Raw genomic sequence first — 57671 nt, 5'->3', positions numbered from 1 at the left:
GCTGGGCACGCGGCTGGGCGGCGTCGATGGCGACGGCGCTGGCGATCGTGCTCGGCAACCCGATGGCAGACCGGCTCGGCGTGTGCACGGCGACCGCGTGTGACCGGGTCTTCGTGGACGTGTCGCGCAACGGCACGAAGCGGTTCTGCTCGACCGCGTGTCAGAACCGGATCAAGGCCGCGGCGTTCCGGGCGAGAAAGCAGGTTTGATCCACATGGCGTGCGGGGTATCTGGTCTGCCGAGTCCATGTGAGGCATAAGGAACGGGATAACACGTGGTCGGTGAGCTGCTTGAGGTCAAACCACTGCGGGATGTGTCGGGTGCGCGGGTGCTGGGCCTTGCCGGGGAAGTCGATCTCAGTACGGCGCCAACCTTGGAGAAGGCCATCCTCGCCGCGCTGACCGAGGTGAACGGCAAGAAGCTGGTCGTGGACATGGCCGAGGTGACGTTCCTGGCCTCAGCCGGGATGTCCGCGCTCATCGCCGGTCGGGAACGAGCCGTGGAGAAAGGCGTCGAGATGGTGATCGCCGCGACGCCGCACGGCGCGGCGTACCGCTCGCTGGAGATAGCGGGCTTGATCGAGGTGCTGTCGGTCCAGCAGGAGGTTGCCCCGCCTGTCTGAACTGTCACTACATAGACGCCTATCGATCTACCACGTCTGATGAGGACCGCCTTGGCGTCGGTGACTCGTTTCGGGCCAGTGGGACCTCGGCGTCACGGGCCTGAGCTCTGCGCATGGCTGCTCTGATGATGGTCGACTGCCTGTGGTTGCCGATTCGGTCGTACAGCTCCGACGCTTGGCGCCATGCGCTGACCGCGTCCGGAGTCTCGCCGCGTGAGAAGGACAGTTCGGCAAGTACTTCCCAGGAGCGGGCTTCGGCCGAGATGTGGTGTGTGCGTTTGCTGACATCGATCGCGCGGCGCGCATAGCTGTAGGCCTGGTCGTGCATCCCGAGCTTGTTGGTGATCTCGGCCAGCGCCTGGCAGACGTGCACACTGATCGCGAGATCGGCGATCGGTGTCGCGTCTACAACGGACAGTGCTTGCCGGCAGTACGTGGCGGCTTGCTGGTGTTCGCCGCGGTCCTGGAAGACCGATCCCATCTCCGCGAGCGCCGTGGCAAGCGCGGATGCGTCCGCTATTCGCTGGGCATGGAACTGCGCTTGGTGCAGGTGAACCAGTGCTTCGTCATGCTGATCGAGAAGACGCAGCACCTGGCCGAGCCTGCAATAGGTCCACGCGGCCGCTTCGTCATCGTTGGTGGCCTGGACGAACCGCAGGCAACGCCGGAACAGCACCACTGCCTCGGGCAGGTTTCCGCAAGCCATTTCCAGCCTGCCAAGTTGATGGAGTGTCGCACCTTGGCCGCGTTGGTGACCCGCCTGCTCGGCGAACCGCAGCGCTGCGGTGAAACAACGACGCGCCTCGGCTTGGTCACCGAGGATCGTGAGCACCATGCCAAGGCTGGTGAGCGATGACGCTTCGCCATCGGCATCGCCTGCCGCAGCAGCAGAGGAAACCGCTACGGTGAGGACCGCCCGGCTGTCCTCGTAGTACCCGTGCCGGTTGAACACTGTGGACACCGTGTCCGCGAGGCGCCAAGTGTGTGAATGGTTTCCTCGTTCGGCTCCATAGGCGATGACGGCAGTGAGCGTCGTGCGCTCCCGATCGAAGAAGGACTTGGCTTCCAGAGGCGTACCAAAGGAAACTGGCGGAAGCTTGTCGCTGGTGCGCAGCTCGGGCACGGTCAACTGCCCGGGGTAAAGGGTCTTGAGAGCCTGGATCGCGGCGGCGAGGTAGTAGTCGATCATTCTCAAGTCAGCCGCGGCTCGTTCGGGTGGTGGCTCGTCCTCCTGGACACAGTCGAGAGCGAATTCGCGCAGCAGGTCGTGGAACTGATAGCGGTCGAAAGTCTTCGGTTGCTCCAGTAGGTGCGCGCCTAGCAGGATGCCAAGGCTCTCTCGTGTTTCGGCCGGCGACCGTCCGTCACAGGCGCATGCCGCTTCAATGCTGATGTCAGGGCCGGGGTGCAGACCGAGCAGCCGAAAAAGCCTGCGCTCAGGTGTGGCAAGCGACCGGTAGGACCAGGCGAAGAAGGTCTTGGTGTTGCTCGCCCCGTCGCCGTCCAGTCCAATGTCTCCGATCAGGTCGCGAGTAGTCAATCGGTCGATGAAGTCGTTGAGCCGAGCGGATTCCCGGTTGGCGATGTGCTGAGCCAGGATCGTGATGGTGAGCGGAAGGCCGCCGCACAACGTCGAGATGTACGTGCCGATGTCTCGATTCACGTCACGGTGGCGGTGCAGCCGCACGGTGAGCAGCTCGCTGCCTTCGCTTGTGCTCATCGGTGGCACGGAGACCTGCCGAGCGCCGGTGACCCTGCTCAATTTGGTGAGCCGTTGGCGGCTGGTGACCACCACGACACAACTGGCCAGCAGTGGCATAAGCCGTTCGACGTGTGCAGTGCTCGCCGCGTTGTCCAAAATGACCAGAGCTCGCCGGTCCGCGAGAAGCTGACTGAGCAGCACCTCTTTTTCCCGTGGCGTCTGGTTCTCGACAGGTGGGTGGCCAAGCGTGATCAGGAAGTCGTCAACTACGGTGCCCGCCGGGATGGCCGGACTGCCGGAAAATCCATGAAGGTCGATATAGAAGTCACCGTCAGGAAAATGCTCGCGGCTTCGGTGCGCCCAATGGATTACCAGAGCCGTTTTGCCGACACCGGCCATCCCGTGCACGATCACCACACCGCTTGTTCGTGATTCTCTGACGGTTGCATCCAACACCGTGAGCAGTGCGGCGCGGCCAACGAAGTTCGCGACGTCGTGCGGGATCTGACGAGGAACGCGATTTTGCTGTGCCGGAATGATGTTGTCTCGCTGGTTGCGCAGCGTTTCATGATGTCTGCGCAGATCGTCGACTGTGACATCGTCAGCTTCATACCGGAGCCTATTGTGGATGCCGAGGTAATAGGCGGTGGCCTCGTCCGGCCGCGACAGTCCGTAGAGCGCCGAGATCCGGAGTTTGGCCAGGTTGACGTCGAGCGAGTGATCGGCTTGCAGGTCGTTGAGCCGGATGAGTGCTTGATCGAACTGTCTCGTGGCCAGCCACGCCTCGAGCAGGACGAGTTGCGCGGGGATCCATTCGTCATGGATGACCCTGGTTCGCCATGCTTCGGCAGGTTCGCTCTGAATGTCCTCGACCGGTGCGCCACGCCAGAGGTCGATCGCCTGTTCGGCGAGTTCGGCCGTCTTGACGGGGTCGTTCCTGCGTGCGTGGTCACGGGCCTGCGTCATGAGAGTTCTGAACTGATGATAGTCGATCAGCGATTTGTCGACCTGGAGACGGTAACCGCCGTTACCGGGTGCCACCGTCGGGCGGGTCGGCAATCGGGCGAGTGACTTTCGCAGTCGCGCGGCGTGCGTGTGCAACGTCGATGCCGGATCCCGTGGCGAAGCGCTTTCGCCCGGCCATGCCCATTCGATCAAGGTGGAAAATGTCACGGTTCTGCCGGGGTGGATGAGAAGTGTCGCCAAAATGGCATGTTCGCGCGGTCGTCCCCAGCTTTCCCGTAGGTCGCCGTCGAGACGAATCGCGGTACGCCCTAAGATCCCGAATAGTATCTCCACCAGCACCACCCCGCTGCTGGGCATCCATGGTCGGCAATTGTCGCGTGGCCGGTCTGATCAATTCAGTGCAATGGACTCGATGAGACGTCCTCGTTATCAGGAGTCGCACGATCGGCCTAGTCATCAGGCTGGTTGTTGGTTCGCTGAAAGCGCGCTGAAGGGTGAACGGTACTACTAGGCCGATGACAGTGCCGGTTGGGCCGGTGCCACAGGTGTTTCTCGGCGGTACGGACCGGCTGCTGCTTGACCGGTGACAGCTCGCTGCGGTGCGCCGACCGCAAGCTGGTACCGATAGCGACTCGGGGGAGGAGCACACTGTGCACAAGATGTGGGTGAAAGGCCCGGTCGGCGCAGACGCGACATATCGGGTGACTCGGCGGGCGTGCCGGAACGTTCTGGTGATGGTGCCGACCATGACCGCGGGCGCGAGATTGATGGACCTGGTGCCGTTGTTGGACGGCGATCACCGCGTGCAGACGGTTTTTACCGTGCCGCACGCCGACGAGGCCTGGCAGTACACAGCTGAGTTCGTCAGTGCTCGCGGCGGCCTGAGTCTGCCGTGGAACCAAGCCCGACAACATACTTGGGACCTGGTACTCGCTGCGAGCCATCGGCACATCGAGCAGGTACGCGGCAAACTGCTGATACTCCCGCATGGCGCGGGAAACCTGATGTCCCGCCGCTACAGCCGGAAGGCGCGTGGCGCGACCAGGCCCACCACAGGCCTCGACGCCGAGCTGCTGGTCTACCGCGGCCGGGTGCTGCCTGCTGTCATCGCGCTTACGCATGAAAGGGAACTACACGCGTTGCGTCGTTCCTGTCCGGAAGCGCTGCCGACTGCGGTGATCGCCGGAGATATCTGCCTCGACCGGATGAGCGCTAGTGCGCCTTATCGCAAGCAGTATCGGGCCGCCTTGGGGATTGGTGACAACGACAGGCTGGTCACGATCAGCTCGACGTGGTCAGCTTCGTCGACTTTCGGCTGTCACCCTGATCTTTACAACCGACTGCTAGGTGAGGGCGGAGTAGTCGCAGCGGCGGTTTTGCACCCGATGATCTGGGCGGTCCATGGAGTGTGGCAGGTGCGGTCGTGGCTCGCGCCGGCCATCGCACGAGGGCTGCGGGTCATCCGGCCGGACGCCGGCTGGCAGGCGACAATGATCGCCAGCGATCACGTGATCGGCGATCACGGCTCGACAACGAGCTACGCTGCGGCGATCGGGCGGACGGTGAGCTTGGCTGCTTACCCCGAACACGACATCCACAAGGGAAGCATCGCCGACCGGCTCGCACGGCATTCGCCGAGGCTGGATATGAGTAAGCCGATAGTTCCGCAACTGCGTGGTGGCGTCGGTCGTCGCAACGACATGGCAAAGGTGATCTCGTCACGTCCCGGCCGCGCCGCCAGCATCCTTCGAACATGCATGTACCGGTTGCTAGGACTCCCCGAACCGTCGTGGCGACCGTCCTTGTGTCCAGTACCGTTGCCAAGCCCTCTCTGGATATGAGGCGGACGATGTACTCCCAAGACGTGACCTTCTGTGGCGGTGCTCGGGTGGTCTATCTGACGGCTGTTGTCCGCACGCTCAGTACAGGGGTTTACGCGGTGGCGTGGTACTCGACAGACGAGAGGATAGGCACCGGTGATGGCCTGTTCGTGGAAGCCGCTGAGGCTTCCGCGCGCTGGTGTGCGGTTGCCGACGTCGTGATCCAATCAGGTCCGGCGGTGGTCCTGTCCGGGTACGAAGTGATATGGGCGTCTGCACGGTCGCGTGGCGAGTGGTACGTGTGTGATGGCGCCAGCTCAACGAGCCTTGTCGCTGAACCGTGCGATCTGTTACCGCGCTTGGCTGGAGTGTATGGCTGGGTTGTGTCTGGGCATCAGTTGGCGAGCTGGCCGTTTGGGATCACTCGTCGATCAGCGCGGTCAGATGGGCCCGCATGACATCAGCGTTGGGGTCGCCGACAGCCGCGTACAGCTCGGCTGCGACCCGATAACTGTCCATTGCGGACTCGGTATCACCCTGTTGTCTGGCGAGGTCGCCGATCTGGGCGAGAATTTCGGCTTGATAGTAGGGTGAACCGAAGTCACGCATGAGAGATAGCGCTTCGTGGAGGCACGGCCGGGCAAGCTCGGGCTTGCCCGCGCGGATGTGTGCCTCCGCGAGCGCCGAAAGCGTTCGAGCGTGCTGCGTCGTGTCGCCGAGGTCTCGCATGGTCGCGCCCGCCGCTATGAGTTCGTGCCGTGCCTCGTCATGGCGGCCGAGCTTGCTGAGGATCTGCCCTATCCGTCTGCGGCACAGTGCGACGCCGCGCCATTGTCCGATTTCCTGCTGCAGTTGCCGCGCTTGATCGTAGTAACGCAGGGCTTCTGACAACTCACCCACTTCCCGTGCGGCCCGCCCGAGTTGTGACGTGGCTGTGGCCATGCCTTGGATGTCCCCTTCCTGCTCGGAGAGCCGCAATGCCAATGTGTTCTCGGCGATCGCCTCGTCATAACGCCGCAGCTTGGCGTACGCGAAGCCCAGCTGTGATCGCATTCGTGCTTCGGCTCTACGGGCTGCGTCGTGCTGCGCCGCAGTGATGCCGAGCTGGTGCAAGCGGATCCAGTCGCGGTAGTGCCGAGTGTGTAAGAAGAAGCCCCACAGGGCTTCGCAGAGCTGCCACACGAGCTCATGCCACGCCCCGTTCGCGGCGATCTCCACGGCGGAGGTGAGGTGCACGCGGTGCGATTCGAGCCAGAGCAAGGCGTTCTGTTCGGAATCGAATCTGTCATCCGTCGCGGTGACGAACCGGTCGCTGACTCTGGGTCGATGGGGGTGGATCGCCAGCTCGGCTGACATGACCTGGTCCAGATACCACTCTATCGCCCGTCGGAGCGTGATCTGCCGCAGATCTGAGCGTTCCGCTTCCTCGGCGTGCTGCCGAGCGTGAACCCTGAGCAGATCGTGGTAAGTGAACCTCCGGTCGTCGATTTCCACGAGGAAGTTGGCTTCCAGTAAGGCGTCCAACGCTGATTCGGCACGCCGCTCACCCCAGCCGAGCATCGCCGCGGCCACGCCGATGCCGAAGTCGGGCCCGGGGTGCCAGGCGCATGAGCGATACGCCAGTGCGGCATCCTCGGACAGGTCCAAATAGGACACGTCGAACACTGCTTCGATCGACGCGGCTCCGGCGAGCGCCATCTCGGCGAGGCGTCGGTTTTCGACCCGCAGATTGGCGGCTTCATTGGCCAACCGCCGCTTGGGACGTGTGGCCAGGCGCGCACCGACAATCGTCAGGGCAAGAGGCAGGCCGCCGCACAGCACCGCAAGCTCGTGCGCCGAATCCGACTCCGCGTCGACACGCTTGTCGCCGGCCATGCGGCGGAGCACGGCAAGAGACTGCGCAACATCGAGTGGATTGACGTCAAGCCACTGCGCGCCATCCAAGGCCAAGCCGGACAACCGGAACCGGCTCGTCACCACGACCACGCTGTGTTCGCCGGCCAGCAGAAGGGGGCGGACCTGGGTCGCGGACTGTGCGTTGTCGAGCAGTACCACCAGCCGTAGATCTGCCGTCACTGATCGGTAGAGGGCTTCCCGTTGCCCGTAGTCGACGGGTATGCGTTTTCCCTCGACCCCCAAAGCCAGGAGAAAGCCTTCCAGCGTGTCGGACGGGGTGACCGGACCCAGCGATCCCCTTCCCAGATCCGCGAACAACAGGCCGTCGACGTAGGTCTCCCGCAATGTGGCAACCCACTGCAACGCCAAGGCTGTCTTGCCGACGCCAGCCGGTCCGCTGAGAACAATCGTCCGGGGTCCGCGCGGCTCCGAGGTGACCCATCGAGCTAAGTCGGCCAGTTCTCGGTCACGTCCCACGAAGTGCGGCGGCGGTGCGGGTATCTGGAAGGGAGTGGGTGTCCGACTCTGGTTCGGCGGCCTGGATCCGCCGTCATCCGTCACAGCCACCTCGCCCCGATCGCGGTGCTTTCGACTCCACTTATGTATAGCTGCCCAGCGCTATCTGTTTCTGGCAGCTAGTCAGTTGGCGCGGTTGAACTGTGGGGATTGGCAATCCGTCCACCGAATCGTGGCGTGTGGAGCCATTTGAGGCAGCGTTCGGCGGACCGATCGTTCGGTTCATCGGTTCATCGGCGCTGTCACTCGAAAGTGAAACTTACACATGTTGAGCGGTGGATCATCTCAACGTGTTGACTCTGCACGCCGGGCGGTGCTTAGATCCCGCAACTGCGAATCACGAATCTGAACTCCGAGATCAAGTGGTTGGCACATTATCTCAATGGTATGACTGAGGAGGGACAACTCCCATTGCCCGACATCGCAAAGGTCGCAGTGGTCGGCGCTCTGCTCGCCGGTGCACTCTTCGTTCCCGCCGCAACCGGGGATGACAGCGGCATTACCGGGAATGTGGACGGCTCTGCCGTGCAGGTGGCGGGTTCGGCAGGGGCCGAGTACTGGCCTTATCACCGGCCCCCGAAGCAGGTCTAGCCGAATCCGGGCCATAGCCAGCGCGGAGCGACACTGGGCGTGAAGGCCAGCAACCGCTGGATGAACTCGGTTCGGTTGATCCCGACCAGAAACGCCAGCTCCTCGACTACTGACTGGCTCAGCCGGGCGATCCCTGAGCCGTCCACGTTCTCCGCGAGGCGATTTCGTGCCCACTTGTGCAGCGGCTTGAGCTCGGCCTGGTTGTCTTCAGCCAGCGCGCGAAGATCGACTTGAAGGTTGTTGACGTATAGATCGATCTTCGCGCGCTGCAAGGCCAGGCCGAGCAGGTCCATCGCCGGAACTCCGAGCGCATTGCAGATCTGCACGAGTCGAACCACGGTGCAGTGCCGGATTCCGTACTCGTAGTTGGCCAGTGCCTGTGAACTGAGGTCGGCGTCCATGCGTTGGACCAGTTCGGTGCGGTTGAGCCCCTGAGCCTCACGAGCTAGCCGGAGTTCTTCGCCAAGTGCGCGAGCGATGGCTTCGTCTGCCATCTCGCCGCCCGCGTGTTCCGCCATCCGGACCTCCTCTGCCGTGCGTCGGGATCCGCGGGATAACCATCGAGTAAACGACCCGACAGCAGGCCTATGACGTGACATCGCGCGTTAGGAATCGTCACGCCACCCGATTGCCTTGCACCTTATCGAGAAGTTCACCCGATCGTGGGCATAAACCGATGGTTGCGTGTCGAAGCTATCGAACCATGGTGCTGTGCCTGCGAAAGACGTCTGGCCGAGGCGAGCAGGTGCTCGTGTCAAGTTGTCGGTTGACGCCAGCGGTTGACGCGCTGGGGCATCACTGTCCACTGTGCACCGGCGACGAGTGCGCGCAGGCCGAGCGTCAGGTGCTCGGTGTGTATTTGATCGCCGGTGGCGAGTGTGCGCCGTGTTGCCAGCGTCCGGAGGGCCGCGCCGAGTGAACCTCGGGTGTGCACGAACGTCGTCGTCCCGGATGTGAACGTGACGACCGCGTCCTGGTCCGGCGAGCACACCGGAAACTCGTTGAAGCACACCGGTTCCGCGAGCTTCTCGGCCGACAGCGCACCACGGGGCACTCCGGGCAGCCAGCGGCCGGATCTGATGTGCCGGACGCCCAACTTGGCGTACGACGGCAATATCACGCCACGGCGTCGCGCCAGGGCGCGCAGCGGGCCCGGTACGCTTGCCGCGTACAAGATCGATTCCGTGGCGGCCCACCGGGGGTTGATCAGGTCGATACGGCGCTGGAACTGTTCGTCGGGATCGACGAACGCCACTGTGCCGCCGGCGGCGACTGTGCCGAGAGCGAGCACGATCGCGTTCACGCCCGGGCGGATCGAGAACAGCATCCGGTCACCGGCCTGGAATCCGTTGCCACGCAGACGTTGCGCCGTCGCAAGGACTCTCGTCAGGAGCTGGCCGTACGTGATGGTCGTCCGGCGCTCGGTGATGGCGGGGGAGGAGCGGTGCGTACGGGCCGCGTTGAGCACGTCCACGAGCAGATCAGCGGCCACGTGGTCAGGCTATGGTCAGCGGCACCCTGGGCGCCTGGGTAGAACTACTCGACTCGTCCGCACTTCGGGGATTCGATAGCGTTGCGTGACTCGTCGAGTACATTGAGCGTGTTGAGCTTGATCAGGATGGTTGGGGGTGAGCCGATGCAACGACCCGAGTCCTGGCTCGCCGCGACGGTGAAGGCGTTGCTGGCCGAGAAGTACGGCGAACGTATCCCGGGCGTACGGAAAATCTCCGCTGATATCGCCGCGGCCAACGACGGCGACACGATCTCGCACGGCCACGTGCACAACATCCTCACCGGCGAGGCGGAAAACCTGACAGACCGGACAAGAGTTCTGCTCGCCCGGTTCTTCGGCAAGCAACCGTCCTTTTTCCACCCGCCGCAGGAAGGCATCGAGCCGACCCCGGATTCGGTGCACGCGCTCGCCGCCCGGTTGGCCACCTTTGACCAGGCGCAGCTCGACGCGATCAGGACGGCTCTGGACATTGCCTCTGGTCAACGGCGATCTGACGATCGTTAGACCGTTTGGGGGCTTTTACGGTGGTTCGAGTGATGCTCGGATGAGTCGGCGTTGTTCCATGACCCATGAGACGGTGCAGGCTATGACGTGGAAACAGGCGCGTGCCGAAGCGGTCGCGCTGGCGGCGGAATTGCCACCACTACCGCGGCCGTGGCGGATCGAGGACCTTTGCACGGCCCTCGCCGCGCAGCGCGGCCGGCCATTGCTGCTGCACGAGCTGGATTTGGCGGCGCTGCCGTTCGGCCTTTGGTATTTCGATGGCGAACGTGACCACATCATTTCCCGCGCGGGTGCGACGGGATACCACCGCGACCACATCGTCCTGCACGAAATTTGTCATATGCTCGCCGACCACAATGCCGCGCCCGCCGCGGCGGACGGGTTGACAGACGTGATCGCTGCCGCGATGGCCAACCCGCACACGAACTCGCAGGAGGAACTCGCCGAGGCGTTCGCCACGGTCGTGCTCAAACAGGCGAGGAAGCGCCCACCGGGTGGCGATTTCGAGCAACGGGCGTCGGCCGTGTTCGGCGCCGCCTGATGTTCGAGGACATCTCCAGATGGGTGATCCTGACCGTCGTCTGGGTCGTCGTGCTCGTCCGTACCCCGGCGATGCTGCGCGATCCACAGCAGCGACCGCTCTGGGTCGTGCTGGTGGTGATCGCGCTCGGTGCCATCCCGATCCAGTCGTGGTTCGCCGTGTGGATCGACGATCTCACCGGCGATCCCAAGTTCCATAACCTGTTCCGTGGCTTGTTCGCGGTCCTCGACGCGGCCGTGACGTGGCGTTTCGTCGTGCACATCGCGGGGCGCAAGGGCACATGGTGGCATTCCGCGGGCGGGCGGTGGTTCCGCGCGGCGACGGCGTGGGCGGTCGCCATCGCGATCACCATTTGTTACTACGTCACCGCTCCCGCGGAACGGTTCCGGCCGTCACCGGACGGCCCGTTCGCGGTCTACAACATCCTGATCTTCCTCTACCTGGGCGTATCGCTGGGCGCCGCGGCGTGGCAGATGTGGCGCCACCTGCCTGGCGTACGTGGCCGCACGTTGCGCGCCGGGCTGGCGCTCGTGGCGATCGGCAACCTGATGGAGGTGCCGTTCGCCGTGATCAGAGTGGGCGAGCGGCTGACGTGGTGGGCCTCGCCGGTGCTGACCGACGTCGCGTTCTACGCCTCCACCGCGCGGTTCATCATGGTGCCGCTGGGGTGCGTGGTGGCCGCGTTCGAGCCGATGCGGACCGCGTTGTTGTACTACTACCGGCGAATCCGGCTCTATTCGTTGTGGCGTTCGCTCAGGGCGGCGACACCGGAAATCGCGCTGGCCGAACCGATGTCCCGATGGCAGGACATCCGCACGATGGACAACGCGTGGGAACGGTTGCACCGGCGAATCATCGAAATCCGGGACAGCGCGTTTTACCTGTACGACACATGGGGCTGGCCCGAACTGGTCGACCAGGCCGCGAACGACGGCCGAAACGACCGCATTGGCGTCACCGCCCGGTGGCTCGAAGTCGCCAAACGGGAAAGCATCGCCGGTTCGGCGAAACGGTACCGGTCGCTTGACAAGGCATTCCTGCCCGCACTGGCCGCCGAAGAGTCCACTGTGCACGAAGAGACGCGATATCTGCTCCGCCTGCACAGTGCGCTCGGATCGCCTGCGGTACAAGCCTTTGCTGATTCACTACGACAGGATTCGGCAACCGGCCATTAGCGTCTAGTTGCTGTCCACCATACTTGACGCACGACTGTGGGCGTCGGTAGGGTCCGATGCGCGACGGCGCAGTTTCGGCTGATGGCCACCCGAGTGAAAAAGCCGGTTACCAAAATCGACTGCGGTGTTTTCGCTCGGAGGCGCGCACTGGGGGTGCCTCCGAGCGTGGGCCGCAACCGCGAAACGGGTGAATTCGCGGTCGCTTTTCGTTGCCGTTGAGCACGGCTCTGCCCGCGCGTAGCGTCACTGGATGTGACCACGACCAGCTTTGACCACGCCGAGGCCGAGGTTCATCGCCTGATCAAGGACTACACCGGCATCCTGCCAAGGCCCAGGCTCGGCCTGCTCACCGAAGCTTCGGCGATGCTCGACGACCAGCTCACCCACGAGTCCCGGCAGGCCAAGGTGCGTGATCTGCATGCGCTGACCGGCCGCCTGGGCGTCCTGCTCGCGTACACCTACCAAGATCTCGGCCGGACCGACGACGGTGCCCGACACGCGCATCTCGCCGGGCAGCACGCCGAGTTGGCGGGTCACGATGAGCTACGGGTGCACGCGAAGACCGTCCACGCCAACATTCTGTTCTGGGACGAGCAGCCAACCGCGGCGCTGAACCTCGTCGAGCCCGAGCTGCCGGCCGCGCCAGCGGCAAGACAGGCCGGTCTGTTGTACAACCAAGCGCGCGCCCTCGCAGCGATCGGCGACCGCGACGGTGCCCTGGAGGCGCTCACGCGAGCGCAGGAGTACGTCGACCGCGCGCCTGTGGACTCCTTGTGGGGCGGGACCTCCTTCGAATGGCGCCCGGCGTCGGGGCTGCTGCTGGCGGCGTCGACACATGTGCGTCTAGGGAATGGAACCGCGGCAGCGGACCTCGCCGAGCAGTGCCTGGTTGCCTATCAGTCGCGGCCGCGCGGCGAGAAGCCCAGCAACGCGGACGTGCGGGCGTTGTTGGAGTTGATCGCTGCCCGGGTACTCACCGAGGACCTTGACGCCGCTGAGGAAGCACTGAGGCCGGTTTGCGCGCTCGAGCCCGAGCGGCGCACCGAGAGGCTTGTCCGGCGAGTCGAGTTCGTAGCGCGCACGGTTGCCGCGTCACGCTTCGCCAAGACACCCGAAGCGCGTGGACTGCTGGAGCAGACTAGGGATTTCACTAGTCAAGCGCTGCGTCATTCGAGGTGAGAGTGAATATAAAAGGGTGTCGCGCTCAACCAGCCTGGGGGTTACCGGGAGCGCGACACTGAGGAAACGGTATCCCTGCGGAGGCGTTCTTGTCCACTCCTCAGCGATCACCTGTCCATCACAGTTTCCGACGGACCCTTCTGACCTGTGCGAAGCGCTGGCAGAAAGTTGCCATCTCACCCCATAGGGGCATCCGGATGAAACGATTCGATGCCCTTCGGGGCAATGCGATCGATTGCCGTCCCGTGGTACGAACGTTAATGGATAGGTTCGGTGCCCAATGTGCCGGGCACGTCCAACTGTGTCCTAAGGGAGTCGATTCAACCGCGTTGCGCGGTTTGGATGACCGAAGCGATGTTCCGCGCCTGCGGGATCTGCACCAGTTGCATCCGCCGGTGTGTCGCACCAGGCCCGCGAAACGCCACCGCCACCGCCTGCGCCAGCATGCTCGGCGAGCCGAAGCTGACGGTCCCCACACTGTCTGCCCGCTGCTGGATCACCACCGGCGCAGGCAGAAGGCTGAGTGGGACCGCGTCGACGCCCTTGCTGCTTTGGGTGAGCACACGCTGGTTGGTGAGTACGTAGGTGACCGCGGTGGATCGCTTGCGGATCAAGAACAGCGCCGCGGGCAGACAGGCCGCCAGCGTGAACGCGGCCGGGGTGGTGATCCCGTAGGCGATCGGGAAGCCGAGGCAGTAGAGCAAGAACAGGCAGGCGACGACGTCGACCCAGTCGATCGGGGCCTGACGCACGGGCCTGCCCGTCCAGAGCACTTCTTCACCGTTGTGCAGGACGCCGACGCCGAGACTCATGCCCCGGACTATCGCACGGCTACTCGACGGCGTGCTTCCACTGTGGAGCAAAGTCCATTGACGTGTGCGGCTTACTGTGCCACCGCTGGAACAGTTTTGCTGACGCGGCTGCGGCCGAACAACAGCGCGGCGATGCCGATCGCGGACAGGATCAGGCTCATCAGGTAGGCCGTGCGATAGCCGATGTCGCTGGCCAGGCCGAGCAGCGGGCCGGCGAGCATGATCCCGACCGTGAGGGTGTTGGTGTACAAAGTGGTCGCGAAACCAGGCCGGTTCGGTGCCAGCGACTGGAAGTACGTGATGCCTACGCCCATCACGGCCGAGATCACGATCGCACTGAGCAGTTGCAGCACCAGGATCTGCCAGACCGCGTCGGTCATCAGCATCAGGCTTTGGTACGCCAGCGCCACCGCCCCGCCGAGCAGGACGATCAGGTGCTGGTCGTATTTGACCGCCAGCGAACCGAACCACAGGATCAGCGGGATCTCCAACGCCGCGCACAGCCCGAGCACGAGCCCGGCGTCGCCAGGGCTGCCGTGCAGGACATCCGTGATGTACAACGGCATCGCGCTCACGCCCAGTCCGGAAGCGCCTTGCAGCAGCACGAACCCGTCGATCGCGAAGATCACCTGCCGGTTGAGCATCCCGCCCCCGGCGTCGTGCGTGACATGACGTTCCAGGCCGAGCTCGGGAAGGCGGGCTGTCACCACCGCCACGATCAGGTAGAACGCGGACGTGGCGATGAACAGCCCGGTGAAGCCGGCCTGGGAGACGATCACACCTGCCAGCGGCGGGCCGCCGACCCAGGCCAGCGAGAGCACAGTGCGAAGGATGCTGACGACGAACGGTGCCTTCGCGGGGTTCGTGCGCTCCATCGACTGCCGCCCGTACGCGAAGGTCTGGGCGAGCAATGAACCTGCGATGGCAAGCAGCGTCACGGATGCCGCGAGCAGCACCCAGTAGTTACGCACCACGATGAACAGCGCGGTCCCGATCGCCCCGGAGATCGCTCCGGTCACCAACAGGTTGCGCCGGATCGCGCGCGCGTCCGACAGCCGTCCGAGCAGAGTGCCGACGATCAGCCCGGCCACCGGCGAGACGAACATGAAGGCACCGAGGGCGGCCGGGCTGGCGTGCACCTCGTTGGTCAGGAACAGCCCCATGAACGGCATCGTCAGCGACATCGCGGTGCCGACGAACAAGCTGACCGACGCCAGGGGGAGCAGGGATCGAAGACGGAGCGGGGCCTGGGTCACGCTCACAGCAGTCACCCGATCATCCCTACCCGTCTGGCGGCGACTGGTCCAAACCTTTTAGCGGTTCAGTCAGCTGAACTCCTTCGCCACCTGCGGAAGGACTTCCGTGCCGAGCAACTCGATGGCATTCATCACAACCGGCTGGGGGACGCCCGACCAATCCATCTGCAGGGCGTACCGTTCCGCGCCGACGAGCTTGCCGACCGTGATCAACCGGTCGGCGATCTCGTTCGGACTGCCGACCAGTAGCGAGTTGGCGTCGCGTGTGTACTGGTCGTAGTGCGCGCGGGTGGGCAACGGCCAGCCTCGCGCCTTCGACCCGTACTTCATCGTCTCCATCCAGTACGGGAAGAACGTCTCCTTGGCGTCCTGGGAGTTCTTGGCGATCAGGCCGATCCCGCCCATCGTGACGTGCAGGTCGTCGGGAGCGTGGTCACCGGCCTCGCCCGCCTGCCGGTAGAGGTCCACCAACGGCTTGAACCGTTCCGGCTGGCCGCCGATCACGGCGTACACCACCGGCAGCCCCAGCAGCCCGGTCCGGATCGACGACTCCGGGTTTCCGCCCGTCCCGACCGAGATCCGCAGCCTGCGGTTGTACGGGCGAGGCAGGACCCGCACGTTCTCCAGCGGCGCCCGGAACTTGCCCGACCACGTGATCGGGTCCTGCCGGTCGAGGTGCAGCAGCAGCGCCAGCTTCTCCTCGAACAGCTCGTCGTAGTCCTCGAGCCGGGCGCCGAACAACGGGAACGACTCGGTGAACGAGCCGCGGCCAGCGAGCAGTTCGGCACGGCCCCGGCTGAGCTGGTCGAGCGTGGTGAACTGCTGGTACACCCGGACCGGGTCCTCGGTGCTCAACACGGTCACCGCGCTAGAGAGCGTGATGTTCCGCGTGACACTCGCGGCCGCCGCCAGCACCGTCCCCGGGTTGGAGATGGCGAAGTTGTCGAGGTGATGCTCGCCGAGTCCGTAGAAGGACAGCCCGAGTTCGTCGGCGAGTTTGATCCGCTCGATGGTCTGCGCCAGCGTGTCGGCGACCGAGACCTGCGCACCGGTGATGGGGTCCGGCGAGCGATCGCCGAAACTGTAGACGCCAAGCTCCATGCCTCGCCCCAACAAGTCAAAATAAGTGACTATTCCCGGTCAGAGGGCCTGCATCGCGATCAGGTGCGCGATCTGCCGGACGTCGGCACCGCCACGGAACTCCAGCCGCACGTTGCCCAGCCCGCTGAACCACAGGTCAAGCTCGGCGTCCAGGTCGAACGTGCCCGCGGTCTCGATCGAGAACGCCTGGATCTTGCTGTACGGCAGGGTGGTGAAGTCCTTCTTCTTGCCCGTCATGCCTTGCACGTTCACCGCGATCAGCCGTTTGGTGGTGAACACGACGAAGTCACGGACCGTTTTGAAGCAGAAGACGATCTGTTCACCGGGGATGATCAGCGGGGCGACTTCCGGTGCGACGCTCTCGGTGCGGGCAGGGGACAGCTTGAACACTGAGTTCTTCTGAAAGTCGATCACTGCACCAAGCTTACGGACTTGTGGAGGTAAGAGAATGACTCGTGTGGTCGGGGGCATTCTCGGCCGTGACGGCAGCTATCGCGACCCGATGTGGGAACTGGACGTGCGGCTGACACCGCTGGAACAACAATTGCTGCGCACATGGGAAGTGCGGCGGCTGCAGTTCATCGCGCACGGCGGCGCGTCGATGCTGACCACACACCAGACCTATTCCAGGCTGGAACATAGCCTCGGCCTGTTCGCGCTGGCAGCGTACTTCGACGCCGATGACCTTCCCGCGCGAGCCGCCGCGCTCCTACACGACATCGGGCACCTGCCGTTCAGTCATACGTTCGAAGGACTGGCCGGGCTTGACCATCACCGCCTAGGCGAGCAACGGATGCTGGGGCTGCGGCCGTTGCTGGCCAGCCATGGGATGGATGTCGACGAGGTCATTGCCATCGAGGCCGGCTCGCGGCCGTCGGTGTTGCGCGGGAAGCGTGGGCTGAAACTCGACCACCTCGAGTCGTTTCTGCGAAGCGGACGCGTGCACGGACGGCTGATGGAACCGCCGCCGCAAACCCTGAAACGGCTTTGGGTCTCCGAAGGTGCCGTGCACACCGATCTGGCCACGGCCACCTATCTCGCCGAACTGGCAACCGGTGAAGCACGGTACTTGTGCTCCTGGGAGGACGCGGTGGCCAACGGTGTGATGCGCGGCCTGGTCGCCCGGCTGCTGTCCGGCGATCTGCTCGACCGGATCCCTTGGATGACCGATGACGAGTTGTGGGCAGTGCTCCTGGCCGATCCGCGAACCTCGGAAGACGCTCAGCGTCTGCGCCGGGACCCGATGGGTTGGGAGGTCACCCTGGATGGCGGCACTGTCGACGACGGGGTCGATGGATACGCCTACCAGGTGGACAAGTTGTACCTGACCACCGCTTGTGTTGACGGCGTACCCATCGAGTTTCCGGCCGCGGAGCTGCCGGCTCTCCCGTGGACATGCCGGATCGTGTGGCGCCCATGACCGCGCTCGAGCCGAGATGGTCTGGTGTGGACACTCGGGCGATTGCGGTGGTGAGGGCGCTGCCAGACCGTTACCCCGCCGCGTTCAGGCGCCGTCCGAGGCCGACGAGTTCGGGCAGTCGGAGCACACGGTCGCCCGCGCCCGGCAGGGGCACGTGCAATTTCGTCGTCCAGCGGTCGGGAATCGCGTCGATGCCGTACGCCGCGCCTGCCAAGCCACCGGTCACGGCCGCGACCGTGTCGGTGTCGCCGCCGAGATCGACTGCGGTGCGCACGGCGTCCTCGAACGTCGATGCCTGCCGCAAAGCCCACACTGCCGAGCCCAGGCACGGCCAGATCGCTCCGTTGAACTCGGTTGCTTTCTCGGGATGCCAGTCCGCGCTCAGGACCATGGCGTACTTGTCGCGGTAGGCCGGTTCAATCTCCGCCAGCGCATCCGGTATCGCGTCGAGTGGGTTGCCGCCGTCCAACGCGGCCCGGATCAAGTCGTGGAAGATGGCCACGCCTTCCCACACGGCCGGGTCACCGTGGGTCAGCCCGGCGATTCTCCTGGCCGCGTCCATTGTGGACGTGCGACCCGATGGGGCGCAGTACACCGCGGAGGTCGCCGCTCGCATCAGGCAACCGTTGCCCGCCGCGCGCATGTTGCCTTCGAAGTGGACCTGCGCCGCTTTGTCCCACGGGTAGCCGTTGGTGAGCACATCTTCGGTCTGTGTCCCGATGTCCTTGGGATCGGCGGCACACCACCGTTGGAAACGCGCGAAGATGTCCGGCAGATCCAGTCCGCCGCACTCGAGCAGGGACTCGCCCACGTGTACGGCCATCTGAGTGTCGTCGGTGGCTTCGCCGGGATCCCAGCCCCCGCCGCCGTGCATCTCGTCCGTGCCGGTCGCGGAGAACGTCCCGGCCGGGCGGAACTCGAATGGTGCTCCCAGCGCATCACCTACCGCAGTTCCCACAATGGCGCCGACGGCGCGGTCGTTCCGGTTCATGATCAGTGACCCTAATGAGCTATTCCGCGCAAGGTTTCGGTGACTGGGCGTAATGGTGTGGGGCTCACTACGCTCGACCGGTGGAGTTCTCCGATCCCCAGGTGATCTTGTTCGTTTCCGATACCGAGCGTGCGGCCAGTTTCTATGGAATCTTCGGCTTCCGTGAAACTTTCCGCTCGCCCCAGGAGGATCCCGTCAAGATTGAGATGGCTTTGGGAGGGTTCACTATTGGCCTGGCGCTGCCACGACTCCTGGCGGAGAGTCACGGCCTGGAGCCTGTGACAGCTGGCCACCGGGCGTGCATCGCTATCTGGACAGACGACGTGGATACCGCATACCGCTTGGCATTGAGCTCTGGGGCAACGGACAACCGCGCTCCGTACGCCTTCGGGGAAGGTCGGTTCAGGATCGCCTTTGTCGAGGACCCCGATGGCTATCCCGTACAACTGGTACAGAAGGCCGGCTGAGCCCGGCACCCGCGCTGGCAGTAGGCGTCTGGGCGAGGCGGACTGCGACACGAACGGCCCTCGACTGTGCGCGTTCATCACTGATCATGTCATGTGGTGCGGTCGTGGTCGAAGTGGAGCAGGACGAGGGCTGCGGCAACGATCCGCCACGGGCAGATGCTGACGTTGCGTAGCGCTTTGAAGGTCATCTTCAGTAGGGCGTTGCCGCGTTCGCCGATCGCGCGCACGCCGTTGTGTGCTTTGTTGAATTGCTGCTGGAGCGCGGTGAGTATGCTGTCTTTCGGCTTCTTGAACGCCACCGTGATGGTGTCGGCTTCGCCTTCGTAGCCCAGATCGCCGAGGCTGCGCAGATCGGCGGCCGCCTCAACAAGGGCGGGCAGGATCTCGGCGTGGGTACGGATCGCGGTGGTGTCGTGCTCGCGGCCGGGCCGCACGTCAGAGGTCCAGATCGGCCAGCCGTCCGGCACCGTGACAACTTGAACGTTGCCGCCGTGGTTGGCGTGCTTGCCCGACCACCAGAGATCCACGCCAGGGGTCGGACCCGGCGTGCTGACCCGGTCGGTCTCGATCAGCATCCCGTCGATGTTCACATGGCTGTGCCCGGCGGCCTTGGCCGCCAGCAGCGCCCCGTGCAGGCTCGGTGAGAGCGTGGCGAGCACGTCGATGCCTTCGTGCAGGTAGTCGTAGCCGGTTGATTTGCTGATGCCGTTGTTCTTCTCGTTGCACCACAACGGATCCGGCGTGTCGCCGACCCCAACCACCACCCACTACCCAGAGCCACAAGCCGTTACGCGGAATGGCTCAATGGGCTTCCGCGAGCACGGCCTCCATGATTTTCGTGGGCAGGGCCGGGTTGGCCGCTGCCGCTTCAGCCACCAGCAGGTCCGGGTCGTCGAGCAGTTCGGTGATCATCTCGGCAGGCAGGTTCGGGTGCCGGGCGGCGTGCCTGCGTGCGGCAGGCATCCGCAGGCAGCGCATCAGCGTGCTGGCTTCGGCGTTCGGGTGCTGGGCGATCTGGGGAGCGGTGGCTTCCGCGCGCTCGAGCAGATCGTGCAGGAACGCCGAGGAACAGTGCGGGTTCTTGGCAGCGACGAGCGCGTGCACGACACGCAGTTCGGGATCGTTGAGCAGCCGCTCGATCACGTCACGAGGCAGTGCTGTGTGCAGCGCGATCAAGGCGCGTACCTGCCATGCCCGGGATGAGGCGAGGAACCGGAGCTCGGTTTTGTTCGCCTCGGCGATGCGGGGCAGCAACACCTGGGGCAACTTCACCGAGGCGGCGATCTCGCACAGCAGTTTCAGCGGCACAGCCGGGTTCCACGCCAGCTCGGGGCGCACAGCCCGGTCCTTCGCGAGCGTCCACAACAGACTTTCCGGTAATGCTGGGTTGCGGGCGAGGTACAGCCGGACCCAGATCCGGTTGTCGCCCATCAACTGTTCGTAGGTCGCCGCTGTCAGGTCGGTTCGGCGGGCCATGGCTTCGCCGGCGGACTCGACGACCGGCGCGTCCGCCAGGTCGGACATGTCGAGTGTCGGCGCACCGAACAGGTCTGGTCCGGTATCCAGTTCGCCGCTGGTCACCGCGACCAGCTTGTCCAGCAGATGCTCTGGCAGATTGGGGTTGTCCGCCAGTCCACAGAGGTGCGCGAGGTATCTGTCCTCGTCGGGCACGGTCGCCTCCGCTCGGTGGATGCCAGTCCGTCGGACCGGGTCCGCCCCATGCGGAACGTTCCAGAATGCCCTCGGTGCTGACGAGCAGCAACCGCCATTCGTACTAGTAGCATGTGCCCGTGCCAGCGTCGTGTCCCTGTGGTCTAGGCAAGCCGTACGCCGACTGTTGTGGTGTTTTCCATCGCGCGGAAGCGACGGCCAGCACTGCGGAGTTGCTGATGCGCTCGCGTTACAGCGCGTACGCCGTCGGTGACAAGGACTATCTGCTACGGACATGGCATTCCACGACACGTCCCAAGAAGCTCGAGTTCGACCCCGGACTGCGCTGGACCCGGCTTGAGATCGTCGGCACGACCGGTGGCAGCCCGTTCCACACGGTCGGCACGGTCGAGTTCAACGCCCACTACCAGGCGAACGGCCGTGCCGACGTGATGCACGAGAACAGCAGCTTCTCGCGCGAGGACGGGCAGTGGACGTACGTCGCTAGTTGCTGATCGCGAAGATCGGCCACCGTCCAGTGTGGACGTCCTTGCGGGTGGCGTAGTGGATCGTGCTGGCGATGACGCTGATACCGCCACGCTTCTCCACGAAATTGGCGTAGAACACCGTGTCGGCGCCGCCGCTGTACGGCACGCTGATGTCGAAGACCGGCGTCTGGCCCGCTGAGGGGTTCCAGCGTTTGGCGATCAGCCTGCGGTTGTCGGCCGTCGCGTAGACGAACTCGACGGCATCGCCGCTGGCCACGATGTCCTTGAACAGCGACGTGGCGGAGTCGATCGTGGTGCTCGTCCACGAACTGCCTGCCCACCGGGCGAGCACGATCCGCCTGCTGTTGGCGGTGTGCACGCCGTAGCCAAGCACGACTGTGCCGTCCTGCATCGGGACCGCGACCGGGTTCTCCTCGGGCAACGTCTTGCCTACGGGCAAGTCGTTCGGGTTGGTCGTCACGACCAAGGCCTGGCTCAGCTCACCGCCGGTGATCCCGGCGCCGAGGTTGGTGTCGTTGACCGTGCGCATGGTCGAGTCGGCGGTGTTGAAGTACGCGACGTAGATGTTCTTTCCGGCGCCGTTATGACCTTTCGGGCCGCCGTGCTGTGACCATGTTATGTAGATCCGGCCGTTGCGTTCGTACACGCCGAACGCGTACACTTCGGAGAATTTGTCGGCGCTCCGGCCGGAATCGATGACGGTCTGCGGGGCGCTCCACGTTTGACCGGAGTTCGTGGACTTGATCACGCGGTAGATCCGGTACGGCCATGACAGATCGGTGTTCTGGCTGTAGAAGACGTAAATGGCCGATCCGATGACGATCGGCTCCGGATACGTGTTCCGGTCGGTGCTGATTCGCCGGTTCGACCATGTTCCGGTGATCGATCGCGGCGACGGCGACGTGTACATCTGCAGGCTCGACGTGTGCGTGGCCTGGAAGATCGCCAGCCGTCCGTCGGAGAGTTGCCGCAGGACAGGGTAGTCGTGATAGGCGTTGGAGTGCGTCAGGTTGAGCGTGGCGACCTTGGCCGCGGCCGACCACGACGAGCCGGCGTGGTGGTAGGCCTTGATGTAGATGTCGTGATTCGTCCCCGAATACGTGACGAAGGTTTGATTGACTGCGGAATCATAAACGGCGGCGCCGTTCGTACGCAGACAACCGTAGATGGATTGGGTTGTCACGGTATCGATGGTCGCGGCCGAGGCGCTCGGTACCGGAATGACCAAAGTGATTAGAGCGGTCATTGTCAGAACGAAGGAGCGTGGTGCAGGGGGCACGGCGAACCTCCACGCGGCGTTGCGTCAATCGGAAAACGCTACCTCGCCTGAATGTCATCGGGCAATGTTCCCGATGACCGGGCCATTTCGCATTTCTGAATTACCGCTGTGCTGATCGCTGTGTGTCGATCGCTGTGTGTCGATCATCGTGCGGATCGCCGTGCCGCACCCGACAATCAGAGGGTGAAACGCGTGACGCTCACGATCGTCGGTGCCGCGCTCCTGCTGATCGGAGCCGCGATGCTTGTCCTGCCCGGCCCGGGCCTGCTGCTGGTACTCGCCGGTCTGCTGGTGCTCGCGTCGGAGTTCCCCGCGCTGGAGAAGTACATCGACCCGGTGCGCGACCGTGCGATGAAGGCGGCGGAGGACAGCGTCTCCACACCGTTTCGAATCGTCTGGTCGGTCCTCGCCGGCCTGGCCCTGATCGCCGCGGGCATCGTGTGGGGACTGGTCGACAGCCTGCCGTTGAGCGGCTGGAGCACCGGGTCGGGCCTGATCCTGTCCGGGATCGTGCTGCTGGTCCTGCTGGGTTGGAGCTATCGCCGGGTGCAGGCCAAACGCAAACAGGGCCCCAGGTAGTGCCCGGGGCCCTGCCACGTCAGATGAAGATCCCGAAGTCCCGGTTGGCGGTGGCGAAGTCCTGGAAGCCCAGGCGTGCACCGGCCGTGCGGGTGACGGTGCCGTTGGCGATCACGCCACCGGACGTGGTCGAGTAGACCGAGCCGCCGCTGTCACCGCCGCGTGCGGCGGGCAGGCCTTGCGTCTGCTCGGCCTCGACGAGGTCTTCGGCGTCCTGCCAGAAGAAGATCACCTTCAGGTTGCAGACCGGGCCGCCGGTCTGCTCGGCGCTGGTCACGCCGGACTGGCAGAGGAACTGGCCGACGAACACGTGACCCCAGTTGACCACGGTGACAGTCGAGTTGCTGTCGCCGTTGCCGACGTACATCTGGTTGGTGGAGCTGGACGTCGGGATGACCGAGATGTCGTGGTCGTCGCGGGCCGCGCCGACGTTGCCGATGAACTGGCCGGTGCGGTCGGTGATCCGGTGCCCCGTCTGGCCGCAGTGCTCGGCCGAAAGCACGAACCGCGCACCCGCACTGTTTCGTACACCGAAACCGGACGTGCAGATCGTGCCCGCGGTCTGGTTCCAGGTACCGGCTCCGCCTTTCCACGGCGGCGCGTCGTCCTTTCGGGACGTTGAGGTCATCGGTTCTTCATGGACGATGCGAACCGGCACATCCGACTGGATTGCCGCTGAGTTCGTGAGCACTCCCGGGTAGGCCGCGAGGACAAGTCCGCTGCCGTCACCTGGATTTTTCACACCATAAATCCCGGACTCCGGATGGGCCTTGCGCCACGCTTCCAGCTTTTTCGCGGCCGCGGTCAACTCGAGCTGGGAATGGGCCGCCTTGGCCAGCCGCACGGGCGCCTGCGCCGACGCCCGGCGCACGACATCGCTGATCACGGCCGGTACGTCGCCCTTCCACCACAGGTTGACCTGGTGGTCGCCCAGTGTGATTCCGCCGAAGCCGGAGTGGTTGACCGCCTCGGCCCGTATCACTTCGGCCGCGCTGACAAGCGGCCGTTGTCGCAGCGACTTCGACTCGCCTTCGGACAACTTAGTTTGGCTGGCGTACGAACTAACTCCGCCAATTGTGAGAGACGCGGTTAACGCGATCGACAGTAACATCCCAATACGCATGGAAGAACACCTCGCCTGCAGGGTTGACGAGTAACAATGCCTTCCCATATTGGCAGAATTGACCAGTCGCTCACAATTGACACAACCGGACAGGAATCATATCGGGCGCGCGGAGCCGGTGAACGACCCGTGACCTGCGCCGATCACAATTGTCGGACCCCTGCCGTACGGTGCACCGCGACATCGCAGCACCAGCGCACCGACCGCAGGGGGTCACATGGACGAGGACACGTTCGTCATGCCGTCGTCGTGGAGACGGTACGTCCTTCCACGCCGTGATCGCGGGAAACCCGTGTACCAGCAGGACAATCAGGCCGCCGCAGCCGGGGCGGCGCTGGTGGGCAAGCTGCGCACGAGCCTTGACCGCATCCTCACCGACCCGCGTTCGGACGAGAAGCTGGCCGACGCGGGCCGCGCCTACCTCGCAGGTGAGGTGACGCCGATCGGCGCGGCTGTGGTCAAGATGGCCGCGACGGTCGACAACTACGACCGGGACGACGTGAGCACCCTCGTTCACCACTGGATAGCTGAGCACGGCGCCGCCTTCGCCGCCGAGGCAGCGGTCAGCTGCACCAAAGTCCACATGTCCGTCGAGCCGATGTCCACAAGGCACTGGCAGAACCGCGAACGGCCGGCGAACTGGGTGGTGCCGCAGACGACTGGCATCTCGCAGCAGCCCTACTGGGTCATCATCGGGTCCGAAGTGGTCAGGCGGGCGCTGGCCGCCGCGACCGACGCCGAGTACGCCGCGGCCGAGGCCGCGTTGGAGCCGCTCGGCGCGCCTGGGGCGGCCAACGTGTTGCGGGCGTACTTCATGCCGACACGATCGGACTGGGTCCGCGAGTCCCTCGGTGAGCGATTCGAGTACTACCTGTGGCTGCACACTGCGTGCAGCGTCGGCACCGCCGACGACCTCGCCGCGCTCGACGGGACGCACGGCATCGCGTTCGACAAGTCGGTCGCCTACTCCGTCCTCGACACGGTTGGTCCTGCGGTGGCGCCTAGGCTTGCGCGTGAGCTGGACTCGTACAGCCACGCCGAATTGCGGAAGCGGTCGCTCGCAATTCTGGCCGTGCTGCCGACCGACGAAGCGTTCACCGTTCTGCTCGATCGCCTTGAGCAGAACAAGGTCCAGCCTGCGCTGCTGACGGCGATGAAGGCGTTCCCGCAACGCGCGGCGCGACTGCTGGCGGCTCGGGCGCGCAACGACAATCGAGCGCGGGCGTTGTTCGAGTCGCACGTGAAGTCCCACCCCGATTTGGAGTTGCCTCCAGAGGTGCAGGCAGTCGCGGACGAGGTGATGACCGACGCGGAGGCGCTGCCCATCGCTCCGGCCAGCCTCCTGCCGTCGCTGCTTGTCGATCCGCCGTGGACACGGAAGCGCAAGAAGGCCAAGCCGGTTGTTGTCACCGGACTCAACGCGCCGGAGCCGATGATCTCGTGGGCGCCCGGCGAACGGGAGCAATGGGCCGCGGTGCGCGGTTTCTGGGAAGACTGGTGCGATACCGACTGGCCGAAGAATCTGCAGATCTACCGCAAGGGCAACCCGCACAACGTACCTGGGTTCCACGAGACGGCGTTCTTCGCCCGCGGGCCGGCGGACATGATTCGTCCGCTGCTGGCCGAGTGGGTCCCCGGCTACACCCACTACGCCGACGAGTGGGGGAAGGTCATCGTCGCGAAGTACGGCCTCGACGCACTGCCGGTGGCGATGCGAATCGCGCCAGCGAGCCTCGAGTTGTTGATGCCGTACGCGTCGGTCGAGGTCGCCGAGCTGATGGCAGATCGGTTCGCTCGGCTGAAAAATGCCCGCCGGTTCACGATGGACTGGTTCGTCCGGCACGGCGAGACCGCGGTCCGGATGCTGATCCCCGCCGCGCTCGGCACACCAGGGACCGCACGCCAGAACGCCGAGGCCACCCTGCGCTTCCTTGGTACGCAAGGACATGACCTTGTGGCGATCGCAGGGGAGTACGGCGAAAAGGCCCGCAGCGGCATACAAGCGTTGGTCGGCATCGACCCCACCGAACTGCTGCCCGCCAAGATTCCTGCCATGGGAACATGGGCGGATCCCCATGTGTTGCCGCAGATCCGGCTGCGCGACGGCCAACACGCATTGCCGCCGGAAGCCGTCCGTCATCTCCTGACGACGGCCGCGCTGTCCAAACCGGGCCAGGTGTACGCGGGCCTGCCGGTCGCACGGGACGTGTGTGATCGAGCGTCGCTGTCGACGTTCGCGTGGAGTGTGTTCGAGCTGTGGCTGCAAGCAGGCGCGCCGTCGAAAGACAGCTGGGCGCTCAACGCGCTGGGCTGGTTCGGTGACGACGACACGGTCCGGACCCTGTCGCCGCTCATCCGCCAGTGGCCAGGGGAGAGCCAGCACCAGCGCGCGGTCGCAGGCCTTGACGTGCTCGCCGAAATCGGCACGGAAGTAGCGCTCGCGCACTTGAACGGCATCGCCGAGAAGGTGAAGTTCAAGGCGCTCAAGACACGCGCGCAGGAGAAGGTCGCCGCCATCGCGGCCCAGCTGGGGCTCAGCCGTGAGCAGCTGGCCGACCGGCTCGTGCCCCGGCTCGGGCTGGACGAGGCCGCGTCGCTGACGATCGACTACGGCACCCGGACGTTCACCGTGGGCTTCGACGAGCAGCTCAAGCCGTACATCGTCGACTCGGATGGCACGCGCCGCAAGGACTTGCCGAAGCCAGGCGCCCGCGATGACCAAGAGCTCGCGGCGGCCGAGTACAAGCGGTTCACCGGGTTGAAGAAGGACGTGCGCACGGTCGCGGCCGACCAGATCCACCGGCTCGAGATGGCGTTGATCACCCAGCGCACGTGGACCGCGGCCGAATTCCACGACTTACTCGCCGGTCATCCGTTGCTGTGGCACATCGTGCGGAGGCTGGTGTGGATCACCGACGCGGGCCAGACGTTCCGCCTGGCCGAGGACCGTACGCTGGCCAGCGTCGACGACGACACGTTTGTCCTGCCGGAGGACGCGGTGGTGCGTGTTGCCCACCCGGTGCTGCTCAACCCGGACGCGCTGGCGGCGTGGGGCGAGGTGTTCGCGGACTACGAGATCCTCCAGCCGTTCCCGCAACTGGGCAGGCCGGTGCACGCGGTCGATCCGGGCGACTCGCTGTCCGACCTGCTTGCGCCGTTCGACGGCGCGGTGGTTCCGGTCGGCAAACTGCTTGGCCTGACCAAACGCGGCTGGGTTCGTGGCGAGCCACAGGACGCGGGCATCGAATGCTGGATCACCCGTCCGCTGCCGTCCGGCGGCGCGATCGTGGTGGGACTCGAGCCCGGTATCGCGGTCGGTGTGGTCAACGAGTTCCCTGAGCAGAAACTCGTCGGCCTGTCGTACTCGCCCACCGGCGACGGCTACATGTACTGGTCGGCTTCGCAGAGCGCGTCCGCCAGCCCTGACCTTGACGCGGTGACAGCGTCCGAAGTCCTGTCCGAACTGGCCTCACTGACCACCTGAGAGCGATCCATTGAGCGACAACAACTCACTTCAGCGGCCGCCCGCTGAGATCCGCTTCGCCGACGAGCTGGCGCGGCTGCGTGCGGCGGACGACGGGCCGCGCCCGCCGGGCTGGGCGATGAGCCTGCAAGCCGCGCGCCGGTTCATCGTCGGCGATCCCGCGGCCGACGTCACCCGCAAGTTCGTCGGCGATCCGTCCCTTGTGGACAGAGCACTGGTCACGCTGGCGACCAGCCGCGGACTGATGCTCGTCGGTGAACCAGGCACGGCCAAGTCGCTGCTGTCCGAGCTGATCGCGGCGGCGGTCAGCGGCGAATCGACGCTGACCATCCAAGGCGGCGCGGCCACCACCGAGGACCAGATCAAGTACTCGTGGAACTACGCGTTGCTCGTCTCGGAAGGGCCGTCGACCCGGTCTCTGGTGCCCGCGCCGATGCTGCGCGGCATGGCCGAGGGCAAGCTCGTGCGGTTCGAGGAGATCACCCGCTGCCCGCTGGAGGTGCAGGACTCGCTGCTGTCGCTGCTGTCCGAACGGGTGCTGGCGATCCCGGAGCTGACCGGGCCGGACAGCATGGTGTTCGCCAAGGCCGGGTTCAACGTGATCGCCACCGCCAACACGCGTGACCGGGGCGTCAACGAGATGAGCGCGGCGCTCAAGCGGCGCTTCAACTTCGAGACGGTGTTCCCGATCCCGGATTTCCAGACCGAACTGAGCCTCGTCGAGCAGGAAGCGAGCAAGCTGCTCGCGCAGTCCGGCGTCGAACTGCCGCCGCGCCGTGACGTGCTCGAGGTTTTGGTCCGTACATTCCGCGACCTACGGGACAACAACGGCAGCGATCACATGTCCACGGTCATGAGCACCGCAGAGGCGGTGTCAGTCGCGCACGCGGTCGGGTTGCGTGGCTGGTTCCTGCGGGGCGAGGAGGGCAACCCCGCGGACGTGGTGGAGTGCCTGGCGGGGACGGCGGCGAAGGACAACGCCGACGACCTGGCCCGGCTGCGTCGCTATCTGGAGCAGCAAGCCGTCCGCCGCAACGGCGAGCAATGGCAGGCGCTGCACCAGGCCCGGCACCTGCTTCCCGGCTGATGACCACGACGTTCATCGGCGTCCGCCACCACAGCCCCGCGTGCGCACAGCTGGTCGCCGAGACCATCGAGCGGCTCAACCCCGCGTACGTGCTCATCGAGGGACCGGCGGACATCAACGGCCGACTGGATGAACTCCTGCTCGGGCACGACCTGCCGGTCGCGATCTTCAGCTACGACGAAGGGCACGCGTCGTGGACACCGTTCTGCGACTACTCGCCGGAGTGGGTGGCGTTGACGGTCGGCCACGCACAGGGCACCGACGTCCGGTTCATCGACCTGCCCGCGTGGCACCCGGCGTTCGAGGGCCGCAGCAACCGGTATGCCGATGCTGAACTGCGCTACGCCGAGGTCGTCGAGCGGCTGTGCCGGGAGTTCGCGGCCGACAACGTGGACACGTTGTGGGACCACCTGTTCGAGGCCGATCCGGACGACATCGCCGAGCGGCTCGCGCAGTACTTCGACCTCGTGCGCGGTTCAGCGGGGGCGGACGTCAGCGACGCGGCTCGCGAGGAGTACATGGCGAGCTGGATCCGCGCGGCCGCTCACAACGCGGGTGGCCGCCCGGTCGTCGTGGTCACCGGCGGCTTCCACACGCCTGCCCTGCGGGCCATGGTCGCGTCGGGCAGCACGGACTGGCCGGAAATTCCCAAGTCGTCGGGGGCGAGCTACTTGGTGCCGTACTCCCATCAGCGGCTGGACGCGTTCACCGGCTACCAGTCCGGTATGCCCTCACCCGAGTACTACCACCGGGTCTGGACCGACGGGCTGGCCAAAGCGGCGGACGGGCTCGTCGAGTCCGTTGTGGACCGTCTGCGCCGCCGCAACCAAGCCGTTTCGACAGCGGACCTGATCGCCGCACGGACACTGTCGACCGGGCTTGCCCGGTTGCGTGGCCACGTGCATCCGGTTCGTACGGACGTCCTCGACGGTCTGGTCAGTGCCCTGGTGTCCGAGGATCTGACGCAGCCGCCTCCGTGGACCCGCCGGGGTCCGCTCCTGCCGGGCGCGCACCCCGCGTTGGTGGAGATGGTGGCGGCGCTCGGCGGCGACCGGGTCGGCAGGCTGCACCCGGCCACACCGGCGCCGCCGCTGGTCACGGCGGTGCTCGAGGAACTGCGGACGTTGGACCTGGACGGCGAAGGCCGGATCGGGCTCGATCTCACCGATCCGGCCGCGATGACCCGCAGCCGCGTCTTGCACCGCCTGCGGGTGCTCAAGGTGCCAGGCTTCCAGCGCCAGACCGGTCCCTTGACCGGCGCGGATCCTGTGCTGGAAGAGCGCTGGCGGCTGACCCCGTGCGACGAACGGGTCGCCGCGCTGATCGAGGCGGCAGCGTTCGGTGGCACGTTGGCCGAGGCAGCCGGTGGTGCGTTGCAGCGGCGGATCCCGGATGCGTCGATTGACGACCTGACCGGGGTTCTGTTCGACGCGGCGTTGTGCGGGATCACGACGTTGTCCGACGACGTGATCACGACGCTGGCCGAGCGGGTGCGAAGCGCGAGCGACGTCGCGGCTTTGGGCGTAGTGCTCGCGGGCGTGCTCGGCCTGTGGCGGCACGACAGGCTGTTCGGCACAGCCCGCGATCCGGTGCTGGGCGCGGTGATCGACGTGTCCGCGACCAGAATTCTCTGGCTCGTCGAAGGGTTGCACAGCGGCCCGGCACCTGCTGACACCGAGCGGTTGCGGGCAATGGTCGCGACGCGGGACGCAGTCGTGCACGCGGAGTCCGTGCTGACGATGCGACGCGATGACGTACAGGGCGTGGCTCGCCGGATCGCCAGTGACGCCAAGGCCCCGCCGGATCTGCGTGGTGCGGCACTCGGACTTGGCTGGGCGTTGGGCGAATTGCCTGACGTCGAGCGGGCCCTGCGCGGCATGGCCGCACCGGACATGCTGGGCGACTGGTTGGCCGGCTTGTTCGCGCTGGCCCGCGAAGACGTGCTGACCAGCGAGCACGTCGTCGGGGTGCTGGACGAGCTGGTGCACGCGATGACCGAGGCCGAGTTCCTGATCGCGCTGCCCGCATTGCGTCTCGCGTTCGCCTATTTCCCGCCGCTGGAACGAGAAACCATCGCCGAACGTGTGCTCGCGCATCGCGGCGCGCCAGGCTCAGGGCGCTCGCTGACGCGCGTCACCGTCGACCCGCTCGTGGTCGCCGAGGGAATGGCGCTTGACCGGCGCGTCGACGATCTATTGGTGCGAGAAGGACTTGCATGACCGACATGGAACGCTGGCGGCTGATTCTGGGACAACCCGCAGCACGCTGCACAGGGCAGCTCGGTGAGGCGGCCGCACGGCGAGACGCCGCGCTGGAATGGCTGTACGGGCGCGACGGCGACCTGGCCGACCGCGACGTGCGGCGGGGCGGAACCGGCGACTCCGAGGTGCAGACGGTCGACTGGCTGGACGATATCCATCAGCTCTTCCCGCGAGAGACCATCGAACGGCTGGAGCGCGACGCCGTCGAGCGGTACGAGATCGTCGATGTCGTCACCGATCCCGCTGTGCTGGAACGGATCGAGCCGAACCCGGCGCTGCTGCGGGCGGTGCTGCGCACGAAGCACCTGATGAACCCGGCGGTGCTTGCCATGGCCCGGCGGATCGTGGAAGCCGTTGTGCGGCAACTGATGGAGAAGCTGGCCACCGAGATCCGGCAGTCGTTCACCGGCACCCGGTCGCGCCGCCCGTCCAACCACAAGAACTCACGCAACTTCGACTTCAAGGCGACGATCCGGGCGAACCTGGCGCACTACCAGCCGGATCAGCGGCGGATCGCGATCGAGAAGCCGAAGTTCGTCTCCCGTACCCGGCGGCATGTCGAACAGTGGCAGGTGATCCTGCTCGTGGACCAGTCGGGTTCGATGGTGAGCTCGGTGATCCATTCGGCGGTGACGGCGGCGTGCCTGTGGAGTTTGCCGGGGCTGCGCACGCACCTGGTCGCGTTCGACACGAACGTCGTCGACCTGACCTCGGACGTGACCGATCCGGTGGAACTGCTGATGAAGGTCCAGCTCGGTGGCGGCACGGACATCGCCCGCGCGGTGGCGTACGGCGCCAGCCTCATCGACAACCCGCGTCGCGCGATCGTGGCTGTGATCACGGACTTCTACGAAGGCGGCGACGATCATGACCTCGTGCGCACTGTCCGGAAGCTCGTCGAGCAAGGCACGCACGTCCTGGGCCTGGGGGCCCTCGATGACGAGGCAGCGCCGTCGTACGACCGTGTGCTCGCACAGCGCCTGGCAAACGTGGGTGCGCATGTCGGAGCGATGACCCCAGGCCAGCTGGCCGAATTCGTAGCCGAGAAGCTGTCATGACGAGACCCGATCTGCTCGCCCTGACGCCAGACAGTCTGGCGGCACTCGCCAACCGTGGCCTGGTCAAGCGCGCGACAAAGGAACTCGACGCGGGCACGGGACCGTCCGTGGAAGTCGCTGACGATACGGTGCACGGCACATTCGCCGACGGCGTCGTGTCCTCGCTGCCGCCAGGCGTCCCGCTTGACGCTGCACCGTGTAGTTGCGGTGCGGCTGGCGTGTGTCGGCACCGCATCGCGCTTGTCCTGGCCTACCAACGTGCGGCCGAAGAACCAGCCGCCGAAGTGGCGCCGTGGTCGCCAGGTTCGGTCACCGATGAGGAGCTGACCAAGCAGTTCGGCCAACGCGCCGTGCAGCAAGCGCGGCGGACGCTGCGGTCGGGTTATCCGGTCGCGATACGCAGGCCGGTGACGGCCGAACTGCCCACGTGCACGGTCCGTTTCCTCGTGCCGGGCGACTTGGGCTACGTGCACACCGACGCCACCGCGGCCCGCAGGGACGAGTCGATCGTTCTTGCTGTGTGGGCGTTCCGCGAGGCGGACACCGCAGGCCTCACCGGCGACGCGAAACTCGACGTCGGCGGCGGGGCGGCTGTGACCAGCGACCTGAGCCAACTGGAAGACCTGCTTGACCAGCTGCTGACCGATGGCGCAGTGCACGCGGGCCCCGTGCTCGACGCGGCCTGGCGCAGGCTCCAGCGTGACCTCACCGCACAGCACATGCACTGGCCCGCAGCCGCGATCGAGGACCTGCTTGACCAACTTGACGCGTACCGCAAGCGCAGCGCCGAATACCGCGCGGAGCGCTTCGCCGAACTGCTCACCGAACTGCATGCCCGCAGCCGTGGCACCGGCCCACGCTCGGAGGTGCTCGGTACGGACGAGCCCGCCGAGACCCCGCTGCGTCGCGTCCGGCTGACCGCGCTGGGCTGCCGGGTCAATGGCCGGGTGAATGGCACAGCGGATACGCGCACGGCCGACGTGTACTTCGCATCCGGTGACATGGTCCTCGTACACCGCGACGCGCCGATGCGCACCGCAACTCGTACCGCGACAGCCAACGTCGTGTCGGAGTCGGTGTCACGCAGCGCGAGCCGTGTGCTCCGGCTGCGGTCGGGCCGCGTCGGCCAGACGTCCGTCACTCCGGTGGGAACATCGTGGCACCAGCTGCCCGAACCGCTGTTGGTCCGCGACCTGGCGGCATACGCGGAGACGCTGGATGCGCTGCCGCCACGCGTGGTGCGAGCCCGCATCGCCGCGGAGCTCGTGCGGGTCGTTGAGGTGCGCGAGGTCCGTCATGTCGGCTACGACCCAGCGGCGCAGCACCTCGAGGCGATCCTCGCCGATGCGGCGGGCACGACGGCGACCCTGTCCGCGACCTATCGGGGCGTTTGCCCACAGTCCCTCGACGCGCTCGCCGAGGCGCTGAGCTCGTCTCCGACACACATCAGCGGCACCCTGCGCCGCGTGCGAGGCGGGATCATGATCGACCCGCTCGCGGTCCTCACGTCGTCCGGTGTGGTCGTGCCCGATCTCGCTGCGGCGTCCCCAGCCGACTTGCCGTACTCGGTGTCCACACCGGACCTCGTCAGCTCCGCTGTGGACGATGCGCTGACCGTGCTCGCGGACGCCGCCCACCGCGGGCTGCGTGACTCGTTACCGCCCCGCCTCCGGACCCGGCTGGCAGAGGTCGCCGATGATCTTGACCGTGCCGGCCTGCGCGGAGCGTCCGGTCTGGTCAGAGCCTTCACCGAGAAACCGGCACCGGCGAGTTGGCTGGCCGCGCACTTACGGGTGCTGGTCACCGCGGAGCGCCGGTAAGGCAGCAATTTCGCGAAAGACAAAACAGTGCCACCGGGATGCGCGGCCGCGCCGATGGGTCCATGCTGTCACGCGTGACCATGGATCCAGCTGTGCGCGCGGCGATCGACGCCGCCAACAAGAACGACATCGCCGCGTTTCTCGCCTGCTTCACCGAGGACGGTGTGGTCGACGACTGGGGGCGGGAGTTCCGCGGCGCCAAGCGGATCACTGAGTGGAGCGACAACGAGTTCATCGGCAAGCAGGTCAGCCTGGATGTGACGGACGTCGAGGACCGTGACGGCGAAGTCGTGGTGACCGCCCAGGTCGGCGGGAACGGCTTCAACGGCCCGAGCCATTTCTCCTTCCGGGTCGACGGGGACAAGGTGTCCCGGATGACCATTCGAGCCTGACGTGCGACTACCTCGTTTCCTGCTCGCCGGGATCCTGCTGTACGTGGCACTGTTCGCGTTGACCGCGTTGTTCACCACCCCGGTCGGCGCGATCGCGGCCATCCTGTTCTGGCCGTTGTGGTACGCGATCGCCACCGTCAACGCCGCCGTGGGCGTGTTCGCCGCGGGGTACAAGGTCAGCGAAGAAGCCACCGTGATGCTGCCCGTGTTCGGCATCCCGGCGCTGATCGCGGGCTTCGGCTGGTTCGCCAGCGCGCAGTGGTGGAACGACGGCCCACTGGTACACAGTGGACGAACAGCCATCGTCCTCGGCGCCGGAGTGGTGCTCTGGCTCGCGATCCGGGTGCTGGCCGGACTGCTTACCCCGAAGCCCGGCGGGACCGCGGCGATCGTGTTCATGCCGCTGTGGTTGTTGTTCTGCGTCGGCAACCTCGTGGTCGGCGTTGTGGTCGCGGGTTACTCGGTCGGCGAGGAAATCCCCATCCTGCTGCTCAACTTCGCCGTCCCGGCGGCGGTCTCGGTGGTGGCATTGCGCTTCTGATCGGGTTTTGTCGGACCCTGTTGGTAGCTGGTGACGTGCACGGATGTGGTCGCGTTGACCCATCCCAAGGTCGTGCACGGTCGCGGGCCTGTTGTCGAACCTCAAGCAGTTCGACAAGGCTGGCATTCTCCTCGAAGAGGCCATGAAAGTCGCCGCACGCATCAGGATCGCACCGAGATCCGCGAGTCGGCTGTGGGGCCGCTGCGGTTCCCAGCCGAGCGTGCGGTGTGCACCCAGCGTTGGTGATCAGCGTTCAGCACAGCCTGTTCATGGCGATTGGCTTGATTGAGGCGGTACGGGATGGGCGGTGGCCGTGGGAACGAGGAACCGAGCCACGCTAGCGAGCTTCTCGCACGTCTCCTCGAACTCGCGGGCAGGATCCGACTGGGACACAATCCCGGCCCCGGCGCACAGCCATGTCTCGCCGTCACGTCGGAACACTGACCGCAGGACGAGCGCGGTGTCGAGTGAACCGGTGTGGTCGATGGTCATGACGGCACCGCTGTAGAGGCCGCGGCGGTGCGGTTCGTGTCGACGGATGCTTTCGAAAGCCGCGGCCTTGGGGATGCCGGAGGCGGTGATCGCGGGGAACAGGGCGCGGAACGCGTCCCATGGGCCGCGGTCGGCGGGTAGCGTCCCGGCGACGCGGGAGGCGAGGTGTTGCACCGTGCCACGCTCGAGTACGTCCATGAACTCCTCGACCACCACGCTGCCGGGAGTGCACAACGACGTCAGCTCGTCGACGGCCAGCCGGACCGAGATCGCGTGTTCGAAGATCTCCTTCGGGTCGGTCAGCAGATCAGCCCGCAAGGTGTGATCGACCTCGGGATCACCGGTCAACGCACGCGTTCCGGCCAATGGCTGCGTGTGGACGCGGCCGTCGGGGTTCACGCCGACCACCGTCTCCGGGCTGAACCCGGCAACCTCGATACCGCCGAGGTTCAGCAGGTACGACCGGGCCGGGGTGTTGGCGCGCCGTCCCGTCACATACGTCCCGACGAGGTCGATGTCGGGCACGGTCACCGTCCGGCACAAGATGACCTTCTGCAACAGCCCGCGCTGGATCTCGGACACCGCTGCGGCAACAGAATCCGAGTAGGTGTCCGGCTGGCGGACGTCAACAGGGACCGCAGCGAAAGAAGGTTCGGGAACGTCCGCGGAGACCAACGCGGCCAGTGAATCGAGCTCTGCCGGAGTGGTCGCACGCAACACAGCCACGCCTGCGCAGAGACGAACCTCCTGCGATGGAACGACAAGGTGCAGCAGGGTCCCCGTGCCGACCTGAGGTTGGGCCAGCTCGAACGCGGCCCAGCCGTAGGCGCGCCAGCCGGTCATCGGGATCTCGTCCAGCATCGAGGCGACGACCGGCAGCGGATCGTCGTACCAGAACGTCGAGGTCTCCGATTCGCGGTAGCGCAGCTGGACGGTGTCCGGATCGACGATCACCTCGGCGATCGCACCCAACGCCACCGAGATCGCCGATGAGTCCTCGTAGAGAACGTACGGTGAGCCTGACTGGGTGAGCCGGGCAGCCGTCCATAAAGGGTCAGCGGTCAGCGGGACCACCCGCTCGAAGTACACCTTGATCACCGTTCCCCCTTCAGCTGAGCAGCCAGCCGCTGCTTGTCGACCTTACCGACGTTCGTCAGCGGAAGCGCGTCTACGACAACGAGCTGATCGGGAAGTTTGTACGTCGCCAAGCCCTGTGCGATCAGCAGTTTCTTCAGCGAGGCAAGGCTGGGCGCGCCGTCGCGTGGCACGACAACGGCACAGCTGCGTTCACCGAGGATCCGGTCGGGCAACGCGACCATCGCCACGTCGCGCACCTGCGGATGCCCAAGCAGATGGTTCTCCACCTCGTCGCACGCGATCTTGTCGCCACCCCGGTTGATCAGGTCCTTCACCCGTCCTTCGACGACCAGATGACCGGACGGCAGTTGCCGGACCAGATCACCCGACCGGTAGAAGCCGTCCGGGGTGAAGGAATGTGGCTGCTCCGAGCGGAAGTAGCCGCGGATGGTGTACGGCCCCCGGGTGAGCAACTCACCGCGTTCGCCAGGCGCGACGGGGTCACCGGACGAGTCCACGATCCGGATCTCGTCGGCGGGCGACATCGGACGTCCCTGTGTGGTGAGGACAAGGTCCTGCGGATCGTCGAGACGCGTGTAGTTCAGCAGCCCTTCCGCCATGCCGAACACCTGCTGCAACGCGCAACCCAGCTCGGGGGTGATCCGTTTGGCCACCTCCGGCTGGAGCTTGGCGCCACCAACCTGGAGGAGCCGCAAACTCGGCAGCGATGTGGCGTTGTCCAGCCACAGCAGGGCCAAGGGCGGCACGACGGCGGTGATCGTCACCTTCTCCTGGTGGATCAACGGGAACGCGACCTCGGGCGCCGGACTGGATGCCAGGACCGCGGTGCCACCGGCGTGAAGTGTCCCGAAAACCCCCGGGCACCCGAGTGGGAAGTTGTGCGCCACAGGCAAAGCGGCCAGATATACCGAGGCTGGCCCGAGCTCGCACACCTCGGCGCTGGCCCGGAAGTTGTACGCGTAGTCGTCGTGTGTCCGCGGGATCAGCTTGGGCAGGCCGGTCGTCCCGCCGGACAACAGATACAGCGCCACCGAACTCGGATCCGGTTCGTCAAGGGCAACAGGATCTTCGTCTACATCAGACAGCGATTCGCCTGCGACGAGGACGTGACGAACACTCGGCACCTCAGCGACAACCGCCGAAGCCAAGGACCGGTAGTCAAACCCGGCGTGCCGACTGGGAATGACGTAGGCGACAGCTTCGCTGAGCTGACACAGGTGGCGGATCTCGTTCAGCCGATGCGGCGGCAGTGCGAGCACCGGCGCCGCGCCGACCCGGAACAACGCGAAACACAGAACCACGAAGTCCGCGATGTTGGGCAGCTGAACGACAACCCGGTCGCCGCGCTGGATACCGAGCTTGACCAGACCGGCCGCCATCCGGTCCGCACGAGCCGAAAGCTCTACGTATGACATGCGAGTCGTCGCGTCGACCAAAGCCGTGCGCATCCCGTACTTCTGGGCCCAGTCACGCAACAACGAACCCAAAGTCCGGCCACGCCAGTATCCCTCGGCCCGATAGCGGGCATCCAGCGCCTCAGACACTCTCCACCTCGGCCCGGACCGGTGCCCGGCGGGCGAAGACAAACACCGCGATCGCGGCCAGCAGAATCGCTCCTGAGAGGTACGGCAACCCCGGCGAGGCACTGTACAGCGAGGTCGCCAAGATCGGCCCGACCACGAAGGTCAGGGCGTTCGTGGCACCGATGAGCCCGGCGACGCCGGCCTGTTCGGCGTGCGACACAAGCAAGGTCGGCGCGGTCGTGTAGCCGGGAACGGCCAGGCCCAGCCCGATCGACAGCACCACGATGGCACCGAGGATCCAGGCGAACGAGTCCGCCGGTGCCACCAAGGCGAACCCGATCACCGCCAGTGGAAGGCCGGTCCGCAGCAGCCGGGCAGGCGACCAGCCCAGCTTCGGTACGACCAAGGCCTGGCACAACAAGAACGGCACGCCCGCCGCGACCAACGCCCACCCGGTCATCCGTGCGGCGGCGTCCGGCGCGAGCCCAAGCCGGTCCTGGATCAGGAAACCGAGAGTGACCTGCAAGAACGACAACGCCAGGAACAGCCCGAAGCCAGTGACCAACGACGGCCACAAGCGTGCGTCGAACGGGCTGAGCTTAGGCGGCTTCGTCACTTCCTGGGTCTTGGTGGATGGCAGCTTGATCGCTATGAATACGGCGACCACGACCAGCAACGCCGGAGTCACGTACAACGGAGCCAGCAACCCTGCTCCGGCCAGCAGCCCACCGAGTGCGGGACCGACGATCAACGCCAAACCCTGGACCGCGCCGATCAGCGCGATGCCTTTGACCCGTTCCTTCTCGCCGGTGGTCGCCCCGGCGACGATCGCCTGCCCGGCGACCGGGACGGCGGCCAGGGCGGCACCGAAGATCACGCCCCGGGTGAGCAGCAGCAACCCGAACACGATCGCCGGTACGAACACGAACTGGGCCGTCAACGCCAAGCCGAGCAAGCCCACGACGCAACCCGACAGCGCGGTCAGCAGGACCCGTTTGTTGCCCCACTTGCCGATCAGCCGTCCCCAGATCGGGCTTGCGACCACGACAACGGCCGCCGCCAGGGTGATCACCAGGCCGAGTTGGAACTCTGTCAGCCGCAGCTGGCGCGCCAGCGGCGGCAGCACCGGCGTAAGCACCTGCTGTGCCGCGTAACCCGCGAATACGGTGAGATACACCAAGCCGAGGCGCTTCACCGCGCTCCCTTCCAGAATTCGGCGTAGCGACCGCCACGCTGGATCAACTCGTCATGCCGCCCTGTCGCGGTCACCCGGCCGTCTTCGAGGAAGACCACCTGGTCCGCGTTGACCACTGTGGACAGCCGGTGCGCGATCGCGACCAGCGTCCGGTCGGTGGTCAGTGCTTTCAGCGCGTCACGGACCGCGGCCTCGTTCTCCAGGTCCAGTGCTGCGGTGGCTTCGTCCAACACGACGATGGGCGCGTCCTTGAGGATCGCCCTCGCGATGGACACCCGCTGTCGTTCGCCGCCGGACAGCGAAGTGCCGCCCTCGCCGACGCGGGTCTGCCAGCCGTCGGGCAGTCGGGCAATGATCTCGTCGACTCGCGCGGCCCCGGCCGCGGCGAAGACTTCGGCGTCGGTGGCTTCCGGCTTGGCCAGCCGGATGTTGTTGAAGATCGTGTCGTCGAACAGGTAGACGTCCTGGAACACCAGGGACAGCTGGCCCATCAGCTGCTCGGTGGTCATCTCCCTGACGTCGACTCCACCGACCCGCACCGATCCGGAGTCGACGTCGAAGAACCTGGCCGCCAACTTGGTCAGCGTGGTCTTGCCCGAGCCCGACGGGCCGACCAGAGCGGTCATCGACCTGGCCGGGACATGCAAGGACACCCCCTTCACCACCGCCGAGCCGTTGTAGCCGAAGGTGACGTCCTCGAACGTCACGTCGTCGGTCGTCGGCGCCTTGGGTGTGCTCGGCTGGGGGAGCGGTGGCGAGTCGAGGACGTCTTGGACCCGGTTGAGCGCACCCCGGCTGAGCTTCAACGCCCCGCCGAGGTCGGCCGCCATCCAGATCGGCTCGACGAACCGGGCCGCGAGCACCAGCAAAGCAAGCAGGTCAGGCGTGCTGAGCGAGCCGCCGACAGCCAGATAGGTACCGAACAGCAACACCGCCGCGAAGGCCAGTTGCACGACAATCGCGAACAGGACCATTCCGGGCACGGCCTTGACGATCAGCTTCCGGCCCTCGTCGCGTTGCTTGGCCAGCGCCGCGTCCAACGTGGCCCAACCCCGGTCAGTCTGGCCGGTCGACCTCAGCAACGGCTGGTTCTGGGCGAATTCGACCACGCGCGTACTGGCTTGAGCCGACGCGATCACGGTTCCCCGTTCGGCGCGCTCGACCAGACGGCCGGACCACCAGTACGACAGGGCAATCAGTGGCGCCGTGGCGAGTGTGGCGAGCGCGATCCGCCAGTCGAACAGCGCCATCAACAAGACCACGGTCGCTGGCGTGACGAACGCCGACACCAACGGCCGCAGCAGATGCGCGGGTGCGTTGGCCACTCCCATCACGCCTTGGGACACCAGGGTGCTGACCTCGCCGACCCGCGCGGGCGTGAACCAGCCAAGCGGCAGCACGGACATGTGATCACCAAGTCGGTGGTGCAATGTGCGCAGCAGGCCGCCACCAACGTCGTATCCGGCGAGCGCGCCACGGAAGAACACGACACCGTATGCGATCCCCGCGACGAACAAAGCCCCAAGCCACGGCCACGCATCGCTGGGATTGCCGAACAGTGCGCGCAGGATCGGGACCAGCAGCACGAAGGCGATGCCTTGGAGAACTGCGGCGACCACGGCGTAGAGCAGAGCGGTGTTGATGTCTGAGCCCAGCAGGGCACGCAGTTGGCGGATCACGCGGAAGCTCCCTGGACCTCAGGCTGGCTGCGCCACATGGCGGCGTACTTGCCGCCGGACTCGACAAGATCGGCATGCGTTCCACGTTCCACGACGACACCCTTGTCGAGAACGAGAATCTGGTCCGCAGTGGTGACTGTGGACAGTCGATGTGCGATCACCAGGACCGTCCGATCCCGCATGAGAGTGGCCAGTGCGTGACGCACAGCGGCTTCCGACTCGGGATCGGCGAACGCCGTCGCCTCGTCGAGGACCAGGATCGGAGCGTCGGCGAGGATAGCCCGGGCGATCGATACGCGTTGTGCCTCTCCGCCGGAGAACTGGGCATCCTCACCGACAACGGAGTCGTATCCCCTTGGCAAGGTCATGATCTTGTCGTGGATCTGGGCTGCCGTGGCTGCACGCTGGATGTCCTCCAGGCTCGCGCCGGGGACAGCCAAGGCGATGTTGTCGCGCACGGATGCGTTGAGCAGACGGACATCCTGGAACACGAACCCGACCAGCCGGTACAGCTGTTGCTCAGTGAGTTCGCGGATATCCGTTCCACCAATGGTGATCCGGCCGTCGTCGACGTCATGGAACCGGGGGAGCAGCGCGGCCATCGTGCTTTTGCCTGCGCCGGAAGGGCCGACCAAGGCGGTCACCGTCCCTGGCCGCAGCTCAACGTCGATTCCCTTGAGCACTTCGGTGCGGTCGTAGGAGAAACGGACCGCTTCGAACACGACCGTGCTGTCCGATGTGGAACCGGGTGTGGTTGGGCGGGGGAGTTCGGACGTTTCCAGCAGTCCGGTGACATCCGCCGCCGCCTGGCGTGCGGTCCGCAGAGCCTGCGAGCCTTGGGAGAGCGTCTGGACCGGAGCGGTGATCGCCAACCCGAGCAACGCGAACGGCACGAGGTCCAGGGGAGCCAACCAGCCCGCAGCGACCAAGGCCGTTCCACCGGCCAACACCGTGAACAACACACTCACGGGCGACAGGGCGACTGCTGACAGGGCGGACAGCTTGGACACCCGCCGGATCCAGGTGACGAAGAAGTCCGCGAACTCGTCGGCCGCGTCGGCGTATCGCTGGTGCGCACGGCCGGTCTGCCCGAAGGTCTTGACCACCGCGATGCCCTGGACGAACTCGATGGCGCCTGCGCTGATCTTGCCCATCGCCGCGGCGAAGGTGGCCATGCCCTCGGTGTAGCCGGCCATCGACCGTGCGTACAGCCACAGCCCGATTCCCAGCGGCAGCAGGGTCACCAGCGTCATCACCCCGTCGATGCTCAGCAAATATGCAAGCGCGACAATGGGTGTGACGATCGCGGTGGTCAGGTCGAGCAACGTGTGCGAGACCATGTGGTGCATCGCCTGGACGTCGTCGCTGACGGTCTTGCGTACCAAGCCTGAATTGCGCTCGCTGAACCAGCCAAGCGGCAACCGTCCGAGTCGTAACGCCAGTTGCCGGCGGACGTGCAACTGGAAGTCGTTGTCCGCGAAGTGCGACAGTGCTCCAGCCAGCAACGTCAGCGCGAATCTGACCGCGACCGCCGCGGCGCCGACGATCGCCGGTATCCACGCATTGCCACCTGTGAATAGAAAACGGCCCAACTCGGCTACCGCGATGAACGGCACGACACCGACGGCGGCCGCGATGGCTTGGCAGGCCACGGCAATCACCAGTCGGCCCCGGACCGGCCTCAGCAACTCGGCGAGTGATTTGTTCAGGCCAGGCTTGGCTAACCCCATATGGAAATGATAATCATAAGCGGAGCACTGGTGGCAAGGGGAGGGGAACGCGTGTCCGTCACGCACCAAGACTTACGCACGGCCGTGGCCGATGTGCTGGGGCTGGACCCCGGTGACCTCGAGGACACGGATGACCTTGTCGCCCTGGGATTGGACTCCTTGCATGCGATGACCCTCGCGGGCATGTGGCGGCGGGCCGGAACTCCGGTGAAGTTCGCCGAGCTGATCGAACGCCCCACGCTGGCCGACTGGTGGGCGCTGCTGTCCGAACGCGACAGTTCTCCGACGCAGGACCAGGTCGAAGTGGATGAGAGCGAGCCGTTCGAGCTCGCACTCATGCAACATGCCTACTGGGTCGGCCGGGCCGAGGGACAGCAGCTCGGCGGTGTCGCGGCGCACTTCTACCACGAATTCGACGGCGTGCACGTCGATCCTGATCGACTGGAGGCGGCGGTGCGAGCGTTGTTCGCCCGGCACGGCATGCTGCGAGTGCGAATCCTGGACGACGGCCGCCAGCAGATCCTCGCGGAAAGCCCGTGGCCAGGGCTGAAAGTCCACACCGAGCCGGATCTGGCTGAGCTCAGACGAGAACTGTCCCACCGCGCGATGGACATCGCCGCTGGCGAGGTGTTCGACGTGCAGCTCTCCCTGCTGCCCGACGGCCGGACCAGGATCCATGTCAACTTGGACATGGTCGCCGCGGACGCGTTGAGCCTCCGGGTCTTGATGCGTGATCTCGCTCGGCTGTACCGGGGTGAAACGCTGTCACCGTTGGAGTTCAGCTATCCGCGCTACCTCGGGCAGCGCAAGGCGGTCAAGACCGACGAGCGTGCCAAGCAGTACTGGCAGGATCGGCTGGCTGACCTCCCCGGCGCACCGCAGCTCCCGGCCGCGATGTCCACTGAGAACACTGTTGTTCGGCGGCATCGGTGGCTTGACCCGCAAGCCATGCGAGGCTGGGAACAGCGGGCGCGTCGGGCCGGTCTGACTCCGGCGATGGCGTTGGCCGCCGTGTTCGCTGAGACGTTGACGGCATGGAGCGCGGAACCGGAGTTCCTGCTGAACCTGCCGTTGTTCGACCGTGAACCCCTCTGGCCGGACGTGGCCGGGCTGGTCGGCGACTTCACTTCTTCGGTTCTGCTCGCCTGGGACGGCCGCACTCCCGGCAGTTTCGCCGAACGCGCATCCCGCCTGCAGGACCGTTTTCACGCCGACGCCGTGCACTCAAGCTACTCCGGAGTGGACGTTCTGCGCGACGCGTCCCGCATGGCGGGCGAGCAAGTGATTGCCCCGGTCGTCTACACCAGCGCACTCGGCCTCGGCGAGTTGTTCGATGCGGAAGTCAAGGAGTGCTTCGGCGAACCGTCGTGGATCATCTCGCAAGGACCGCAGGTCTGGCTGGACGCTCAGGTGACCGAGTTGAACGGTGGCTTGCTCGTCAACTGGGACGCCCGTGAAGACGCCTTCGCGCCAGGTGTGCTCGACGCGATGTTCGCCGCGTACAGCGATCTGCTCGATCGGCTGCTGACCAGTGACGAAGCCTGGTCCCAGCCGGTTACGTGGGTGACTGGACAACGTCCCCAAGGTCCAGCGGCCGAAGTCACCTCGGACCGGTTGCACGACCGGTTCTTCGCCCGTGCCACCGCTGAGCCAAACAGGACAGCGCTGGCTTGGGGTGAGAACAACACCCGGACTTACGGAGAGCTGGCGACCCGGGCACTGGCGATCGCCGGAGCACTCCAGGCGAGAGGAGTGCAGCCGGGTGATCTCGTGGCGGTCTCACTGCCCAAGGGACCAGAACAGATCGAGGCCGTTCTCGGTGTGCTGGCGGCCGGTGCCGCGTACCTGCCGCTGGGTGTGGACCATCCTGCGGCCCGTCGTGAACGGATTCTGGCCACAGCGGGCGTGAAGCTGGTCTTGGACGAGCCGATCACGGCCGCGCCGTTGGACGCCCCGGTCGCGGGCGCCGCCACGGATCTGGCCTATGTGATCTACACGTCGGGCTCGACGGGCGAGCCCAAAGGCGTCGAGGTGAGCCACGCGGCCGCGATGAACACCATCGACGACCTGATCGCCCGGTTCGAGATCACCGATGCGGACCGGACGATCGCGCTGTCCGCATTGGACTTCGACCTGAGCGTCTTCGACGTGTTCGCCCCACTTTCGGCTGGCGGTGCGGTTGTGCTGATCGACGAGGCGTCCCGGCGCGATGCTCACGTATGGGCTGACCTCGTCCGACGGCATCACGTGACAGTGGTCAACTGCGTACCCGCATTGCTGGACATGCTGCTCACCGCCGACGGCGATCTTCCGCTGCGAGTCGCGATCGTCGGAGGTGACTGGGTCGGTACGGACCTGCCCAAGCGAACGACCGCTCGGTTCGCTGGTCTCGGCGGCACCACCGAGACCGCGATCCACTCGACCGTGTGCGAGGTCGAAGACGTTCCCGAAGGCTGGACGTCGGTGCCGTACGGGACTCCGCTGACCAACGTGCGATGCCGGGTGGTCGACGCACTCGGCCGGGACTGCCCGGACTGGGTTCCCGGTGAGCTGTGGATCGGCGGCGCGAGCGTCGCGAACGGCTACCGCGGCGATCCGGCGCGCACAGCGGAGAAGTTCCTGACGGTCGATGGCATTCGCTGGTACCGCACGGGTGATCAGGCCAGGTACTGGCCGGACGGCACGATCGAGTTCCTCGGCCGCAAGGACTTCCAGGTCAAGGTCCGTGGGCAGCGGATCGAACTGGGCGAGATCGAGGCGAGCCTGACTGCTTGCCCCGGGGTGGGCAGGGCAGTGGCCGTCGTGGCAGATGGCCGTATCGCCGCCGCGGTCACGCCTCCCGTCACACCGGTCCAGGTGACCCCGAGCGACGGAATCGCGGAAAGCGAAGACGGTCCGTTGATCGCGGCTTATCTGACGCATCTGCTTGGCTTGGCGCCGAGCGTGATCAGCAGGTTCGACGCGGTCGCGAAGCTGTGGCGTGACTGGCTGCACGGCCGCACACCACAGGCGTGGCGCGAAGCCCGGCACAGCACCTCCGGCGCCTGGCTGTCGGGTATCGCCGACGCATTGGATGCGCGAACCAGTGACTTGCTGAACATCCTGAAAGGCAACGCGGATCCATTGTCCTTGTTGGACGATCCGGTGCTCGCGCCCGAGGCATTGCTGCACGCGCTGCCGGATTCCGCCTCCGCCATCACAGCCTTGGCGCAGGCGGTCGCCGATCAGGCGAAGGTCCTGGGCCGTCCGGTCCGGCTCGCCGAGCTGGGTGCGCGGTCTGGGCTGACGGCCGAGCGCTTGCTCGCCCACTTGCCCGCTGACGTCGTGCAGTACACGCTCCTCGACCCCTCAGCGAGCCATTTGGCGGACGCCGCGGACCGGCTGCCTGGCGTCACGGTCCGGAAATTCACCGGCGATACCGTTGATGACGATCTCAGGCACCGCTTCGACGTTGTGCTGTCGTTCTGTTCTCTGCACACCTATCCAGACCCAGCCACCGGACCCGCGCTCGCGGCTCTGCTCCTCGCGCCGGGTGCCACGCTGTGGGTCGTAGAGCAGCCCGTGCTGCTGCCCTTGGCGCTGATCTCGGCAGCGTTGCTGGAAGAGGGGTTCCGCAACGGTTCGCCGATGCTGGACACGACACAGTGGACAAAGCTGGTCGCAGCGGCAGGGCTGACCGAGATCGAGTCCAGCGTGAACGGAACACTCAGCCACATCAGGGCCACGCGATCCAGCGAGACCATCGGTGACCTGACCGCGTTTGTCGCAGAGCGTCTGCCTACGGCGATGGTGCCGGACCGGATCGCGGTCCTGCCCAAGATGCCACTGACTTCCAACGGCAAGATCGACCGCCCGGCGCTCACGCGAATGCTGAGCGGACAACGTGCCGTGGCCACCACACCACCGGCGACCGAGATCGAACGCCGAGTGGCCGAAGTCTGGGGACACGTGCTCGGGTTGTCCGAGATCGGCCGCGAAAACGACTTCTTCGAACTCGGCGGCGACTCGCTGCTGGCGACCCGGACCATCGGCCGCTTGCGTGCGGCAGGTCTCAACGGCGTGACGCTGTCGGGGTTGTTCGCATCTCCGACCGTCGCGGACTTCGCGAAGACCCTGACGTGGACGGACACAGTCACTGATCATCGAGTGGTCGCCGACGTGGCGAACCGGCATGAACCGTTCCCGGCGACGGATGTGCAGCGCGCGTACTGGATCGGCCGGGGCAGCGGACTCGCCCTGGGTGGCGTCGGAACCCATTTCTACAGCGAGTTCGACGGTCAGAACGTTGACTTGCACCGGCTGGAGCTGGCCTTCGGCAAACTGATCGAGCGGCACGAGATGTTGCGTGCGGTGTTCGACGAGGAAGGACGCCAGCGGATCCTGCCGGCAGTGCCGCGGTTCACCATCCCAGTTCTCGACGGTGACGTCGATGATCTGCGGGATGCGATGTCCCATCAGGTGCTGAACCCCGAGCAGTGGCCGCTGTTCGACGTGCGGGCCGTGCGTTACGGCGACCGCACACGGATCGGCATCAGCCTAGACAACATCGTCCTCGACGGCCTGAGCATGATGGTCGTCTACTCCGAACTGGACAAGCTGTACAACGATCCGGACGTCGGACTGCCGCCGATCGACGTGTCGTTCCGCGACTACGTCCTGCAGGTGAGCCCCGAACCGGCCGCGCTGGAGCGTGCCCAGAACTACTGGCGGGAGCGGGTTCCGCAGTTGCCGCCGGCTCCGCAGCTCCCGCTGCGGATCGATCCATCCACAGTGGACACACCGCGGTTCGTCCGGCGTGAGGCCTTCCTGGACACGGCGAAGTGGGAGCTGCTGAAGGAACGCGCGAAGAACCATGGTCTGACGCCGTCGACCGTCCTGCTCGCGTGCTACGCCGAAGTGCTGTCGATGTGGAGCGGCGGGCATGCGGTCACGGTCAATCTGACGTTGTTCGACCGCCGGGAAGTGCACCCGCACATCAACCGGGTCCTCGGTGACTTCACATCCTTGCTGCTCGCGGCGTATCAGCCGAACTCGACCTGGCTGTCCAGCGCGCGGGCGTTGCAGGAACAGACCTGGCGCGACCTGGATCACCGGGACGTCTCGGCGATGTGGGTCATGCGGGAACTGGCCAAGGCGCAGGGCGCGGCCCAGGTGGGGATGCCGGTGGTGTTCACCGGGGCGCTCGGGGTCGATGACGAGGCCTCGTTCGACGTGTCGGGCGCGTTCGGCGAGCGGGTCTGGGGGATTTCCCAGACCCCGCAGGTGTGGCTCGACCTGCAAGTGCACGAGACCAAGGGTGGTCTGAGCTACGCACTGGACGCGGTCGAGGAGTTGTTCTTCGACGGGGTCGTCGGCGAGATGTTCGACGCACTGGGCGTGATGCTCGACTGGTTGACCCGAGAGGACTGGGATACGGCGGTTCCGCGTCGTACCTACCCCGTGCGGGAGAAGGTGAACGCGACCGGTGAGCCGCGTGGTGGCCTGCTGCACGCGGGCTTTTTCACCCAGGCCGAACAAGAGCCAGGCCGGGTCGCCCTGATCTGGGACGGCGGCGAGAGCACGTACGGCGAGGTGGCCGACCGAGCCCTGCGAGTGGCGGCCAAGCTCCGGAAAGCCGGGGTGGAGCCGGGTGAGCTGGTCGCGGTCTCGATGCCCAAGGGCCCGGACCAGATCACCGCGGTCCTCGGCGTGCTGGCCGCAGGTGCCGCGTACGTGCCGATCGGTGTCGATCAGCCAGCGGCCCGCCGGGACAAGATCAGCCAGGACGCCGGCGTCCGGCTGGTGCTCCAGGACATCGACGATCTCGGCGAACGTCTGGACGGACCCCTCTCGAGCGAGCTCGCGTACGTGATCTACACCTCGGGGTCGACTGGTCAGCCCAAGGGTGTGGAGATGACCCACGCCGCCGCGATGAACACCGTGGACGACATCAACACGCGATACGGTGTCGGGCCGGACGATCGTGTACTCGCGGTGTCCGCTTTGGACTTCGATCTGTCCGTGTACGACATCTTCGGCCTGCTGTCGGTGGGCGGCGCACTGGTGTTGATCCGCGAGGACGAACGCCGGGATCCGCAAGCCTGGTTGCGGTACGCCAACGAGCACGCGGTGACCGTGTGGAACACCGTGCCGACGCTGTTGGACATGCTTCTGGTCACCGGTCAGCACCGGTCGTGGCCCGCGAGTCTGCGGCTGGCCTTGGTCTCGGGTGACTGGGTCGGGCTCGACTTGCCCGGAAGGCTTCGCCAGACCGGCGATTGCCACCTGGTCGCACTCGGCGGCGCGACCGAAGCGGCCATTTGGTCGAACGCCTTCGACGTGACCGAGGTACCGGCGCATTGGGTGTCCGTCCCGTATGGATTTCCGTTGCGTGCGCAGCGGTATCGCGTTGTCGACGGACAAGGCCGCGATTGTCCGGACTGGGTGCCCGGCGAACTGTGGATCGGTGGCGCCGGAGTCGCCGATGGTTACCGGCGCGACCCGGCCCGAACGGCGGAGAAGTTCGTGATCCGGGAAGGCGCCCGGTGGTATCGCACCGGCGACCGCGGCCGGTATTGGCCAGACGGGACGCTGGAGTTCCTCGGCCGGGTGGATCACCAGGTCAAGGTTCGAGGACACCGCATCGAACTCGGCGAGATCGAAGCCGCGCTCACGTCGCATCCCGGCGTGAAAGACGGCTACGCGATTGCTGTGGGTGAGCCGTCACGCCGCAGGCTGGCCGCGTTCGTCGTGCCGAGCGGCGACATCGACGGTTTGACAGACCACCTGCGTGACCACCTTCCGGCCTACGCGGTGCCGGGAAGTGTGGTGGTGCTGGACGAAGTGCCGTTGACAGCCAACGGAAAGGTCGACCGTGCGGCGCTGGCCAAGCTGACCGCACCGGAGACCGTCGACGAGCAGCCGGTCGGCGAGACCGAGCGCATGCTCGTCCGGCTGTGGCTATCCATTTTGGACGAACCGGTGATCGGCAGGCACGGCCACTTCTTCGCATTGGGTGGCGACAGCCTCAGTGCGACCCGGCTGGTCGAGCGGCTGAGGCGGGATCACGGGGTCGAACTGACCCTTCGCCAGGTGTTCGCCGCACCCACCGTGGCCGAGCTGGCCGCACTGGTCGACGACTTGAACTCGATGGAAGAGGGCACGCTGTGACGATCTCGGGGACGACTTCGGGGACAGCACTGGACACCTTGTTGGACGAACTCTCGGCACTGGGTGTTCAGCTCTGGGCTCGCGACGGCCAACTGCGTTTCCGTGCGCCACAAGGAGTGTTGACGGCCGAACACCGCGAGGTGCTGAAGGCGCACCGGGACGAGTTGATGGCACGCCTGCAGACCACCGAGCTGACACTCGTTTCCCGCCCCGACGACGCGTTCGAACCGTTCCCGCTGACCGACGTGCAGGCGGCATACCTCCTTGGCCGGACCGAGGCGTTCGACTACGGCGGCGTCCCGTGCCACGGCTACCTCGAAGTCTTCCTGGGAGATGTCGCACCTGAGGCTGTCGAGCGTGCCTGGAACGAACTGATCAAGCGCCACGGCATGTTGCGTGCGGTCATCGACCCGGCAACCAGTGCTCAACGAGTGCTGCCTGAGGTGCCGGAGTTCCGGATCGAGGTCACTGACCAGTCCGCCGCCGAAGTCAGGGCCGAGCTGAGTCACGCGAAGTACGACCCAGCCGTATGGCCGTTGCACACGCTGAAGATCACCCGTGACCACAGTGGAATTCTGTTGCACGTCTCGGTCGACCTGATGGTGGCCGACTTCGCCAGCGTGCAGATGCTGCTCGGCGAACTGCGCATGCTGCTGCGCGATGAGGCGTTGCCACCATTGGACATCACGTTCCGTGACTATGTGCTCGGGCAGCGTGCGTTACGGGAGACCTCGCGGTACACAAAGGACCGCGAGTACTGGTGGAACCGGATCGACGAGCTGCCAGGCGCGCCGGACCTGCCTGTCGTTCACGGCGGGTCCGGTGGCGGGCCGGTCCGGTTCCACCGCCTGCAACGACGACTGCCCACACAGTCGTGGAAAGCGTTGCGGGCCAAAGCAGCGGAACAAGGCCTGACACCATCGGCCGTCGTGCTGGCCGCGTACGCCGAGGTGATCGGCCGGTGGAGCACGAACCAGAAGTTCACCGTCAACATGCCTTTGCAGAACCGGCTGGCACTGCACGAGCAGGTCTGCGCGTTGATCGGTGACTTCACCTCGGTGAGCCTGCTCGCGGTGGATCTCACCGAGCCGGCGGGCTTCGCGGACCGGGCTCGGACACTTGGCGGCCAGCTCTTGTCCGATGTGGACCACAGGTTGTGCTCGGGTGTCGAGGTGATCAGGGAACTCGGCCGCAGGCGTGGCCAGTCGGAAGCCTTGATGCCGGTCGTGTTCACCGGCGTGCTGGGTGCCTCGGACTCGGACGAGATCCGCTACGGCATCAGCCAGACGCCGCAGGTGTGGGTGGACTGCCAGGCGGTCGAACAGCCCGATGGCCTCCTGGTCAGCTGGGACGTCCGCGCGGGCGTGTTCCCGGATGGCTTGGCCGAGGACGCGTTCGGCGCTTTCCTCGACCTGTTGGAGTCCCTTGTGGACGCGTCATGGCTGGCGCCCGCGTCGATCGAGCTCCCAGCGGCACAGCGAGAACGACGTGCCGCCGCGAACGCGACGGAAACAGTGTTGCCGACGGGCCTGCTGCACGAGCCGATCCTGCGGCAGGACCGCGACCGCGTGGCCGTGATCGCGAATGGGCAGCAGGTCACGTACCGCGAGTTGCTGGCCCGCGCGGGTGGCGTGGCCAAGTCGCTTGGGCAGGTGCGCGGCGAGATCGTGGCCGTGCACATGGACAAGGGCATCGACCAGATCGCTGCCGTGCTCGGAGTTCTCCTCGCTGGCGGCACCTATCTGCCGATCGACACCAACCAACCGCCTGCTCGGCGTGAGCAGGTCCTCGCCGACGCGAACGTGCGGACCGTACTCACCGAGATACCGGCACCGGCGACGTTCGAGCCGGTCGAGACGGACCCTGGGCGGCCGGCGTACGTGATCTACACCTCCGGATCGACCGGCACGCCGAAGGGCGTGGTGATCAGCCATGAAGCCGCGCGCAACACCATCGAGGACATCAACTCCCGGTTCTCGGTCGGTCCCGAGGACAAGATCCTTGGCTTGGCGCAGCTGGGGTTCGACCTGTCGGTGTACGACATCTTCGGGGTGCTGGGCGCGGGCGGCACGCTCGTGCTGCCCGATCCCGACCGGCGCTCGGACCCATCGCACTGGGCCGAATTGATCACCGCGCATCGCGTGACGCTCTGGAATTCGGTGCCCGCGCAGGCTCAGATGCTGGCCGATCACCTGGTCAGTTCGGGCGGCTCGGTGCCCTGCTTGCGGCTGGCGTTGCTGTCCGGCGACTGGATCCCGGTGACGCTGCCGGACCTGCTGTGGAGCCGGATCCCCGGGCTGCGGCAGATCAGCGTCGGCGGCGCGACCGAGGCGTCGATCTGGTCGATCCACCACCCCATCGAGGCTGTGCAGCCGGACGCGACAAGCATTCCGTACGGCAAGCCACTGGCGAACCAGACCTTCCACGTACTCGACGACAAGATGCGGCCACGCCCGGACTGGGTGCCCGGCGAGCTGTACATCGGTGGCGCCGGTGTCGCACTCGGCTACCTCAACGACCCCGACAAGACCGCCGATCGGTTCGCCGCTGGCCTCTACCGGACCGGTGACCTGGGCCGATACCTGCCGGACGGGGAGATCGAGTTCCTCGGCCGCCAGGACACCCAGGTCAAGATCCGCGGCCATCGGATCGAACTCGCCGAGATCGAGGCGGCTCTCGGCACCCATCCTGGCGTCAGTGCCAGTGCGGTCGTCGTGCACGGCGAAGGCCCGCTGCACCGGCAGCTGGCCGCGTTCGTGGAGCCCGACCGGCACACTCAGGAGTCCGTGGACACGCTGTCCGGGCCGCTGGCTGTTGCTGGTGCGAGCATCGAGGCCCAGTTCACCGAGGCGGCAATCAGGGAGTTCAGCACGGCCCTCGACACCGCCGAACTGATCTCGGCCTTGGCCGCGTTGCGCGACGCCGGACTGTTCGCCGACGTGATGGTGACTCACGCCGAAGACGAAGTTCTCGCCGTGGCAGCGGAGCAACACCGGCCGCTGCTCAAGCGGTGGCTGGCGGTCCTGGAGGCCGAACGGCTCCTTCGTTTCGAGGACGGCACGTATCGGCTGGAACCGGGCGTTCCGGATGTCGACACGGCTCGCGACGATCTGACCTGGGGAATTCAACGGCACATCCCTGGGCAGGAGGACGTCAAGCGGGCTTGGGCGCGGGTGCGCGACGCGTGGAACCCGGAGCTGAGCCCGTCAGCCCTGATCGACTACCTGGAGGCTCACGCGCTGAGGTTCGGTGAGCTGATGCGTGGCGAGCTCGACCCTGTCGGCTTGCTTTTCCGCGATGGCCGCACGGATATCGCGGAGGCCGCGTACCGGGACAACGCGATGGTCCGGTACATGAACAAGATCGTCGCGTCGGCGGTGCGGAAGCTGGCGCCACGCCGGATCCTGGAAGTCGGTGCCGGTGTCGGTGCCACCACCCAGGCGATCTTGTCCGAAGTGGACCCGGCCGAGTACGTCTTCACCGACGTCTCCCAGTTCTTCCTCACCGAAGCCGAGAAGCGGTTCCCGGGGTTGACGTTCGCGCTGTTCGACATCGACCGGCCGCCTGCGGAACAGGGCATCGCCGGTGGTTTCGATGTGATTGTCTGTGCGGGTGTGCTGAACAACGCCCGGCACATCGGCCGGACTCTTGCTTGGTTGCGGGAGCTGTTGGCACCGGGCGGCCGGTTGATCGTCACCGAGCCCACTCGTGAGCACTACGAAGTCATGGGCTCACAAGCGTTCATGATGACGCAGCCGGAGGACCTCCGGGCCGAGACCGGCATGACGTTCTACACAACGGAACAGTGGATGACTGAGCTCAATGCCCAGGTCTGCCTGCCCGCGTCCGGCAGCCCGCTGGAACCGTTGGGCCAGCACGTGTTCGTCAGCCACGCCACCGCGCCCACGGTTCAGGTGCCGGACCTGGTCGACCACCTGATCGCCCGGTTGCCGGAGTACATGGTGCCGCCGGTGATCCAAATCGTCGACGCCTTGCCGCTCACCGCGAACGGGAAGGTGGACCGGCGGGCGCTGGCCGAACTGGTCACCGTGGCGGAACCCGAGGTCGCCAGCGACGGTGAAGCCCCACGGGAGGGCCTTGAGGCGCAGCTGGCCGAGATCTTCGGACGAGTTCTCGGCCTGCCGCCGATGCCACGGGACCGCAGCTTCTTCCAGCTGGGCCTGGACTCGCTGCAGCTGGCGCAGGTGGCAGGCCAGCTGCCGCAGGAGATCGACCTGCCCGGGGAGATCTACTTCGACAGCCTGCTCCGGCAGTTGCTGCACCAGCCCACGATCGCGGACCTCGCCACCTACCTGCGCGGGCTGGATCAACCAGCGCGGGAAGCGGTGGCCACGTCGCCGATCATCCAGCTGGGTGGTTCCGGAGGCGCCACCGTGACTGTCCTGGTGCACGAGGGCATCGGCACGATGTCGCCGTATCGCGCGCTGGCCGACCAATTGGCCGCTCGTGGACCGGTGATCGGGCTCGGCGTCACGGACGTCCAGTCCTATCTGGACATTCCGGTGGACGTGGTGGTCGCCAGGCGTGCCGCGGACTACGCGGACGCCCTGATCGCCGAGGGATATTCGAGCGTGCGCCTGGTCGGGTACTGCCTCGGCGGGTTGCTCGCGGCCGAGGTCGCCAACGCGTTCACCGAACGTGGCGGCACAGTCGAGAACCTGGCCGTGATCAGCAGCTATCCGCCCTCGTTCGAGGTACGGGAGCCGCTGCTGATCGAGCACGCCTTCGCCAAGGTGCTCGGGGTCGACCCGGTCGCCCTCGGCTACCCGGACGACGAAGAAGGCCTTGGCCGGGCATTGTCCCAGGTGCTGGCGGAGAACCCGGGCAAGGTCCCGGAAGGCACGCTGGCCACTCAACGGGCCGAGCCGGAGATCGCCGCCAAGCTCGACGCGTTGTCGCAACGTTCAGCGGCCCAACGGCTTGCCGCGTTGAGCGACGCTGCGGGAGGCGAACACCTCGCCGGGCTGTATGAGGTGTTCTCGCACAGCTTCAGCGCCGCGAGCAGGCATCAGCCGGGACCGTACGTCGGGTCGATCACGGTGGTGCGCCCACGGGACGGGTTGCGGCTGCTGGCCGGCATGTCGGCGTTGATCTCGGACTACTGGGCCGACGTGTGCCTCGGCGACTTGGCGGTCGTCGAGGTGCCGGGCGATCACTTCAGCTGCATGACCGCGCCGCACGTGATTGAGCTGGCGGAGCGTATTTCGTGATCGGAGTTCTTGGCGCGACCGGTGCCGTCGGATCCGCGGTGATCCGGCGGCTGGCCGGTCATCCACTGCGCACGGCCACTCGTGCGCAGGTCACGGATGCGGACGCGTTGCGTGAGTTCTGTTCGGGCTGCGATGTGGTCGTGAACTGCGTGGGGTTCGGGGATCGGATCGCGCGGGTGGCACTGGACGCGGGTGCCCACTATGTCGATGCCGGTGACGGGCTTGCGGTCAGCGGTAACCGGGTCGCGGTCACTGGTGCGGGCGCGATGCCTGGCGCGTCAGGCTTGCTCGCGAGGTATCTGGGCGGCTCGGAAGCGTTGACGGTGTACGCCGGTGGCTTGTACCGGTTCAGCGCGGCCGCGGCTGCGGATTTCGTTGTGGCTGACCGGTCTTTGGCGTCGGCAGCTTGGCGGGACGGGACTGTCCGATATGGCTCGCTTCCTGTGCAGTCCGAAGTAGAGTTGCCGTTCTTTCCACAGCCAGTGACGGCGCGGCCATATCTGTCCGTTGAGGCGCAGATTGTCGCGCGGAAGATGGGACTGGTTGAGGCGAACTGGTACACGGTGTTCGACGGTCACGCGATCCAGCAGGTCCTGCGCAACCCTGACCCGCAGCGGTTGATCGCCGCCAGTGCACTCGATTCGGCGGGTCGCACGCCGTATCTCGTGATCACGGCCTCGATGGGCGGCCGGACCGTGGTGTTGCGTGGATTTGACGGCACAACGTTGACGGCGGCGATACTCGCTCATACAGCTGAAGTCGTTGCCACGCTTCCTGTTGGCACTCACTATGCGGCCGATGTGCTCGATCCGGGGCCCACTTTGGAACCACTTGGCGTGTTCGAGGCGTCCAGGATTGAGGAGGGCGCACTGTGAAGGTCGTCGTCTGCGGGACCGGGTTCGGCCGGATCTACCTGCGTGGGATCGCCGCAGATCCGCGGTTCGAGCTCGCCGGGATTCTGGCGCGGGGGAGCGAACGGTCTCGCGCTTGTGCCGACGAGTACGGCGTTCCCTTGTACACCAGCGCCGAGGAAGTCCCGGACGTCGACCTTGCCTGTGTCGTCGTGCCGAACGGAGTCGGTGGCGGGCCGGGGGCACACCTCGCACAGGAATTCCTGGAGCGGGGGATTGGGGTGTTGCTGGAACACCCGATCCACGCCAGGGAACTCGCCGATTGCGTCCGGGTGGCCACGCGCAGGCAGGTTCCGTTCCACGTGAACACTTTCTATGTGCACCTTGAGCCAGTCCGCCGGTTTCTGGCGGCAGCCAAGGAGTTGCTCAAAACGCAGCAGCCGTTGTACGTCGAAGCCACCGGCGCGGTGCACGTCTCTTATGACCTGCTGGACATCGTCGGGCACACAGTGGGAGCGCTGAATCCCTGGGCGTTGGCAGACCCGCCGGAGGTCCCGGCGCGTGTGTTGGGTGCGACCACAGGCCGGTTTCCGTACCGCACTCTCGATGCGGTGATCGGCGGTGTGCCGGTGACCTTGCGGATACACAACCACGTGGACCCGCGCGATCCGGATCATCACACGCACCTGCACCACCGCGTGGTGCTCGGCACCGACGCGGGCACGCTGACGCTGGCCAGCACACATGGCCCGGTGCTGTGGAGCCCGTCGATGCAGGTCCCGAAAGACGGGGAACTGGCGACAGTTCCCGGCGTGATCCCGATCGGGCCGCCGACAGCGCCCAGTGTCCGGGAGACGTTCGACTCCGTGTGGCCCGCAGGTGTCCGGCACGCTTTGGATTTCGAGCAATCGAAGGGGATGCAGTACTACCTCACCCTGTCCAAGCTATGGGAAGACCTGATCAACCGGCTCGGCTATCCGGTCGAGGTGTCGAACCCGCCAGTGCGGCCAGTCCCGGCGGACGACCTGATCGCGGCGGCCGAGGGGGCAAGGTGAGCGCGACTCTGCGGGTGCTGTGCTTCCCGCACGCAGGCGGCAACGCCAGTTTCTATCGCGAATGGACGTTCGGTCCGTCGGTCGAGGTCGTACCCATCCAGTATCCGGGACGCGGCCAACGGATCAACGAGCCGCTGCTGACGTCGATGTCCAAACTGGCCGATACGATCGCGGCAGAAGTGGCCCCACTGGCCAACATGCCGATCGCGCTGTTCGGCCACAGCCTCGGAGCGGCCGTCGCCTACGAAGTTGCCCGGCGTCTGCCGCGTCCTCCGACCAGGTTGATCGTGTCCGGCCGTGGCGCGCCCACTGTGCCGTCCACCACAACATCGCACATGGGCACGGACGACGAACTGGTCGATGAACTGACCAGGCTTGGCGGCACCGCATCGGGCCTGCTGGCCAACGACGAGGTCCGGTCGGTCCTGCTGCCTGCCGTACGGGCCGACTACCAGGTCAGCGAGACCTACCGGTGGAGCCCAAGTCCGCCGTTGTCGTGCCCGATCACCACGCTCACCGGAGATCGCGACCCGGAAGTGACGCCGGACGAGATGGCCGGCTGGGCCGAGATGACCACCGGGCCGCTCACCCGGCACGTCCTGCCCGGCGATCACTTCTACCTGGTCCCGCGCCGCGCCGAAGTGCTGCGCCTGTTGCGTTCCGGGCTTGCGGTGGCACACCGCTGGCCTTCCACACCCTAGGAAAAACATGATCACTCGACGTAACCTCCTGCTCGCCGCGGCGACCGTGCCGTTGCTGTCCTCGTGCGACTCCACCGCGTCGACCGCCACCAAGTCCGGCGGCACACTGCGG

42 protein-coding genes and 1 pseudogene (2 of these 43 cut by a window edge) are annotated in these 57671 nt (G+C 66.0%); 25 read left to right on the top strand and 18 right to left on the bottom strand.

From position 1 onward, the window contains the following. Together B9C43_RS09060 and B9C43_RS09055 are read left to right on the top strand one after the other, a co-directional pair. On the top strand, nt 1–209 hold the final stretch of the coding sequence (locus B9C43_RS09060) for a CGNR zinc finger domain-containing protein (RefSeq protein WP_084425678.1). Its footprint begins 334 nt before the window's first position; the window shows 209 of its 543 coding nt (coding positions 335–543); its start codon lies beyond the left edge, outside the window; the stop codon is at nt 207–209. Between the two features lie 65 nt (nt 210–274). Then, complete coding sequence (locus tag B9C43_RS09055; RefSeq protein ID WP_143446193.1) at nt 275–622, top strand: STAS domain-containing protein; 348 nt, start codon at nt 275–277, stop codon at nt 620–622. Nucleotides 623–641: 19 nt separating this feature from the next. Here the strand turns inward: B9C43_RS09055 and B9C43_RS09050 are convergent, their stop codons facing one another. Next, complete coding sequence (locus B9C43_RS09050) at nt 642–3647, bottom strand: AfsR/SARP family transcriptional regulator (protein ID WP_084425438.1); 3006 nt, start codon at nt 3645–3647, stop codon at nt 642–644. A 302-nt stretch (nt 3648–3949) separates the two neighbouring features. On the opposite strand from B9C43_RS09050, the gene B9C43_RS09045 reads away from it, so the two are divergent. Beyond that, nucleotides 3950–5131 (top strand): hypothetical protein, encoded by a 1182-nt coding sequence (locus B9C43_RS09045; protein ID WP_033387211.1) that lies wholly within the window; start codon nt 3950–3952, stop codon nt 5129–5131. Between the two features lie 399 nt (nt 5132–5530). Here B9C43_RS09045 and B9C43_RS09040 read toward each other — a convergent pair whose 3' ends face one another. Further along, nucleotides 5531–7483, bottom strand: a complete 1953-nt coding sequence (locus B9C43_RS09040; RefSeq protein WP_143446192.1) for a tetratricopeptide repeat protein — start codon at nt 7481–7483, stop codon at nt 5531–5533. 426 nt (nt 7484–7909) lie between these two features. On the opposite strand from B9C43_RS09040, the gene B9C43_RS09035 reads away from it, so the two are divergent. Then, nucleotides 7910–8113 (top strand): hypothetical protein, encoded by a 204-nt coding sequence (locus B9C43_RS09035; protein WP_084425436.1) that lies wholly within the window; start codon nt 7910–7912, stop codon nt 8111–8113. Here the strand turns inward: B9C43_RS09035 and B9C43_RS09030 are convergent. Together B9C43_RS09030 and B9C43_RS09025 are read right to left on the bottom strand one after the other, a co-directional pair. Continuing rightward, the gene (locus B9C43_RS09030; RefSeq protein ID WP_051896501.1) at nt 8110–8631 is read right to left on the bottom strand and encodes a helix-turn-helix domain-containing protein; all 522 of its coding nucleotides are present in this window, start codon (nt 8629–8631) and stop codon (nt 8110–8112) included. The two genes, B9C43_RS09035 and B9C43_RS09030, sit on opposite strands and share 4 nt — an antisense overlap. 236 nt (nt 8632–8867) lie before the next feature. Continuing rightward, entirely contained in the window at nt 8868–9605 is a 738-nt protein-coding gene (locus tag B9C43_RS09025; RefSeq protein ID WP_084425434.1) for an AMP-binding protein, read from the bottom strand. 144 nt (nt 9606–9749) lie between these two features. Between B9C43_RS09025 and B9C43_RS09020 the strand changes: the two genes are divergently transcribed. From B9C43_RS09020 to B9C43_RS09005, 4 genes are all read left to right on the top strand, one after another. Next, the gene (locus B9C43_RS09020) at nt 9750–10130 is read left to right on the top strand and encodes a hypothetical protein (RefSeq protein ID WP_143446191.1); all 381 of its coding nucleotides are present in this window, start codon (nt 9750–9752) and stop codon (nt 10128–10130) included. Between the two features lie 82 nt (nt 10131–10212). Beyond that, nucleotides 10213–10671 carry a hypothetical protein gene (locus tag B9C43_RS09015; protein WP_084425432.1) on the top strand — a complete coding sequence of 153 codons (459 nt, stop codon included), beginning with the start codon at nt 10213–10215 and terminating at the stop codon, nt 10669–10671. Then, entirely contained in the window at nt 10671–11846 is a 1176-nt protein-coding gene (locus B9C43_RS09010; RefSeq protein WP_084425431.1) for an MAB_1171c family putative transporter, read from the top strand. Before B9C43_RS09015 ends, B9C43_RS09010 begins: the two co-directional genes overlap by 1 nt. 252 nt (nt 11847–12098) lie before the next feature. Next, a complete protein-coding gene (locus tag B9C43_RS09005) occupies nt 12099–13025 on the top strand; it encodes a hypothetical protein (protein WP_084425430.1) in 927 nt (308 codons plus the stop codon). 320 nt (nt 13026–13345) lie between these two features. Here the strand turns inward: B9C43_RS09005 and B9C43_RS09000 are convergent, their stop codons facing one another. The 4 genes from B9C43_RS09000 to B9C43_RS08985 all read right to left on the bottom strand — a co-directional run bounded on the left by B9C43_RS09000 (nt 13346) and on the right by B9C43_RS08985 (nt 16608). Continuing rightward, nucleotides 13346–13837, bottom strand: a complete 492-nt coding sequence (locus B9C43_RS09000) for a hypothetical protein (RefSeq protein ID WP_084425429.1) — start codon at nt 13835–13837, stop codon at nt 13346–13348. Between the two features lie 71 nt (nt 13838–13908). Continuing rightward, the gene (locus B9C43_RS08995; RefSeq protein WP_235038502.1) at nt 13909–15108 is read right to left on the bottom strand and encodes a sugar efflux transporter; all 1200 of its coding nucleotides are present in this window, start codon (nt 15106–15108) and stop codon (nt 13909–13911) included. Between the two features lie 54 nt (nt 15109–15162). Further along, nucleotides 15163–16194 (bottom strand): LLM class flavin-dependent oxidoreductase, encoded by a 1032-nt coding sequence (locus B9C43_RS08990; protein WP_084425428.1) that lies wholly within the window; start codon nt 16192–16194, stop codon nt 15163–15165. 39 nt (nt 16195–16233) lie between these two features. Continuing rightward, nucleotides 16234–16608: a PH domain-containing protein gene (locus tag B9C43_RS08985; RefSeq protein WP_084425427.1), complete on the bottom strand. Its 375-nt coding sequence runs from the start codon at nt 16606–16608 to the stop codon at nt 16234–16236. A 34-nt stretch (nt 16609–16642) separates the two neighbouring features. On the opposite strand from B9C43_RS08985, the gene B9C43_RS08980 reads away from it, so the two are divergent. Beyond that, a complete protein-coding gene (locus B9C43_RS08980) occupies nt 16643–17614 on the top strand; it encodes an HD domain-containing protein (protein WP_084425426.1) in 972 nt (323 codons plus the stop codon). 70 nt (nt 17615–17684) lie between these two features. Here the strand turns inward: B9C43_RS08980 and B9C43_RS08975 are convergent, their stop codons facing one another. After that, on the bottom strand, nt 17685–18605 hold the full coding sequence (locus B9C43_RS08975; protein ID WP_084425425.1) for an ADP-ribosylglycohydrolase family protein: 921 nt from the start codon (nt 18603–18605) through the stop codon (nt 17685–17687). Nucleotides 18606–18685: 80 nt separating this feature from the next. Between B9C43_RS08975 and B9C43_RS08970 the strand changes: the two genes are divergently transcribed. After that, nucleotides 18686–19072, top strand: coding sequence for a VOC family protein (locus tag B9C43_RS08970; protein ID WP_084425424.1), 387 nt, complete (start codon nt 18686–18688; stop codon nt 19070–19072). Between the two features lie 89 nt (nt 19073–19161). Here the strand turns inward: B9C43_RS08970 and B9C43_RS08965 are convergent. Together B9C43_RS08965 and B9C43_RS08960 are read right to left on the bottom strand one after the other, a co-directional pair. Continuing rightward, a pseudogene (locus tag B9C43_RS08965) lies at nt 19162–19785 on the bottom strand (transposase family protein); the annotation flags it as partial. An 88-nt stretch (nt 19786–19873) separates the two neighbouring features. Next, entirely contained in the window at nt 19874–20743 is an 870-nt protein-coding gene (locus B9C43_RS08960) for a hypothetical protein (protein WP_084425423.1), read from the bottom strand. A 119-nt stretch (nt 20744–20862) separates the two neighbouring features. Here B9C43_RS08960 and B9C43_RS08955 point away from each other — a divergent pair, with 119 nt between their 5' ends. Next, nucleotides 20863–21237: a YchJ family protein gene (locus B9C43_RS08955; RefSeq protein ID WP_407657078.1), complete on the top strand. Its 375-nt coding sequence runs from the start codon at nt 20863–20865 to the stop codon at nt 21235–21237. Here the strand turns inward: B9C43_RS08955 and B9C43_RS08950 are convergent. After that, nucleotides 21227–22414: a BNR-4 repeat-containing protein gene (locus B9C43_RS08950; RefSeq protein ID WP_160096418.1), complete on the bottom strand. Its 1188-nt coding sequence runs from the start codon at nt 22412–22414 to the stop codon at nt 21227–21229. The two genes, B9C43_RS08955 and B9C43_RS08950, sit on opposite strands and share 11 nt — an antisense overlap. A 288-nt stretch (nt 22415–22702) precedes the next feature. On the opposite strand from B9C43_RS08950, the gene B9C43_RS08945 reads away from it, so the two are divergent. Continuing rightward, on the top strand, nt 22703–23089 hold the full coding sequence (locus tag B9C43_RS08945; RefSeq protein WP_143446190.1) for a PGPGW domain-containing protein: 387 nt from the start codon (nt 22703–22705) through the stop codon (nt 23087–23089). Between the two features lie 19 nt (nt 23090–23108). On the opposite strand, the gene B9C43_RS08940 is transcribed toward B9C43_RS08945, so the two are convergent. Beyond that, entirely contained in the window at nt 23109–24128 is a 1020-nt protein-coding gene (locus B9C43_RS08940; protein WP_143446189.1) for a chymotrypsin family serine protease, read from the bottom strand. Nucleotides 24129–24429: 301 nt separating this feature from the next. Here B9C43_RS08940 and B9C43_RS08935 point away from each other — a divergent pair, with 301 nt between their 5' ends. From B9C43_RS08935 to B9C43_RS57475, 7 genes are all read left to right on the top strand, one after another. After that, nucleotides 24430–27696 carry a DUF4132 domain-containing protein gene (locus tag B9C43_RS08935; RefSeq protein ID WP_084425419.1) on the top strand — a complete coding sequence of 1089 codons (3267 nt, stop codon included), beginning with the start codon at nt 24430–24432 and terminating at the stop codon, nt 27694–27696. Nucleotides 27697–27706: 10 nt separating this feature from the next. Continuing rightward, nucleotides 27707–28783, top strand: coding sequence for an ATP-binding protein (locus B9C43_RS08930; RefSeq protein ID WP_084425418.1), 1077 nt, complete (start codon nt 27707–27709; stop codon nt 28781–28783). Then, nucleotides 28783–31002 carry a DUF5682 family protein gene (locus B9C43_RS08925; protein WP_084425674.1) on the top strand — a complete coding sequence of 740 codons (2220 nt, stop codon included), beginning with the start codon at nt 28783–28785 and terminating at the stop codon, nt 31000–31002. The genes B9C43_RS08930 and B9C43_RS08925 overlap by 1 nt, the downstream gene beginning before the upstream one ends. After that, nucleotides 30999–32102 (top strand): VWA domain-containing protein, encoded by a 1104-nt coding sequence (locus tag B9C43_RS08920; protein WP_084425417.1) that lies wholly within the window; start codon nt 30999–31001, stop codon nt 32100–32102. Before B9C43_RS08925 ends, B9C43_RS08920 begins: the two co-directional genes overlap by 4 nt. Continuing rightward, entirely contained in the window at nt 32099–33922 is a 1824-nt protein-coding gene (locus B9C43_RS08915; protein ID WP_084425416.1) for a hypothetical protein, read from the top strand. Before B9C43_RS08920 ends, B9C43_RS08915 begins: the two co-directional genes overlap by 4 nt. Nucleotides 33923–34002: 80 nt before the next feature. Further along, nucleotides 34003–34314: a nuclear transport factor 2 family protein gene (locus tag B9C43_RS08910; RefSeq protein WP_200825512.1), complete on the top strand. Its 312-nt coding sequence runs from the start codon at nt 34003–34005 to the stop codon at nt 34312–34314. A gap of 1 nt (nt 34315) precedes the next feature. Continuing rightward, complete coding sequence (locus B9C43_RS57475; RefSeq protein WP_200825464.1) at nt 34316–34855, top strand: hypothetical protein; 540 nt, start codon at nt 34316–34318, stop codon at nt 34853–34855. A gap of 267 nt (nt 34856–35122) precedes the next feature. Here the strand turns inward: B9C43_RS57475 and B9C43_RS08900 are convergent, their stop codons facing one another. Genes B9C43_RS08900 through B9C43_RS08880 form a run of 5 tightly spaced genes read right to left on the bottom strand, consistent with a single transcriptional unit; the run spans nt 35123 to nt 42572 of the window. Continuing rightward, nucleotides 35123–36445: a salicylate synthase gene (locus tag B9C43_RS08900; RefSeq protein ID WP_084425414.1), complete on the bottom strand. Its 1323-nt coding sequence runs from the start codon at nt 36443–36445 to the stop codon at nt 35123–35125. Next, complete coding sequence (locus B9C43_RS08895; RefSeq protein ID WP_327221999.1) at nt 36442–37989, bottom strand: (2,3-dihydroxybenzoyl)adenylate synthase; 1548 nt, start codon at nt 37987–37989, stop codon at nt 36442–36444. The genes B9C43_RS08900 and B9C43_RS08895 overlap by 4 nt, the downstream gene beginning before the upstream one ends. Beyond that, nucleotides 37982–39163 (bottom strand): MFS transporter, encoded by a 1182-nt coding sequence (locus tag B9C43_RS08890; protein ID WP_160096416.1) that lies wholly within the window; start codon nt 39161–39163, stop codon nt 37982–37984. Before B9C43_RS08890 ends, B9C43_RS08895 begins: the two co-directional genes overlap by 8 nt. Further along, nucleotides 39160–40842, bottom strand: a complete 1683-nt coding sequence (locus B9C43_RS08885) for an ABC transporter ATP-binding protein (protein ID WP_084425411.1) — start codon at nt 40840–40842, stop codon at nt 39160–39162. The genes B9C43_RS08890 and B9C43_RS08885 overlap by 4 nt, the downstream gene beginning before the upstream one ends. Beyond that, on the bottom strand, nt 40839–42572 hold the full coding sequence (locus B9C43_RS08880) for an ABC transporter ATP-binding protein (RefSeq protein WP_084425410.1): 1734 nt from the start codon (nt 42570–42572) through the stop codon (nt 40839–40841). Before B9C43_RS08880 ends, B9C43_RS08885 begins: the two co-directional genes overlap by 4 nt. Before the next feature lie 51 nt (nt 42573–42623). Between B9C43_RS08880 and B9C43_RS56640 the strand changes: the two genes are divergently transcribed. The 6 genes in view from B9C43_RS56640 to B9C43_RS08845 are tightly spaced (at most 7 nt apart) and all read left to right on the top strand, a layout consistent with a single transcriptional unit that may run on beyond the window. Beyond that, nucleotides 42624–49721 carry a non-ribosomal peptide synthetase gene (locus B9C43_RS56640; protein WP_235038501.1) on the top strand — a complete coding sequence of 2366 codons (7098 nt, stop codon included), beginning with the start codon at nt 42624–42626 and terminating at the stop codon, nt 49719–49721. Beyond that, a complete protein-coding gene (locus B9C43_RS08865; protein ID WP_084425409.1) occupies nt 49718–54952 on the top strand; it encodes a non-ribosomal peptide synthetase in 5235 nt (1744 codons plus the stop codon). The genes B9C43_RS56640 and B9C43_RS08865 overlap by 4 nt, the downstream gene beginning before the upstream one ends. Continuing rightward, complete coding sequence (locus B9C43_RS08860; protein ID WP_084425408.1) at nt 54949–55827, top strand: saccharopine dehydrogenase family protein; 879 nt, start codon at nt 54949–54951, stop codon at nt 55825–55827. The genes B9C43_RS08865 and B9C43_RS08860 overlap by 4 nt, the downstream gene beginning before the upstream one ends. Continuing rightward, on the top strand, nt 55824–56858 hold the full coding sequence (locus B9C43_RS08855; RefSeq protein WP_084425407.1) for a Gfo/Idh/MocA family oxidoreductase: 1035 nt from the start codon (nt 55824–55826) through the stop codon (nt 56856–56858). The genes B9C43_RS08860 and B9C43_RS08855 overlap by 4 nt, the downstream gene beginning before the upstream one ends. Beyond that, nucleotides 56855–57559, top strand: coding sequence for a thioesterase II family protein (locus B9C43_RS08850; RefSeq protein WP_200825463.1), 705 nt, complete (start codon nt 56855–56857; stop codon nt 57557–57559). Before B9C43_RS08855 ends, B9C43_RS08850 begins: the two co-directional genes overlap by 4 nt. Nucleotides 57560–57566: 7 nt before the next feature. Further along, a protein-coding gene (locus tag B9C43_RS08845; RefSeq protein ID WP_084425405.1) for an ABC transporter substrate-binding protein crosses the window boundary here: on the top strand, nt 57567–57671 show its start. Its footprint extends 1419 nt past the window's final position; the window shows 105 of its 1524 coding nt (coding positions 1–105); the start codon lies at nt 57567–57569; the stop codon falls past the right edge of the window.

Origin of the sequence: Kibdelosporangium aridum (assembly GCF_900176515.1) — a bacterium.
Classification (GTDB): domain Bacteria; phylum Actinomycetota; class Actinomycetes; order Mycobacteriales; family Pseudonocardiaceae; genus Kibdelosporangium; species Kibdelosporangium aridum.
The sequence above is the reverse complement of the archived record's forward strand: the minus strand, read 5'-3'. Positions and strand labels throughout refer to the sequence as shown.

What these genes read in the sequence shown, in the direction of transcription:
- B9C43_RS09050 (WP_084425438.1), bottom strand. Translation starts at nt 3,647, where the DNA reads ATGCCCAGCAGCGGGGTGGTGCTGGTGGAGATACTATTCGGGATCTTA.
- B9C43_RS09045 (WP_033387211.1), top strand. Translation starts at nt 3,950, where the DNA reads ATGTGGGTGAAAGGCCCGGTCGGCGCAGACGCGACATATCGGGTGACT.
- B9C43_RS09035 (WP_084425436.1), top strand. Translation starts at nt 7,910, where the DNA reads ATGACTGAGGAGGGACAACTCCCATTGCCCGACATCGCAAAGGTCGCA.
- B9C43_RS09030 (WP_051896501.1), bottom strand. Translation starts at nt 8,631, where the DNA reads ATGGCGGAACACGCGGGCGGCGAGATGGCAGACGAAGCCATCGCTCGC.
- B9C43_RS09020 (WP_143446191.1), top strand. Translation starts at nt 9,750, where the DNA reads ATGCAACGACCCGAGTCCTGGCTCGCCGCGACGGTGAAGGCGTTGCTG.
- B9C43_RS09015 (WP_084425432.1), top strand. Translation starts at nt 10,213, where the DNA reads ATGACGTGGAAACAGGCGCGTGCCGAAGCGGTCGCGCTGGCGGCGGAA.
- B9C43_RS09010 (WP_084425431.1), top strand. Translation starts at nt 10,671, where the DNA reads ATGTTCGAGGACATCTCCAGATGGGTGATCCTGACCGTCGTCTGGGTC.
- B9C43_RS09000 (WP_084425429.1), bottom strand. Translation starts at nt 13,837, where the DNA reads ATGAGTCTCGGCGTCGGCGTCCTGCACAACGGTGAAGAAGTGCTCTGG.
- B9C43_RS08990 (WP_084425428.1), bottom strand. Translation starts at nt 16,194, where the DNA reads ATGGAGCTTGGCGTCTACAGTTTCGGCGATCGCTCGCCGGACCCCATC.
- B9C43_RS08980 (WP_084425426.1), top strand. Translation starts at nt 16,643, where the DNA reads ATGACTCGTGTGGTCGGGGGCATTCTCGGCCGTGACGGCAGCTATCGC.
- B9C43_RS08975 (WP_084425425.1), bottom strand. Translation starts at nt 18,605, where the DNA reads ATGAACCGGAACGACCGCGCCGTCGGCGCCATTGTGGGAACTGCGGTA.
- B9C43_RS08935 (WP_084425419.1), top strand. Translation starts at nt 24,430, where the DNA reads ATGGACGAGGACACGTTCGTCATGCCGTCGTCGTGGAGACGGTACGTC.
- B9C43_RS08925 (WP_084425674.1), top strand. Translation starts at nt 28,783, where the DNA reads ATGACCACGACGTTCATCGGCGTCCGCCACCACAGCCCCGCGTGCGCA.
- B9C43_RS08920 (WP_084425417.1), top strand. Translation starts at nt 30,999, where the DNA reads ATGACCGACATGGAACGCTGGCGGCTGATTCTGGGACAACCCGCAGCA.
- B9C43_RS08915 (WP_084425416.1), top strand. Translation starts at nt 32,099, where the DNA reads ATGACGAGACCCGATCTGCTCGCCCTGACGCCAGACAGTCTGGCGGCA.
- B9C43_RS08910 (WP_200825512.1), top strand. Translation starts at nt 34,003, where the DNA reads ATGGATCCAGCTGTGCGCGCGGCGATCGACGCCGCCAACAAGAACGAC.
- B9C43_RS08880 (WP_084425410.1), bottom strand. Translation starts at nt 42,572, where the DNA reads ATGGGGTTAGCCAAGCCTGGCCTGAACAAATCACTCGCCGAGTTGCTG.